This is a genomic window from Photobacterium alginatilyticum, assembly GCF_009910675.1.
Taxonomy (GTDB): Bacteria; Pseudomonadota; Gammaproteobacteria; order Enterobacterales; family Vibrionaceae; genus Photobacterium; species Photobacterium alginatilyticum.
Genome location: NZ_RSEJ01000005.1, coordinates 1 through 57,671, shown reverse-complemented (window position 1 = coordinate 57,671; position 57,671 = coordinate 1). Strand labels below are relative to the sequence as shown.

Below are 57,671 nucleotides of genomic sequence, written 5' to 3'. Positions count from 1 at the left end.
TTCATGTTACAATTCTTGCCACACATGCTCCTGCCTGGGAGCCTCAATTTACCGACAAGAGAACGAATTGATGAAAATCGGCATTATTGGTGCGATGGAACAAGAAGTTGCCATCCTGAAAGCGCAACTGACCAACAGCGAAACTCACAACAAAGCAGGCTGTACGTTCTATACCGGTACCCTAAATGGTGCAGATGTTGTCTTGTTGCAATCGGGTATTGGCAAGGTAGCGGCGGCCGTGGGTACTGCGGTGCTGCTTGAAGTCTTCCAGCCTGATGTAGTGCTAAATACCGGCTCGGCTGGTGGTTTCGACTCAAGCCTGAATCTGGGTGATGTTGTTATCTCGACCGAGGTTCGCTACCACGATGCCGATGTTACGGCATTCGGTTACGAAATCGGCCAGATGGCCCAGCAGCCTGCTGCATTCATCTCTGATGAAAAGCTGATGAATACCGCAGAGCAGGCACTGACGGCAATGGGTGATATGCATGCCGTGCGTGGCCTGATTTGTACCGGTGATGCCTTTGTCTGCTCAGCCGAAAAACAAACCTTCATTCGTGACAACTTCCCAAGCGTCGTTGCGGTTGAAATGGAAGCGGCTGCTATCGCCCAGGCGTGTCACCAGTTCGAAGTACCATTTGTTGTGGTTCGCGCTATTTCTGACGTGGCCGACAAAGAGTCGCCAATGAGCTTCGAAGAGTTCCTGCCGCTGGCCGCGAAAAGCTCATCAATCATGGTGGCCAAAATGGTTGAGCTTCTTAACCAGTAATGACAGAGACCCTGGCGTTTCTGCTTGAAAACAGCTCCCTGCTCGTCTTGTGGGGAGCTTTAGCCATGCATTGGCTACTCCCAATTCCGACCCAGCTCCATCCGCTTCACATCTGGCAGCAACTTGCCATTGTGATTGCCGACAAAGTCAACAAACCCGACGAGCCCCGCCAGCAGCAGCTACTCTCAGGCAGCCTGGCCTGGTCGCTGATGTGGCTGACCGTGCTGATCCTGCTGGTGGCACTGTATCAGCTGGTATGGATTGAGAGTATGTTCCACCTTGTCCTGTTGTGGCTGGCGCTGGACTGGCGATCGACAGCCAAGCTAAGCAAGCGGTTTATTGGTGCCTACAGCCGTGAAGACAAAACAACTTGTCGCCAGTTGCTGGAAACCCCGCTAAATCGGGAAACCCGTAACCTGTCTCTGCTTGGCCTCGGCAAAGCCGGCGCCGAGACCCAATTGCTCGCCTATGGCCGGCTGGTCGCCGGCGTCTTGTTCTGGTACGCCCTTGCCGGTGGCATCGGTGCCCTGATGTACCGGCTGGCCGTCAGCCTGGCCCGAGTCTGGTCGCCCAGCCGTCAGCACTTCCACACCTTCGGTCTCCCGGCCGTTCGCATTCTCGCGACCCTGGACATAATTCCGCTGCGCATCTTCGCTCTGCTATTCTGCCTCGGCCATAACGGCAAAGCTGCCTTGCAGGGGATCATTCAGCAGGGAGAAAACTGGCTGTTACCCGGCCCCGGATGGCTGCTGGCTGCAACCGGGCATAAACTGTCCCTATCTCTCGGCGGCCCCGCTATTTACGGTAACCGCAAGATGGAGCGCCCGCGGCTGGGCGGGAAAATTGCCCCGGCCGCTTTTCATCTCGCACAGATAGACAAAATCGCTAACAACCGCCTGCTGGCTTGGGTGGCGATACAAAGTGTGCTTATCGTTATATTCCAAGGAGTCCTCTAAGTGCGTCTGGCTTGTCTCTGGCTATTGCTGTTCTCGTCGATCACTCTTGCGGCCCCCGCTCAACGCGTGATCAGCCTGTCCCCGCATACAACCGAACTGGCTTATGCCGCCGGGCTCGGCCAACAGCTTGTTGCGGCCAGTGACTATAGTGATTACCCGGAGGCCGCCAAGTCTCTCGAGCGGGTTGCCAACTACCGCGGTATCAAACTGGAACGCATTGTGGCACTAAAGCCCGATTTGATCCTGGCCTGGAAAGGCGGAAATCCGCCTCGCGAAATGACCAAACTGGAACAGCTTGGGTTTACCATTTACTACTCGAACCCGCTGGAACTGGAAGATATCCCGCATACCATAGAAACACTCGGGCAATATTCGGCCAATCCGAAGCAAGCCAAGCAGGCTGCAGATGCTTTTCGCCAGACCTTAACCGCGCTAAAAAGCAAATATAGCGACCAGCGCCCTGTTAAGTACTTTTATCAGCTCAGCAGCTCGCCGATCATTACCATCGCCGACAACAGCTGGCCCAGCCAGGTGTTTGCTCTTTGCGGCGGCATAAACATCTTTGCCGATAGCCCAGCAGCCTACCCGCAGGTTTCCGAAGAACAGGTAGTGGTACGCCAGCCGGAGGTCATATTCGGTTCCCGGCATTCAGGAACGGAAACCAGCGCCTGGCAACAGTGGCAAGGCAAGTTGCCAGCCATCGATAACCAGCACGTTTTTACCCTTCAGGCAGATTGGCTTAACCGACCAACACCCCGTACAATCAAGGCCGTAGAGCAAGTGTGCGAGCGCCTGAACCAGGTAAGAAACAGCAGCCTGTAACAGGCATTCAACATTCATTGTGAATAAGCTCACAAAGCCACTGCAGCAAGTTGTACCGCTTACATATCGTCGTACAATCTCAGCCGATTTCACTTCACTTCAGAGCTAGCAGGTAAAGATATGCTTATCTATGTTCTCGATATGTTCGGCACCGCCGTGTTTGCCGCATCGGGTGTATTAATGGCGGGCCGTCTGCGTATGGATCCATTTGGCATCGTCGTGCTTGCCAGCGTCACCGCAATTGGCGGCGGGACAATCCGCGATATGGCGCTCGGGGCGACGCCTGTTTTCTGGATCACCGATACCACCTATCTGTGGGTGATCTTTATTACCTGTCTGATCGCCATGCTGGCGATACGCAAGCCTAAGCAAATGCCCTGGTATTTCCTGCCCGTAGCCGATGCCATCGGGCTGGCCGTGTTCGTCGCAATCGGGGTCGAGAAAGCCCTGCGCTTTGGCGCCTCTCCGATGGTCGCTGTGATTATGGGGGTAATGACCGGCTGTGGCGGCGGGGTGATCCGCGATATTCTCGCGCGTGAAATCCCGATGGTGCTGCGAACCGAAGTGTACGCCACTGCCTGTATTCTCGGGGGGATAGTCCATACTACCGCGCTGATGGTGCATGTCGACGCCTCGGTAGCCACACTGGCCGGGGTCATCACCACCCTGACAATCCGTCTGGCAGCAATCCGCTGGCACCTTTCATTGCCAACCTTTGTCCCGCGGCAATGACCGCAAACCAGGCGGACCAGTTGGTTCCGTTTCAGCCGATAGCATCACGATAAGGAGCCGCCGGAAGGCGGCTTTTTTACCCCCAGAAGACTGCTATAGCCCAGGAAACAGGCATAAAAAAAGGCGCTCGAGGCGCCTTTTCATCAATGCAGAATGACCGGGTTACTTTAGGGTAACACGTGCAAACTTACGCTTACCAACCTGGTAGACCGCCGTACCGGCAGCAGGTACCAGTTTGGTATCTTCAATCTTGTCACCGTCAATCTTCGCAGCACCCTGGCGGATCATACGCATAGCATCTGACGTTGAGTTTACCAGACCAGCCTCTTTCAGCAGGTTACCGATGGCAATACCGGCATCGAATTCAAATTCCGGCATTTCATCAGGCATCGCACCTTTCTGGAAGCGATTGATAAACTCCTGCTCGGCAGCATCGGCATCGGCTTCAGAATGGAAGCGCGCAATGATTTCCTTAGCCAGCAGAATCTTGATATCACGAGGATTTTTACCGTTCGCCATATCTTTCTTGAATTGCTCGATCTCTTCAAGCGGACGGAAAGACAGCAGCTCGTAGTAGTTCCACATCAGATCATCAGAGATCGACATAATTTTACCGAACATTTCGCTTGGTACATCTGCGATGCCGATGTAGTTGTGAGCAGACTTGGACATCTTCTTCACGCCGTCCAGGCCAACAAGCAGCGGCAGGGTCAGGACAACCTGCGGCTTCTGGCCGTTAGCCTTCTGCAGCTCGCGGCCCATCAGCAGGTTGAACTTCTGATCAGTACCACCCAGTTCGACATCTGTCTCCATCGCTACCGAGTCGTAGCCCTGCAGCAGCGGGTACATGAATTCATGGATAGCAATTGGACGGCCTTCGTTGTAACGCTTTTTGAAATCATCACGTTCCAGCATACGCGCCACGGTCTGGTTGGCCGCCAGGCGGATCATGCCTTCGGCACCCAACTCGGATAACCACGAAGAGTTGAACTCAATCTTGGTCTTGGCCGGGTCAAGGATCTTGAAAACCTGCTCTTTATACGTTTCTGCGTTCGCCAGAACGTCTTCACGCGTCAACGGTGGACGGGTGGTATTTTTACCCGTCGGATCACCCACCATACCGGTAAAGTCACCAATCAAAAACGTTACTTCGTGTCCCAATTCCTGGAAAGTACGTAACTTGTTAAGAATGACGGTATGGCCCAGGTGAATATCCGGCGCTGTTGGATCGGCACCTAGCTTAATTCGCAAAGGACGGTTTTCTTTTAACTTAGCAATTAGCTCTTCTTCTGGTATCAGCTCGTCGACACCACGCTTAATTTCCGCTAAAGCTTGTTCAATGCTGGCCATTCTTGTTCGCTCCCACAGAATTGGCAAAAAAGTCATAGTCGACCATCTTACTTGAATAGCGATGTTTTTTGAAACCAGTTAGACTAAGCGTTGTCTTATTTTTCCCTTATTGCGCAAAAAAAACCTATCAATGCTAGTATCGAAACTTCTCCGGCTGCCAAGGATGCACCAAATACTGATCACACTGCTCAGTGCCATTGTGGTACTGCTGATCCTACTGCCGGGCTCAGAGAACAGCGGCCATCCGGAGCGCAAGTTTGAAGTCGGTAAAGTCTACCCGCTTGATATCAACCTCGAGGCCCATCAACTGCGGCCGTTGGCAAAAGACGAAAAACCAGCCGTACCGGAGCTGAACTGGAAAGAACATACCGTAAAGTCAGGTGAGAGCCTGGCCGTTATATTTGACAAAGTCGGGCTGTCACCAGGCACACTCTACCGACTGGTCAATGCCGATGAAGGCACCAAGAGCCTGACCCGTCTGCGACCGGGTGATCTGCTGAAGTTTGGCTTCGACGAGAACAATGAGCTGGTCCAGCTTATCCAGCCCCAAAGTGCCACCGACACCCTGGTGATCACCCGCACCGGCGATAGCTACCACTCCAGCGAAGAGAGCAAGTCTGTTGATACCCAGCTTAACTTTGCCCAGGCGATTATTACGTCCAGCTTCTGGAATGCCGCCGACAAAGCCGGGCTGACAGCCAACCAGATCATGGAAATCGCCGGGATCTTCGGCTGGGATATCGACTTTGCCCTGGATATCCGCCAGGGAGACAGCTTCTCAGTGCTGTTCGAGGAACGCTTTGTCGAAGGCGAGCCTATCGGACGCGGTAACATTGTGGCTGCAACCTTTACCAACCTGGGGGAAACCTTCACCGCGGTACGCAGCAAAAGCGGTCAGTATTATGACAAGGAAGGCCGGGCAATGCGTAAGGCATTCCTGCGCTCGCCGATTAACTTCCGCTACGTCAGCTCCAACTTCAACCCTCGCCGCCTTCACCCGGTGACCGGCAGAGTCAAGGCGCACCGTGGAACTGACTATGTCGCCCCTGTCGGTACACCTATCTGGGCCGCCGGCGACGGTGTAGTCATGAAGTCTGGCTATAACAAGTTCAACGGCAACTATGTGTTCATCCGCCATAGCTCGACCTACGTGACCAAATACCTGCATATGACCAGACGCAAGGTGAAAACCGGCCAGCGTGTGAAACAGGGGCAGACCGTCGGCACGCTGGGAGGAACAGGCCGGGTAACAGGCCCTCACCTCCACTATGAATTCCTGGTCAATGGCGTACATAAGAACCCACGAACGGTGAAACTGCCCCAGGCCAACTCACTCAAAGGAACCGAGAAGACACAGTTCAAGAAATATGCCAGCGAGCGCCTGAACCAGCTGTCGCAGTACAGCCAGTTTATCGCCGATAACAGCCCGCTGCTTATCAACCGGGGTTAACCGCGCCGTTTTAGCCCAAATGCCCATCAACAAAAAAGCCGTCACTGATGTGACGGCTTTTTTGTTATCTGAGTTGCTCTCACTGCATCAGTAGAGCAGCGTGAAAGCTATTGCTGCTTTCGGGCGATTAAACGCTGAATGATGCACCACAACCACAGGTTGTCGTTGCATTCGGGTTGTTCACAAAGAAGCGGGACCCTTCTAGGCCTTCGGTGTAGTCAACCGTACCGCCGAGCAGGTACTGCAGGCTCATAGGGTCTACCACCAGCGTCACACCACTGTTTTCAATCGTGGTATCGCCATCATTCACTTTTTCATCAAAGGTAAAACCATACTGGAAACCGCTACAACCACCGCCGGTGATGTAAACGCGCAGCTTCAGCTCCGGGTTTTCTTCCTCGGCGATTAGCGCTTTCACTTTATTCGCTGCAACATCAGAAAAATTCAGCGGTAAATTGGCATCGCTCATTAAAAACCTCTCAAACACATACGGTAATTAACCTGATTATCTAATACCTGACTATCTCGTTCAAGTATTGACCACTTCAGACTGTGCTCTTTGGGCATTTTTTTCCTTTTCCATCTTACGGCGCAAGAGCAGAGAGTAAATAGGTTGCCCACCCAGCACCTGGGCCAGCATGGTCGCTCCCAGCGTAGTAATAATCAGCGGCAAAATTAGGTGGTAGTTGTTGGTCATCTCAATCACCAGCAAAATCCCGGTAATTGGCGCCCTTACGGTCGCCGCAAACAATGCCCCCATCCCTGCAATGGCAAACATACCCGGCTCGAGTCCGAGATCGGGAAAAGCCAGCTGTGCCACCGAGCCAAAGAAAGTCCCGAACAAGGTGCCAAGGGCCAGCATCGGGGCGAAAATGCCTCCCGGCGCACCGGAGCCAAAGCACAACAAGGTTGTCGCGACACGGGCCAGAAACAGGATCAGCAGCAGGCTGACACTGTATTCACCATTGGTCGCGCTCGGGATCAGGGCTATTCCTCCCCCGGTCAGCTCCGGCAAATACAGCAGCAATAGGCCAAAACACCCACCCAGTATGGTCCCGGTCAGGATATAGCGCCTGCGCTCATTTCGGTGAATACGGTCAAACAGGTCCTGAGACAGAGTCACCAGGCGGTTAAACACAACGCCGAACACCCCGAAGAACATCCCGAGCAACAAAAACAGCCACAGAGACTTCAGTACCGGCGCATCATACTGCGGCATGGTGATCACCGCATGTTGTCCCTGAATACTGCGAAAGACAATATTGGCGACAATGGCCGATATCAATACACACTTGATAGAGATTAGGCTATAGCGAAACTGCGGCCGCATCTCCTCGACCACAAACATGATCCCGGCCAGCGGCGCATTGAACGCCGCCGCCAGTCCGCCCGCGGCACCGGAGGCCAGCAGGGCATGGCGCCCTTCCTTATCCTTGAGGCGGAAAGTATCCGAAACCATCCGGCCGATGTTACCGCCCATCTGTACCGAAGGACCTTCCCGGCCAAGCACCATCCCGGAGCCCAGCGCGCCCAGGCCTCCGATAAACTTCACCGGCAGTACCCGCCACCAGCGAACCGGGCGAACGTCATCCATCGCCCCCTCGATTTCGGGGATCCCGGATCCCGCCGCCTCCGGGGCAAAGCGATGGACCAGGTAATAGCCGATCGAAGCCAGTACCGCACTGATCAGAAATGCCGCCAGCCATAGTGGCAGCCAGCTGCTAATCACGTCTCTCAGCCACTCCGTTCGCTGCTCGGACACCCAGTGAACCGTGATTTCAAACAAGGTAGCAATCAGGCCGGCAGCCAGGCCGACCAGAGCAGAAAGAAACAGTACCGATACCGGTGTTTTATCACGAGAAAGAAAACGCCGAACCAACCCGCTTGGTTGCAGGCGTTCAGGCGCAGGAGTGCCTTGGGTGTTGTCAGTCATTAGTCAGCCGTATCTTTGAGTAGATTGCCCCGGCAGGGGCAGACAGGAAGGACGAAATTCGTCTGCGCTAAGAGTAGCCGACAATGCCCTTTTTTTACACTGCCAATGTTGAAAACTAGCTTTCCATCCGTGCCAAAACGACGGCGGGATCAGGCCGGGCGCACATTCCTTCAATTCTCTCGCCAAGTTCCCGGAATTTTAGGTACAATGCCGACACTTTAAATCAGGTAATATTTGAAAAATAGGACATAACCATGAGCAAGTCAGCTGATTTATTTGCTAAAGCACAAGAAACGATCCCTGGCGGTGTGAACTCACCGGTTCGTGCATTTGCCGGTGTCGGCGGCAGCCCGCTGTTTATCGAGCGAGCTGACGGCGCCTACATTTTTGATGCTGATGGCAAAGCCTATATCGACTATGTTGGCTCTTGGGGTCCTATGATTCTGGGTCACAACCACGTCGCTATTCGTGATGCCGTGATCAAGGCAGCCCAGCAGGGGCTGAGCTTCGGCGCACCGACCGAAATGGAAGTGACTATGGCGGAGCTGGTCTCCAAGCTGGTACCGTCAATGGAAATGGTACGTATGGTGAGCTCAGGTACCGAAGCGACCATGAGCGCCATCCGCCTTGCCCGCGGCTTTACCAGCCGCGACAAAATCATCAAGTTCGAAGGCTGCTACCACGGCCATGCCGACTGTCTGCTGGTAAAAGCCGGCTCGGGCGCCCTGACACTGGGCCAGCCAAGCTCACCGGGTGTACCGGCAGATTTTGCCAAGCACACACTGACATGCACCTATAACGATCTGGATTCTGTCCGCGCGGCATTCGCCGAGCACCCTGAGCAGGTTGCGTGTATTATCGTCGAGCCGGTAGCCGGCAACATGAACTGCATCCCGCCGGTTCCGGGCTTCCTGGAAGGCCTGCGCGAGATCTGTGACGAGTTCGGTGCCCTGCTGATCCTTGACGAGGTGATGACAGGCTTCCGTGTATCGGAAGGCGGCGCGCAGGGGTATTACAATATCAAGCCGGATCTGACCACGCTGGGTAAAGTGATCGGTGGCGGTATGCCAGTCGGCGCATTCGGCGGCCGCCGTGATGTGATGCAATATATCGCGCCAACCGGCCCGGTATATCAGGCGGGCACCCTGTCGGGCAACCCGGTTGCGATGGCTGCCGGCCATGCCTGCCTGAGCGTTCTGACTAAAGAAGGTAACGAAAAGCGTCTGGCCAATACCACCCAGCGTCTGGCTGACGGCTTCAAGGCACTTGCTGACAAGCACGGTATCGCCCTGCAGACCAACCAGGTTGGTGCGATGTTCGGTTTCTTCTTTACCGAGCAGTCCTGTGTTAGCTGCTTTGATGATGTCACCAAGTGCGACATCGAGCGCTTCAAGCGCTTCTTCAACCTGATGCTGGAAAAAGGGGTTTACCTGGCACCCTCTGCCTATGAAGCCTGCTTTACATCACTGGCTCACGGCGAGAAAGAAATCGAAGCGACCCTGGACGCTGCTGACTTTGCCTTTGCAACCCTGGCCGCTGAAGCCAACGCCTAAGCCGTCAACAGCAATCCCTATTGAAACGCCACTCATCGAGTGGCGTTTTTCGTAGCAGCATGCCCCCTTTACTGCCAGAAAATGGCCGCAAGGACTGCCAGTATCACAAGTACCCATACCGCCAGCGGAATCCGACGCTTTTTTTTCGTTTCGCAGCCGCAGTCACAACACCCCATCGCTCCGAGCCTCTCAATAGTTAAAATATTTGATTTATAAACCAAGCAGATGCAATTATAAGCCACGCTCGATGCAGTGTTAACAAACAGAAAGGATAATCACAGTGCCCAAACCCTTTAAAGCCGAATCACGCCACTGGATGCTGATCGCCGCACTGGCGCTCGCCGCCTATGCGAGCTACCGTCTGATAGAACCGTATCTGGGGCCGATTGTGATGGCCTTTATCATTTCTCTGCTCTATTACCCGCTGCATGCCAGGGTAGAGGCGAAAATTCCACGCCAACCCAATGCGGCATCGATGATTTCATGTACCCTGCTCACCTTTATCATCGTGATCCCGGTACTGGTTGTCTTCACCTCGATTGTCCATCAGGGCTCGACCTTTTCCAAGGACAGCTATGTCTGGCTAACCACCGGTGGTGCCAAGGAAGTGCTGTCTCACCCAATCACCGTAAAAGCCCTGTCGCTTATCGAGCAGTACTCGCCTTTCGAGCCGCTTGATGCCCAGGCCGTTGTTCAGAAGATAGCCGCGGCGGCCTCCAAGTTTGGTGCCCAGCTGCTCAATATCAGCGCCAGGCTTCTCGGGGATGCCACCAACTTTGTGATTAGCTTTATGCTGATGCTGTTTGTGCTGTTTTTCCTGCTTCGGGACCACAAGAAGATGGTATCGGCCATTCGCCATGTCCTGCCGCTATCCCGCAGCCAGGAAGATGCCGTACTGACAGAAGTCGAGCAGGTAGCCAAGTCGGCGGTACTGGGATCATTCCTCACGGCGCTGGCCCAGGGTTTCGCAGGCGGTTTTGCAATGTGGCTGGCAGGTTTTCCCGGCCTGTTCTGGGGATCGATGATGGCCTTTGCCTCATTCATTCCGGTATTCGGTACGGCCCTGATTTGGCTGCCGGCCGCTATCTACCTCTTGCTGATCGACCAGTGGGAATGGGCTATGTTTCTGGCTGGCTGGGGTATTGTCGTGGTCGGCTCCATCGACAACTTCCTTCGCCCGCTGTTGATGCAGGGCAACTCCAGCATGAACACCCTGCTGATCTTTTTCTCCATCCTCGGCGGCCTGCATCTGTTCGGCTTAATCGGCCTGATTTACGGCCCGATTATCTTTGCCGTCACCCTGGTGCTGTTCAAGCTCTATGAAGTCGAATTCAAAGACTTTTTGGACAATCAGGATCAAAGCTAGCCCCTGATTTCCAGCCTGTCGCAACAAAGCCGCCTCTTCGCGGCTTTGTTCGTCTTTTCATAGCCAGTGATTTATGGAACAATTCGCGCCCTTAACTCCATGTAAAGCTAAACTGAGGCCGTTATGTCCTATACTGCTGCAAGCCAGGTTGTTGCCCGCCAGCTTGAGTTTTTTGAAAATCGCAAGGTCCTTGTCGTCGGTGAGCTCTCTGACTCATTTCCGCTTGAACTGACGCAGGTGGCCCAGTCAGTGGCAGTATTTACCACCAATTACGGCTATTACCGCAGCATGAGTCGATATAGCCAGATCCAGTCCTACTTTGGTGCCGAACTGGTTGATGATGCCGATATCGACATGATCCTGCTTTATTGGCCAAAGGCCAAGGCTGAAGCCGAATACCTGCTGGCCATGCTGCTGGCGAAATTCGGTCCCCAGACCGAAATCTGTGTCGTCGGTGAAAACCGCAGCGGTGTCCGCAGTGCCGAGAAGCTCTTCAAATCTTACGGCCCGCTGACCAAATACGACTCTGCCCGCCGCTGCAGCTTCTACTGGGGACGCTGTGACAATGCCGCGCCGGCATTCGAACTCGGCAGCTGGTTCCGTAGCTACCCAATCAAGGTGGCCGGCACAGAACTGACGATCCGCTCCCTGCCGGGCGTATTTAGCCACGGCGAGTTTGACAAGGGCTCGGAGCTGCTGCTGGATACCCTGCCGGCACTCAATGGCAAGGTACTGGACTTTGGTTGCGGTGCCGGCGTTATCGGCGCCGTCATGAAAACCAACAACCCGGATATTGACCTGGAGCTTTCTGACATCAGCGCCCTGGCGGTTGAATCGGCCCGCGAGACGTTCCGGATCAACAATCTCGACGCCACGTTTGTCGCGACCGATGTCTATGCTGCACTGGAAGGCCCGTATGATTACCTGATCAGCAACCCGCCTTTCCATGCCGGCCTGAAAACCTTCTATGCCGCCACTGAGGACTTTATTGCCCAGGCTCCGGGCTACCTGCGCCCTGAAGGCCAGCTGATCATCGTAGCCAACAGCTTCCTGCGCTATCCGCCATTGATAGAAGCCAGTCTGGGTAACTGCGACACCGTTGCCAGTACTAATAAATTCAATATTTACGCCGCGAAAAAATAACCTTTCCGGGCTGAGTATATACTCAGCCCCATCCTTCCGTTCACGAGAATTAACGGCAATTCTTCTAATTTAGTGCCAATTTCACCCCATGGCCTCGTTAAGATTGTCAATAATGTGTTTCGGCACACGCTTCCCTGCTCACTTACTTGATCGGGTAAAAAAACTCAGTAAAACTGGAAACCTTGGTGTAATTGCCTTTTTTAGCCACAGGTCCGGCCCGGAGCCCCCCACGCTAAAAACGTCAAAATCACCCCTATATTTCAGTCAAACTGAGTTGCGATTAATCATACGTTGAATTTTACCACCCACATCCAATAGGTTAATTTCAGGCACAGGAATGCAGAATACTACCCGTTTCAAGCGCCTCCAGCATACGCTCATGCTGGCTTTTCTCGTGCTCAGCATTACCCCGCTGACACTCTCGGCCCTGTTCTTTCTGAACTCTCATACCAATGATCTCACCGCGCAAAGCACCAACCATCTGGCATCGCTGCTGGAGAACAAACAAAAACAGCTTAACAGCTACTTTGCCGCCAGGGAGTCAGAGGTACAGAGCTTTGCCCGCTCAGAACTGGCCAACGCCAGTGGCGGACGTTTCTACGGACTGGTCGGTGCCTATCATCAACTGGGGGATATCTCGGCGCTGACCAAGGGCGGAGACACCAGCCGTTACTTTACCGAAACCCTTATTGCCAAGCCCCATAACAGTGCCTATAGCGGCAACTATGTCGGCCATGAACGCTACCGCCTGATGTATAAGCGCTATAACTGGGCGTATGACGAATACCTCAAGCGATCAGATTTCAGTGATATCTTGCTGGTCGATATCAAGGGGAACGTCGTCTATTCCGCCCATAGCCCCGATAAGTTCAGTGCCAACCTGCTGGCCGATGACAGTCCTTTCGAGGCCCTGCAGCAGACCTTTGCCGCAATAAAGAACAAGACCAAGCAACAGCAAAGCGAGCCGGAGCAGGTTCCTGTCGCCTTTACCGATTTCACCGCCGCCTCTTCGGGCACAGAAAACGCCGCCTGGTTTGCCGCCCCTATCATTCAGCAGGGCTACCTGCACAGCTATGTGTTCTTCAAGCTCGGCAACCAGTCGATCAGCGACTTTATTGCTGATACCAGCAATAGCTCCAACCGTGTGCAGACGCTGCTGGTCGGCAGTGATCACCTGTCGCGACTGCCAAACGGCGACACGCTACCGCAGGATCTCTCGAGCCCGAGCATTGAAAAAGCCCTCAGCGGCCAGACCGGAGTCGGCAGCTTCCTCAACTTTAACCAGATCCCGGTATTGAGCGCCTTTGCCCAAATCAATGTGCTGGGCAACCCCTGGGCGCTGGTGGTCGAGCTCCCTGAAGAAGAGGCCTTTGCCCGGATCCGCCAGCTGGAGAAAATCTTCTCGGTCGCGATGATCACCGCCATCATTCTGGTAATTATCGCCTCCCACTGGCTCTCCAACTCCATCACCGCTCCCTTGCTGCGCCTCACCTGGGCGGCCGAGCGGGTCTCGGCCGGTGATATGGAGCAAGAGATCACCAGCACCGAACGCAGTGACGAAATTGGCCGCCTTGCAACCAGCTTTGCCAGAATGCAGCGCTCGATCCGTGAGAAAATCTCCCTGATCCGCAAGCAAAATGCCGAGCTGGAGCAAAACCTGCAGGTCATCCAGCAGCAAAATGACGATCTGCAAACTGCCGACAAGCTGAAAGATGAATTCCTGGCCACCACGTCGCATGAGCTGCGTACACCGCTCCACGGTATGGTCGGCATTGCCGAATCTCTCTTGGCCGGTGCCAGCGGCCCGGTCCAGCATACCCAGCGCCGGCAGCTGGAGATGATGATTAACAGCGGCCAGCGCCTCACCAATCTGGTCGATGATCTGCTCGACTACCACAAGATGCGCTATGGCGATCTGGACATGAACAAGCAGGCGGTTGATCTGGCATCGGCCGTCCGCCTGGTGCTGGAACTATCCGGCCACCTGCTCGGCAGCAAGCCGGTTCGGATCATCAACCAAATACCTGATGATCTTCCGCTGGTGCTTGGCGACGAGCAGCGCCTGGAGCAGGTGCTGTATAACCTCGTCGGCAATGCCATCAAATATACCTCGGAAGGCAAGATCATTCTGTCGGCAACCATCCTCGAAAGCCAAATCCGTGTCCAGGTGGTCGATACCGGCCAGGGGATCCCGCCCGAGCAACTGGAACATATTTTCGAACCGTTGATCCAGGCCAACACCAATGCCGCCCGCTACCGGCAGGGGTCCGGGCTAGGGCTGTCAATCAGCCGCCAGCTTATCGAACTGATGGGAGGCCGACTGTATGTCAGCAGTCAGCCTATGGTCGGGGCAACCTTCAGCTTTACCCTGAACCTGGCATCGGAAGAAGATATTGCCGATAGCCAGCTGGCCAGCCGCAGCTCCCATTTCCAGGTTCCCTCGTTGGATACCACCTTCTGCGAGACGGAAGACATCCCGGAAAACCCGGACGGCGAGTTGCTGCTAATAGTCGATGACGAACCTGTTAACCTGCAGGTCCTCAATAACTTCCTGCGCCTTGAAGGCTACCGGGTAATTACCGCAGAAAACGGCCCGAGTGCATTGAAACTACTGGAAAACCACAAACCGGCCCTTATTCTTCTCGACATCATGATGCCCGAAATGTCCGGGTATGAGGTTTGCCAACACCTTCGGCAGCAGTATTCCCGTCTCGAACTGCCTATCATCATGCTATCGGCTCTTGGACAGGTACAGGATCGCGTCAAAGGATTCGAGAGTGGTGCCAATGACTACCTGACCAAGCCTTTTAACAAGGAGGAGCTGACAGCACGGATCGGCGCCCACATCAGAGCCGGGCAAACAGAAGTACAGCACCAGAAGAATCAGGCGCTGAAGCAGGAAATTGAACGCCGGGAACAGGTCGAGGCAGGCCTTTTAGAAGCCCAGACCCGGTTGCTTGGCCTGCTGGAGTCCACCAGCGAAGCCATTCTCTGCGTCCAGGGCGGAGGACGCATACGCTATGCCAACAGTGCTGCTGGCAAGTTATTTCAGCGTGCACCCGAACAACTGGAACGGCACAATATTGCTGATATCCTCGCCACTCACCTGCCTGAGGATATCAGCACCAGCCATCACTATAACGGCAGTCTGCTCTACCGTATCAGCGATGAGCTCGTCTCACTGGATACCGACGTGATAAATCTTCCAGAGGAGTCCGGTCTCCAGCGCATGTTCGTGTTCGACAATAATGGCCCGGCCACCCAGCAACGGGTCGAGGTGCTGGAAAATGCGATGGAGGTGCTTTCTGGCTTTGCCTTTGATGGCGACAAGGGATGCCTGCAGCAACTGCGTGAGCTGGGCGGTGAATTTACCCGACTGGCCGACAAGCTGGATGACAACGGCAAAAACAAGACCGATTCGGTACGGGAGCTACTGGTCGAGGTCATGAAAGCCACCTTGAGTTTCTGGGAAGAATCGGCCAACAAAACCAAGTTCGAGCTGGCGGAAGAAAGCGGCCTGTGGCGCGTCTACCTCGACCGCAGCACACTGCAAACCCGCACGCTGGATAAGTACCTCCACCTTGAAACCCTGCCCAAGACCCCGCGCTGGCGCACGGTACTCAATACCATCGACTTTGTGCTTGAGCGCTGCAGCACGCCGAGTTCCGAGCGGCAACACATCGAAATGATGAAGGACAAGCTCCAGCACTTGATCGGCCAGTAGACTGTTTAGCGTTGGCGTAATCCACCATCAACAAGCCCGCAGATGCGGGCTTTTCTCAATCCCCCGCTATTGCATTCACATACCCGCCACCATCCCGCTTTTAATCTGACAGACAGCACAACCACACCCCCTCTAACGGGCTCACAGAGGCTCTGCGCTGAGCGTATTCCGCCCATACGATGATGCCCTCAGAGAGCTATTGCGAGGCTTATTTCCAGCCGTAAAGTATCCATTATTCCCATCGAAATATAGCCATTAAGGCACGAAAAAATCGCTCAAAATTAGCGCTAATTCGCCCGTTAAAAGGCCTATTACCCTTCAGATAGAAATATCTTTTAGTTTATGAGAAGCCAATCACAACAAATCAGGCCATGAAATTTTCCGCAGGGAATTAACCCTAACACTTACTGTGCGTTACATCACAAAGGAATATTGAACGCTCTAAAACCTTTAACCTTAAGCGCCTAGAGAGAAGTGGTCACTAACCAACGCAATGAAACACGGCGTATGAATCGTGAGTTACCGCACACCGCCTCGGATCTATTGACTAGCTCAACAATGGAGAATTAACGTTTTTTACAGTAACCCCCTTGGTTTTGACGTTTTTGACGGGCGGGCAGATTGACGATCATGTCAATCAAGGGTTTCCTTAAGGCACTTAGAGTCTACAAGGCCATTCGATATGAGTGTGTCATTCACTCTGTCGGAGTGGGCTCGAAAGAGACCCTTCGGGGCATTCATTTTCCACAAGTGAAACAATAAGCAATAGAGTAAGGAACAGCTATGCTTGCCAATATTAAGAAAACCAAGTTAGCACTCGCAGTCGTTGCTGCAGCTTCCACAATGCTGACAGCGCCGGTAGCCTCTGCAGCCGATCGCACTGAACTAACCATGGTACCTAAGTTCTACCCTACTTTTGTTCGTAACTTTAACCCGTTCCTGCAGACTCAGTTGGATACGGTCCAAGACTTTATCTACGAGCCTCTCGTCGTGTTCAACGAACTTCAGGGCAATAAGCCAGTTATGCGTCTGGCAACAGACTACTACATGTCTGATGACCTGATGAAAGTGACTTTCGAGATCCGTGACGGTGTCAAATGGTCTGACGGTAAAGCCTTTACCGCAGAAGATGTTGCCTTTACGTTCAACATGCTCAAGCAGTACCCTGAGCTTGACCGTACCGGTATCAACCAGCGTCTGAAGTCTATTGAGGCATCGGGCGACAAAGTAACCTTCAACCTGACTGAAGCGAACTCAAACGTACCGTACCTGATCAATGAAGTGTCCGTCGTTGCCAAGCACATCTGGAGCAAGGTTGAAAATCCGACACGCTTCACCAACGAAAACCCTGTCGGTACCGGTCCATTTACCGAAGTCGAGAAGTTCACTCCGCAGCTTTACACCCAGTGCCGTAACCCACAATACTGGGATAACAGCAACCTGGATGTTGACTGTCTACGCCTACCTCAGGTAGCGGGCAACGACCAGTTCCTGGGTCAGGTCCTAAGCGGCCAGTTCGACTGGACATACTCGTTCATCCCTGATGTTGACAGCACATACGCAGCAGCCAGCCCTCATAACAAGTACTGGTACCCTGCGGGCGGCAGCCAGGCATTCATGTTCAACTACAAGTCGCCAAATGCCGGTAACAACGAAGCAATCAACAACATCGACTTCCGCCGTGCCTTCTCTATGGCTATCGACCGTGAAACCATCATCGATATCGCCTTCTACGGCGGCGGTGTGGTGAATGACTATGCTTCAGGTCTGGGCCAGGCATTTGCCTCTTGGTCTGATAACACTGTCTACAACAAGTACAAGCCATTTATGACGTACAACATCGAGAACTCAAAAGCATTGCTGAAAAAAGCAGGCTTCAAGGATCTTGATAAAGATGGCTTCGTAGAAACACCATCAGGCAAAAAGCTTGAGCTATCGATTCAGTCTCCAAGTGGCTGGACTGACTTCAACAACACCGTTCAGCTAGCCGTTGAAATGCTTGAAGAAGTCGGCATCAAGGCGAAAGCAAGCACACCTGACTTCTCTGTCTACAACCAGGCAATGCTGGATGCGAAGTATGACGTTGCCTACACCAACTACTTCCACGGTGCAGACCCTTACACCTACTGGGACAGCGGTTACCACTCACGCTTCCAGGCGAACCAGGGAATGCCTCGCTTTGCGCTTCACTACTGGAGCAACAAAGAGCTAGACACGCTACTAGAAGGCTTCTACAAAACGGCTGATCGCAACGAGCAGATGAACATCGCTCATAAGATCCAGAAGATCATTGCCGAGAACCAAGTAACAGTCCCTGTTATGTCTGGTGCATACACTTCTCAGTACAACACCGCGCGCTTTACTGGCTGGTGGAACGAGAAGAATCCGAAGGGCCGTCCGATGCCTATCACCAATACACAAGAGCGTCTGCTACAAGTACTTGATCTAAAACCTAAAGCATAATTTTAGGTACTAACTTGCGGTGTGTACATTGCACACCGCCTCTTCCCCCCTCTCTATTTGAAAGTTATGGCGCCTTGCGTCAGGGGGATTTCTGTCCTGAATCCAGCGCGGTCAATACAGGCTGGATGATTAAGGTGTGAGTTATGGGATTCTTTATACGACGGCTGTCTTTTTATTTGATAGCGCTTTTATTTGCGATAACGCTGAACTTCGTTTTACCACGCGCCATGCCCGGCGACCCGGTTACTATGATGTTCGCCAATGCAGCGGTACAGGTAACCCCTGAGCGCATCGCTGCCATGAAACAGCTACTGGGCTTTGTCGACGGCCCGATCTACGAACAGTATTTTGTCTACCTCAAAGGCATCTTGACCTGGGACCTGGGTATCTCTATCCAGACCTACCCGCAGACAGTAAACGATGTCATGGCCGGAGCCGTAGGCTGGTCACTCTTTTTGGCAGGTACCGCTGTTGTTCTCGCTTTCTGCCTTGGCTCGACACTGGGTATTTTTGCAGCCTGGAAGCGCGGCAGCAAATATGACGCCTTCATTTCGCCGGGAATGATGGTCGTGCAGGCCGTTCCACCCGTCGTTGTCGCGATGATCGTGCTCTACACCTTCGCAATCGGTCTGCGCTGGTTCCCGTCTACCTATGCCTATACCGCAGGTACTTCGCCAGACTGGACCAGTTGGGAGTTCATCAAGGACGTGCTCTACCACGCGGTGCTGCCGCTGTTCTGTGCCACCATCATCCAGATCGGCGGCTTCTTGATCAACATGCGTAACAACATGATCAACCTGCTCAACGAAGACTATATCACCATGGCCAAAGGTAAGGGCCTGAGTGAAAACCGCGTTGTTTTCAAATACGCAGCACGTAATGCCATGCTGCCAAGTGTCACCGCCCTGTCGATGGCACTGGGTATGGCAATCGGCGGCCAGCTTATTATCGAAATGATCTTCAACTACCCGGGTCTGGGTACGGTACTGCTAAACGCCATCAACGCGCGTGACTACCAAGTTCTTCAAGGTCAGCTGCTCATTATGACCCTGTTTATGCTGTTCTTTAACTTCATGGCTGACATCCTCATCGTCGCACTTGACCCTCGCCTACGCAAGGGAGGCAAATAATTATGAAAGGTCTAATCAAGTTACTTTCCAGTAACCATAAAGCCCTGGCCGGCTTAACCATTATCATGCTCTTTATTTTGGCCGCAATCTTTGCCCCGTTCATTACCAAGCATGTACCGAACAAGAAAACGGGTAACCCGCATGAGTACCCAGCGTTCGTCGTCAAGGCCGCGCAAAACAATCCTGACGGCTGGGTTGCTGAAAACCTGGCCGACAGCCGCCGTACCCTGCGCATGTCCAAAAAAGCGGACCATGTCCTGGGTACCACCCGCATGGGGCGTGATGTCTGGTCGCAAGTCGTCTACGGCGCACGTACATCGCTAGCCGTCGGCTTCGGTGCCGGCCTGATGGTATGTTTCCTGGCCACGCTCGTCGGGGTGTCTGCCGGTTACTTCGGTGGACGGGTCGATGACATTCTTTCCGCCGCCATGAACATCATGCTGGTTATTCCCCAGCTCCCCTTGTTGTTTGTTATCGCCGCCTTCATCGGAGAGGCTGGTCCCGTCACGATAACCCTGGTTATCGGGATCACCGCCTGGGCATGGGGCGCCAGGGTTGTACGTGCACAGACCTTGTCTATCCGGGAAAAAGAATTTGTCAAAGCCGCCGAAGTACTCGGTGAATCATCTATGCGGATCATCTTCGTCGAGATCCTGCCCAACCTGATTTCCATTGTGGGGGCGAGCTTCATCGGCTCGGTGATGCTGGCCATTATGACCGAGGCAACCCTGTCATACCTTGGTCTTGGCGACCCGGGCACCATCAGCTGGGGCAACATGCTGTACAACGTCCAGACATCATCTTCAATGCTGGTCGGCGCCTGGTGGGAACTCCTGGTTCCATGTATCGCGCTCACCCTGATTGCTGTCGGCCTGGCCCTGCTTAACTTTGCCGTCGATGAAATTGCCAACCCGCAGCTGCGTTCTCACAAAGGCATGCGCCGCTGGAAAAACATGGCCAAGCAAAACACCGAAAAACAACAAGAGACACTAGAAACCGCTCAGCCTGCCATGCAGGGAGGAGAAAAGTAATGACCAATCCACAGATCTCCATTCGCAATCTTTGTGTCGACTACATCACCGATGCCGGTGACGTCCGTGCGGTAAACAACGTCAGCTTCGATATCGGCAAGGGCGAGGTCTTTGGCCTTGCCGGTGAATCAGGCTGCGGCAAGTCTACTGTTGCCTTCTCGCTGATGCGCCTTCATAAGCCGCCAGCATTTATCACCGGTGGTGAGGTTATCTTTGACGGCCATGGCGATATTCTCAAGTACAGCGAGGCCGACATATCGGCTTTCCGCTGGAGCCAGATGTCCATGGTGTTCCAGAGTGCGATGAACGCACTCAACCCGGTACTGACGCTGGAAGAGCAGTTCTGCGATGTGATCATGCGCCATACCAACATGACGCGCCAGCAGGCTGTTCGCCGCGCCGAAGGGTTGCTGGAGATTGTTGATATCCACCCGAGCCGCCTGCAGGACTTCCCGCACCAGTTTTCCGGCGGTATGCGTCAGCGCCTGGTCATTGCGATTGCCCTGGCCCTGAACCCGAAGATGATCATCATGGATGAGCCGACCACGGCGCTGGATGTGGTGGTCCAGCGCGAGATCCTGCAAAAGATCTACGCACTCAAAGAAGAGTTCGGCTTTTCTATCCTGTTCATCACCCATGATATCTCACTGATGGTCGAGTTCTCCGACCGTATCGGGATCATGTACTCCGGCGAGCTGATCGAGGTTGCCCCGTCACGGCAGATCCTTGAGCAGCCGTTCCACCCATATACAGAAGGATTGGGTAACTCCTTCCCGCCGCTGACAGGCCCGAAAACACGCCTGACCGGTATTCCCGGTAACCCGTTGAACCTGCTGGAAGTGCCTCAGGGGTGCCGTTTCCAGGCCCGCTGTAGCAAAGCCCATGATGCCTGCTTCAGCAAAGCGACACAGCTACGTCAACTTGAACCCGGTCGTTTTTCAAACTGCCACCTATTCAATAAATGCAGTTAATAAAAAAATAGGAAGCAATTAGGAGGCAATATGAGCAAACCTATCGGACAACCAATTATTGAAGGCAAAAATCTGATCAAGGATTTTGAGGTCAACAGTAATTCATTAACCAAATCCAAGATGCGCGCCATCAATGACGTATCTTTCAAGATGTACAAGAGCCGCGGCCTATCCGTTGTCGGCGAATCTGGCTCGGGCAAATCCACCACGGCGAAAATGATCGCCAAGATGTACCCGCCAACCGGCGGCCATATCGAGTACTACGGCCGGGATATTGCCGACATTAACAAGCACAGCGAGCTCATGGAGTATCGCCAGGGTGTCCAGATGGTATGGCAGGATCCGTTTGGGTCCCTGAACCCGACCCATACTATTTTCCACCACATCGCCCGCCCGTTGCTGATCCACAAGAAGATCACCTCCGGCAATAAGAAGGAGCTGGAAGAGAAGGTCTACAGCTTGCTTGAACAGGTGGGGCTGATCCCGCCCAAAGAAACGGCGGCCAAGTTCCCCCACCAGCTTTCCGGTGGCCAGCGCCAGCGCGTCAACCTGGCCCGCAACATTGCCGTCGGTGCCGAGGTTGTCCTGGCTGATGAGCCGACCTCGATGCTGGACGTCTCGATTCGTGCCGGGGTTCTCAACCTGATGGAAGAGATGAAATTCGAGCGCGAGATGGCCCTGCTGTATATCACCCATGATATCGCGACTGCCCGCTATATTGCCGAGGATCTGGCCGTGATGTATGTCGGCCACATGGTGGAATGGGGCGATACCGAGGAGATCATCCATGATCCCCAGCACCCGTATACCCAGCTGCTGGTCTCGGCGGTGCCGGATCCAAGCAAGTCCATCCACGAGAAACTCAAGGGCAACAAGGGCGAGATCCCGCTCTGGACACCGGAAAGCCTCGGCTGCCCGTTTGCCGGTCGCTGTACCCATGCAACCAACAAGTGCCGCGAACAGCTTCCGGCCGTAACCCAGCTATCAGAAAACCATTTCGTACGTTGTTACCTATACGAGAACTAATTGGAGGATAAATGCAGCTGTTAACGAACCACCTAGGCTATGAGCGTTTTGGTGCCAAGCAGGCTATCCTGCTGGCGGAACCCGGTTTGCCGGCACCCCATGCAGAGATTATTCGCTGCCAAGATGCCCAACCTATTATGCAGCTGCCACTCAAAGCCTGTGGCCCAGTCGCACAATGGCACACGGGCTACACCTACTCGATTGACTTCACGGCGTTCACTGGGTGCGGTGAATTCCGCCTCCAGGTTGGCGAGCTCCTCTCCGAGCCTTTTACCATTGCCGAAGGGCTGCTTATGCAGCGTACCTTCAGCGATGTACTGCACTACTTCAAGTCCCAGCGTTGCAGTGGTGTTTTTGACCATGCCGACCAGCATGCGCCGTTACTTGGCAGCATAGACACGGCTGATGTCCGCGGCGGCTGGTATGACGCCTCGGGCGATGTCAGCAAATATCTCAGCCACCTGTCCTACAGCAACTACCTGAACCCGCAGCAGACCCCGATGGTGGTCTGGAATATGTTCAGGGCCTTTGAGCTGCTCGAAGGCGAGGAAGATATAGCCGACATTACCCGGATACGCCTGCTTGAAGAGGCCTACCACGGTGCGGACTTCTTGCTCCGGATGCAGCACCCGCAGGGCTTCTTCTATATGACGGTATTCGACAAGTGGAGCAAGGATACCAAGCAGCGGGAGATCTGTGCGTACACCACCCAGGACGGTATTAAATCGGACGATTATCAGGCTGCATTCCGTCAGGGCGGCGGCGTAACCGTTGCCGCGCTGGCTGCGGCATCACGTTGGCTCGCATCAGAACAGGTTACCCGACTCGGATGGAATGACGAAACCCAAGGCGAAGCCTACCTGCAGGCCGCCGAGAAAGGCTACTGGCACCTGGTTGAGATGAACACCCAGTACCTCAACGACGGAACCGAGAACATCATCGACGAGTACTGCGCCTTGCTGGCGGCAGTAGAGCTGTTCAAAGCCACCGGCAACAACCGCTATCTTGATCAGGCCCGAGGCTGGGCCAAGAAACTGGCCTCCCGGCAAATGTCTGATCAAGACCAGCAGCATTTCTGGTCGGCCAACAACGACGGCAGCCGCCCGTACTACCATGCTGCCGAAGCAGGATTGCCAGCCATCAGCCTGATGCAATACCTGGCGATAGAAACTGATGAAACGCTGCACCAGAGCCTGAATCAAACACTGAGCAATGCGCTGCACTTCGAGCTCAGGATCACCCGGGAAGTCACCAACCCATTCGGTTACCCGCGTCAGTATGTCAAACCCGTAGACGGTGAGAAATCCAGCAGTTTCTTTGTTCCTCACCACAACGAAAGCGGCTACTGGTGGCAGGGTGAAAATGCCCGCCTGGCATCCCTGGCCTCCATGGCGTATCTGGCGCAGGCCTACCCGCTCGACAGCACCCTGAAGTCAGAACTGAAAGCCTACGCGCAAAAGCTGACTGACTGGCTGCTGGGTCTCAACCCCTTCGACATGTCGATGCTGGACGGCCACGGACGCAACAACCCGGACTACCTGCCCGAGCTGGGGTTCAGCAACGCCAAGGGCGGTGTGTGCAACGGCATCACCTCTGGCTTCGACAACGAGCAGGATATCGCCTTCAAACCGATTCCGTACAAAGATGACATGCTGCAAAACTGGCGCTGGGGAGAGCAGTGGATCCCGCATGGCGGCTGGTATTTGCTCGCAATAACAACTCAATATAAGGAGCGACACCTTGGCTAGTACAATCAAATATTACGTCGGCGTAGACGGGGGCGGCACCTCGTGCCGGGCCCGGATCTGCGATTTGGAAGGTCACTGTCTTGGCGAGGCCAAAACCGGCAGTGCCAATATCATGCTGGGCGGCAGTGTCGCCATGGCATCGATTCAAGATGCCATTGCCACCGCGGCCTCTCTGGCAAATCTCACCGAGGCCGACTACGGCAGCATGTCGGTCGGCCTGGCTCTGGCTGGTGCCGAGCAAAAAGAATCCTGGTACGAATTCATGGCGCTTCCCCACCCTTATGGTGCCGTCACGTTAAATACCGACGCCTACGGGGCATGTCTTGGGGCCTGGAAAGGTGAAGAAGGCGCAATCCTGATCGCCGGTACCGGTTCGTGCGGGATTTTGCTGAAAGATAAGCAGCAACAGGTTATCGGCGGCCGCGAGTTCCCAATCTCCGATCACGGCGGCGGTGCCGTCATGGGACTTCGCCTCATCCAGCAGGTACTGCTCAGTGTCGACGATATCGTTCCTCACACGTCGCTGGCCCAACATGTCATGAAGCATTTCGACAATGATGTCGATGCCGTTGTCAGCTGGTCCAAAACAGCCCGTCCGTGCGACTACGGTCAGTTCTCGCCAGCCATTTTTGCCCATGCGGCCGAAGGTGACAGCCTGGCGATCGAGATGCTCAAACAGACGGCGGCAGATGTCGAAATGTTGCTATCTGCACTGTTCAGGCGCGGTGCCGAGCAAGTCTGCCTGATGGGCAGTATCGGCGAGCATATCCAGCCTTGGCTGGCACCTCCGTTCAAAGCCCGGCTTGCTCTTCCCCAGGGAGATGCCATGGACGGGGCAATTGCAATGGCAAAAGGTTGTCACAACCTTTACCCACTTTAAGAGGCTACTATGAGTTACCGTCTCGATTTGACCGTGATAAGCAAAAATGAGCAGCAGTCTCGTTTTGCCCTGACCTTGCACAATCTGAGTGATCAGGCACAGAACAACTGGGCGCTGCATTTTACGTTCTGCCGCTGGATTCAGGCAGAATCGCTTTCAAACGGCCAACTCAAGCAACTGGGTAGCTACTGCATTCTGACGCCGGGAAACTCGGCGTCATTAAGCCCTAACTCCCATTTCTATACGGAATTCACCGTCAATACCAAGCCCTTCACGATGTACGACGAAGGGATCGTCGATGCCTTCCTGAATACCTCGCCAGAAGGCAGTTTCATCAAGCCGCTGCCGGTAAAAATCACCACGGTCAACCTCGATCAGCCGGCTACCGAGCCGTTGCCGATCCCGCTGCCCGACGCCAAGCCCATCAACCTGATCCCGCTGCCGGGGTCACTGATCAGACTGCCCGGCGAATTCATGCTGAAATCGGGAACGGCCATCACACCTCCGACGGATAAGGCCTGCGGCAGCTCACGCTGGCTTCAGGCCGAGCTATGCCAGCTACTGCACGAAGATATCCCGGTTTGCCAGGACGGTAATATCAGCTATCAGTATCACGAAGATCTTGCCGACGGCGCCTACTGCCTGCTGGTCGAACCCGATCATATCTGGCTTCAGGCCGGATCGGAGAGCGGTTTTGCCCATGCAACCGCCAGCCTGCTGCAGCTGATCCCGACCTGCCCCACCCATCAGGCTCATGCGGCCTATATGATCCCGATGGTGGAGATCCAGGACCAGCCCAATTACCCGTACCGCGGGATGATGCTTGACTGTGCCCGGCAGTTCCACCCGATAAAACGCCTCAAGCACCTGATCGATCACCTGGCTCGCTATAAATTCAACACCTTCCACTGGCACCTGACGGATGACGAAGGCTGGCGGATTGAAATTGATGCCTACCCGGAGCTGACACGGATCGGGGCCTGGCGGGGACCGAACGAGGTTATCCAGCCACAGTACACCAACATCAGCCAACGCTATGGCGGCTACTACAGCAAACAGGAAGTACGCGATCTCATCGCCTACGCCAGTGACCGCGGAATTACCATCATTCCGGAGATCGATATTCCCGGCCACTGCCGTGCGGCTATCAAGTCGTTGCCGGACCTGCTGGTCGACCCACAAGACCGCTCGCAGTACCGCAGTACCCAGTGGTACTCGGACAACATTCTGTCCCCGGCACTGAAAGGCACCTATACCTTTATTGCTAACGTACTGGACGAAGTCTGCGAGCTCTTTCCTGCCCCCTACATCCATGTCGGGTGTGACGAGGTACCGCAAGGTGTCTGGACCCAAAGTCCGGCTTGTCAGGCAATGATGGAACAACACGGCTATCAGGATCCGCGAGAGCTGCAGGGACATATCCTGCGCTTTGCCGAGGAGGTCGTCCAGGCCAAGGGCAAGCGGATGATGGGGTGGGAAGAGGCAACCAACGGCAACAAAATCAGCAAGGATACCCTGATCTTCTCGTGGCAGAACGAAGAGGCCGGACTGAACTGTGCCCGCGAGGGGTATGACGTCATCATGCAGCCAGCCCAGTATACCTACCTGGATATGGCTCAGGGCTACACGGCAGACGAACCCGGCTCCGACTGGGCCTGCAAGCTGCCACTCGATGTCGTCTATAGCTACAAGCCCCTGTCGTCGCTGACCGACAACGACCCGGCCCACCGGCACATTCTGGGCATTCAGGCCGCATTGTGGTGCGAGCTGGTCAACAACCAGAGCCGCTTTGAATACATGATTTACCCACGCCTGCTGGCCATTGCCGAGCTGTGCTGGACTCATCCTGACAACAGAAACTGGAAAGACTTCAAGGCTCGTCTGAGCGGGCAGTTAGCCTACCTGGACAAAGCTGGCATTAATTACCGTCGTTGTGACTAGCAACTCACAGCAAGTAAAAACATTAAAAGGATTGGACAATAATGAAATACGGTTATTTTGATAACGACAACAGAGAGTATGTCATCACTCGCCCTGATGTCCCGACCCCTTGGACCAACTACCTCGGTACGGAAAAGTTCTGTACGGTTATCTCGCATAATGCCGGAGGCTACTCCTTCTATAACTCTCCGGAGTACAACCGGGTCACCAAGTTCCGCCCAAACGGCTCTTTTGACCGTCCGGGGCATTACGTCTACCTTCGCGATGACGAAACCGGCGATTACTGGTCGATTTCCTGGCAGCCAGTGGCAAAGAGCCTCGACGAAGCCAAGTATGAAGTGCGCCACGGCCTGTCTTATTCGAAGTTCAAGTGCGAATACAGCGGTATCTCAGCCTCGAAAACCTTGTTCGTTCCTAAGGGTGAAGATGCGGAGATCTGGGATGTTGTTATTAAAAATGACAGCGACAAGCCGCGCACCATCAGTGCCTTCTCGTTTGTCGAGTTCTCATTCAGCCATATCCAGTCGGACAACCAGAACCACCAGATGAGCCTGTACTCGGCGGGAACCTCGTATAACGAAGGCGTGATTGAGTATGACCTGTACTACAACACCAATGACTTCGAGGGTTTCTACTACCTAGCCTCGACATTCGATCCTGATAGCTATGACGGTCAGCGCGATTCATTCCTTGGCCTGTACCGCGATGAGTCCAACCCGCAGGCCGTCGAACAAGGGCAGTGTACCAACACGGTCAAGACCTGCTACAACCACTGTGGCTCCCTGCACAAGCAGTTTGTTATCCAGCCGGGCGAAGAAGTGCGCTTTGTCTATATCCTTGGCCTGGGCAAGGGCAACGGCGAAAGACTGAGAGCCAAATACCAGAACCTGGACAATGTCGATACCGCATTCGCAGCCATCAAAGAGCACTGGGCTGAGCGTTGTGCCAAGTTCCAGGTGAAATCACCAAACGAAGGCATGGATACCATGCTGAATACCTGGACCCTGTACCAGGCTGAAACCTGTGTCGTCTGGTCCCGTTTTGCCTCCTTCATCGAAGTTGGCGGCCGTACCGGTCTTGGTTATCGCGACACTGCCCAGGATGCGATGGCCGTGCCTCATGCCAACCCGGAAATGACCCGCAAGCGCCTGGTGGATCTGCTGCGCGGTCAGGTCAAAGCCGGCTACGGGCTTCACCTGTTCGATCCTGACTGGTTCGATCCTGAAAAAGCCGATGTTGCCCCGTCAAAGTCACCGACGGTTGTTCCGACACCAAGTGACGAAGACAAGATCCACGGTATCAGCGATACCTGTTCCGACGACCACCTATGGCTTGTACCGACTATCTGCCGCTACGTGATGGAAACCGGCGAAACCAGCTTTTTCGACGAGGTGATCCCCTACGCCGACGGCGGCGAGGCAACCGTCTATGAACACATGAAAGCAGCGCTGGACTTCACGGCCGAGCACGTTGGCCGTACCGGTATCGCCAAAGGACTGCGTGCCGACTGGAACGACTGTCTGAACCTCGGCGGCGGCGAGTCCTCCATGGTGGCCTTCCTGCACTACTGGGCCATTCAGGAGTTTGTCGATCTGGCCAGGTTCCTTGGCAAAGACGAGGATGCCGCCCGCTACGAAGATATGGCCGGCGGGGTACAGAGCGCCTGTGAAAAACACCTTTGGGACGAGGACGGCGGCTGGTATATCCGTGGTATCACCAAAAACGGCGAGAAAGTGGGTACCAACGAACAGGTTGAAGGCAAAGTTCACCTTGAGTCCAACACCTGGGCTGTCGTATCTGGTGCCGTCTCTCAGGATCGCGGTGAGAAAGCAATGAACGCTGTCGATGAATACCTGTTCTCCGAGTACGGCCTGCACCTCAACGCCCCGTCTTTTGCGACCCCGAACGACGACATCGGTTTTGTGACCCGTGTCTACCAGGGCGTGAAAGAAAACGGCGCCATCTTCTCGCACCCGAACCCATGGGCGTGGGTGGCCGAGGCAAAACTGGGCCGCGGTGATCAGGCGATGAAATTCTATGATGCGCTGAACCCGTACAACCAGAATGACATGATTGAGAAGCGCATTGCCGAACCGTATTCCTACGTTCAGTTCGTCATGGGCCGCGATCACCAGGATCACGGCCGCGCCAACCACCCATGGCTGACAGGCTCATCCGGCTGGGCATACATTGCCGCCACCAACTTCATTCTTGGCGTACGCGTCAGCTTCGAAGGCCTGGTGGTTGACCCATGTATCCCGACAGCATGGCCGGGCTTTGAAGTAACGCGCCAATGGCGTGATGCGACCTTTAACATCAAGGTTGAGAATCCGAATCATGTCAGCAAGGGCGTGAAATCCATCATTCTTAATGGCGAAGCTATCGAGGGAGCAATTCCGGCACAGGCCGAAGGGTCTGTAAATACCGTTACTGTCGTAATGGGTTAATTACTTTTTAGGGGTGTTTTTCACCCCTACTTTTCATTTTCCACAGAGAGAAATAGGAGTTCCATCATGATCCAATTTGGAACTGGTGGCTGGCGTGCCCTCATCGGTGAAGAGTTCACCAAAGCCAACGTACAGCTGGTGGCGCAAGCGGTAGCCAATATCATGATTGCCGAGAAAGTCACCAACAACGGCTTCGTGATCGGCTATGACCGTCGCTTCTTATCCGACAAGGCAGCAGCCTGGTTTTCGGAAGTGCTGGCCGGCAATGGTATCCAGGTCAGCTTCATCGACAAGTACGTCCCGACTCCGATCGTCATGTTTAAGTCCAAACAGATCGGTGCCACCTACTCGGCATGTATTACCGCATCGCATAACCCGGCAGACTACAACGGCATTAAGGTCTTTATTGAAGGTGGCCGTGATGCCGACGAGGTGATCACCCAGAAAATTGAAGCGCAGGTTGCCAACCTGTCCGAGGCTGATATTCAAATGGCCGAATTTGACAATGCACTGCGAGACAACCTGATAGAAATCATCAACCCGATGAACGAGTTCGTCGACTCGATCATCGACTTTATTGACGTCGAGGCTATCAAGCAGGCCAACCTGCGAGTATTGATCGATCCGATGTTCGGGGTCGCGAAAAATGCCCTGCAAACGGTTCTGATCAGTGGTCGCTGTGATGTCGACGTTATCAATGACACCCAAAACCCCGCTTTCGGCGGTTTGATGCCGTCACCGAGTGCCGCAACCTTATACCGCCTGAAGCACATGGTGTCTCACGAGGGCTATGACATCGGTATTGGCACCGACGGCGATGCCGACCGCCTGGGTATTATCGACGAGAAAGGCAACTTCATCCATCCCAACGAAGTGCTGTTGCTGCTCTACTACTACCTGCTGGAATACAAAGGCTGGACGGGCTCTGTGGTTCGCAATATCGCCACCACCCATCTATTGGACAAGGTGGCAGAAGCCCATGGCGAGAAATGCTTTGAGGTACCGGTCGGCTTCAAACACGTCAGCTCGCAAATGGAGGCCGACGACTCGCTGATCGGCGGCGAAAGTTCAGGCGGCCTGACTATTCGCGGCCATATCAAAGGCAAGGATGGTGTCTTCGCCTCCAGCCTGCTGGTCGAAATGATCAGTACCACAGGCAAGAAACTGTCCGAGATGCTCGATGAGATCTATGACAAATATGGCTACGCCTATACCGCGGAGGGAGACTGCACCTTCAAGCCTGCCGAGCGCCAGCGCCTGTACGACAGAATTTATGTCGAGAAAGAACTGCCGGAATTCGCCTACGAGATTGAAAAAGTCAGCTACGCCGATGGCGCCAAGGTCTATTTCAAGAATGGCGGCTGGGCACTGGCTCGCTTCTCGGGCACGGAACCATTGCTGCGCCTGTTTGCCGAGATGGAGAACCAGGAGCAGGCCGAGGCAATCATTAAGCAACTGAAAGATTTTCTACACGTCTAGCAGCGCAATTCAACCGTCCTGATCAGCGCCCACCACTGCCGAGTCGCTGGTAAAACAGGAATCGTTGCTCCATTGGTAACATGCGGCATAGCTGTTACATTTCGCAAGCCTTTGGTTTCGGGCTTTAGCGGTAAGGGTAGCCTGGCTACCCTTTTTTCTTGTCTTTTATTTTTGACCCGTTTGTCCTCTTGGGCCTGTAAAAAACGTAAGGCCAGCTTGGGCTGGCCTTTATGAAAGTAGAACCGTTTTCTTCGATTCAATTTATTTAGGATCAGGCATATACATCAGGTAAATTGCGTAACCAGCTCATTCAATCCTGCACCGATCCGAGAAAAGTCCGCCCGACTGAAACTGTTATTGTTTATCGCCGACGAAAGCATCAGCTCATCCTCCCACGAATAGACAAACACCAGATCAAACAGCGCGTTCCTTTTTACTGCCTTACGGTCGTCATTAGCGATATAGATACTGCAATGCCCTGATTTCTCCGGCGGCAGCAGTTGCCTCAACGCGACAACCGTCATCCCGGCAACCGCTTCCCCAACACGCTCAAAGAAACCCGGCAGGCTGTCTATGCCTGACAGGTCAACCGTGACGAGCTGGCACTGAACATCGCCGTCACCCAGATAAATATCAAGACGGTTGAGCTCCGTGGCAGCCGCCAGCGCGTAGACCGTCAGGCCGGTCAACAAGATATCTCGGGACACGCCAAGCTGCTCCCCGAGAACGTCCAGCTGTCGGCTCTGCCCGGCAGCATAACGGTAGTCCCACTCGGGGGCCGTGGCATCATTGTCGATTGGCGCAGACGGGAACGGGATCCCGGCACAAGGTATCATCTCGACCTCAGACTGCTGACTGTCGTACCAGTCAGCCAGCCTACAAATCGTGGCATGTTCGAGGATATCTATCGCCATCACATCAATCCCCTGCTCTGCCAGCGCTTTTTGCACCAGTACAACATGGAACGAATTCCCGCCGACATCAAAGAAGTTGTCATGGAGCCCGATATACGAAATCGGCAATATTTCAGCCCAGGTCTGGTAGATCACCTGCTGGGTGGCTGTCTGGGTCTTCACCGGCTGTAATTGAGGCTTACTGCTTTCAATGGCCGGGAACGCCCTGCGGTCTGCCTTGCCGTTGGCGGTTAACGGAAACTCCGCCAATCGGGCCCATGCTTCCGGCACCATGTAGTCAGGCAAATGAGCCCTTAAGTGCTGACGGAGCAAATCTTCTTCGATGTCACTCTCTGACAAATAGAATGCACAGAGGTAGCTTTCGCTGAACCCTTGTATCTGGCGCTCTCTGACCAGACAAACCGCATCACGGATAGCCGGATACCAGGTCAGCACCTCTTCAATTTCATGCAGCTCTATCCGGTGGCCTTTCACCTTGACCTGGTTGTCCTGCCGTCCGCACACACAAAGATCGCCACCTGGCAGCCAATAGGCCAAATCGCCGGTACGGTACATCTTCTCTCCGGAGCGGAAAGGATTGGCAACAAACGCCGTGGCCGTTTTGTCCGGCAACTGGTGATAGCCTCGTGCCAACCCGTCACCGGCGATATACAGCTCGCCCATCGTTCCCATCGGACATAGTTGCCGGGCGTTATCCAACACATACAGTTGGGTATTATCGATAGGTCGGCCAACCGTGCTCTGTATCGCATGGGTCAGCTCGCACACGGCCGACCACACGGTCGTTTCTGTCGGGCCATACATATTAAAGACTCGGGCCGGGCAACAGCGCTTTATGCTCTCGACCAGCTCGAAGCCGACATACTCGCCGCCCATCAGCACCTCGCCGACTCCCGAGAAACACTGCAGGTCAGGCTCAAAGGCCAGAAACATCTTCATCCGCGACGGCGTAAACTGCAATGTGGTGATCGACTCAGTCCGGACCAGTGCGCTCAGGGCCGCCATATCTTGCTGCTGTTCTCGGCTGGCAATCACCAACTGGGCGCCGGTCAGTAGCGGAAGGAAAAACTCAAGCACAAAGATATCGAAGGAGAACGTCGTCAGTGCCAACATCGTTTTGTCGGCCGTAAAGTCCAGCGAACGCTCCATCCCGTTGATGAAATTGACCACTGAGTGGTTTTCGATCATGACGCCTTTTGGCTGCCCGGTCGAGCCCGACGTATAAATCACATAGGCCAGCTGGTGGGGATCATACGTCACCCCGACCGGCAACGACGTCGGATACTGCGCAATCCCCTTGTCACGACAGTCAAGGATCGTTTCGCCGGACAACTTACCAGCCAGCTCAGGAAGATCCGTGAGCAGCAACTCGACGTCGGCATTGCGGATCATGTACTGCAATCGCTCATCCGGGAAATCAGGATCCAGTGGCACATAGATCATTCCGGCCTTCAGCACAGCCAGGATAGCAACGGCCAGATCAACCGACGGCGATACCATGATCGCTACCCGGGCAGGACGCCGTCCCAGCCGCTCCAGCAAGGCATACGCCAACTGGTTGGCACGCTGATCCAGCGCGAGGTAACTTAATGACAGCCCCTGACTGCGGCAGGCCTGCTGCTCGGGATCCCGTGCAACCTGCTGGTGAAAACGCTCAATCAAGGTCTGAACACCGTCAACGGGCTGCGCGGTTTGATTAAACGATTCCACCAGCTGCAACCGCTCGGCCGGCGGCAGTGTGTCGATGGTCCCCACTCGTTGCGGCGGCATGAACTGGGGAATACGCTGCAGCAAGATCTGCATATGGTCCGCCAGCTGACGGATCCGGCGGCTATCGACTATGTTGACGGCATGGGAGAAAGCCAGGGTCAGCGAGCCCCCGTTACGGTAGGCATCGACAACAATATCGGCCTTCACCTGACGCTGAGCAATATGTATCTCCCGGGCTGAAACGCCCAGCGACTCAGACTGCCACGACATCGCATCATGCAGGGCAAACATGGTATCAAACAGCGGTTGCCGACTGGCGCTACGGGGCGCTTTGACCGCCTCGACAAGATGCTCGAAGGCAAAGTCCTGATGGGCCACCGCGCCGGCAAACTGCTGCTGGATCACTGCCAGATAGTCTCCGAAGCTCATTTCACTCTGATACGGAGCCCGGACGGGCAGCACGCGCATGAACACCCCGGGAACATCCGCAACCTCAGGCAAGTCCCGCCCGGCCACAGGCACCCCAATAACAATATCATCCTGCCCGCTCAGCTTGTGCAGCGTCAGGGCATAGGCCGCATACAACAAGACGAACAAGGTACAGCCTTGACGGCTGGCCACCTGTTGCAACTCACTCAATAGTGCCGACTCGATGTCCAGATACAGCGTGTCTCCTGCACCGTCAAACTGCAACGGACGATCCTGGCCGGGCGAGAGTTGCAAAGGTTCCGGCAAGTTGGCCAGCACCTGCTGCCAGTAGTTCAGGTTGTCCGCCTCGAGCCGGGTCAACTGCTGCAGGTTATAGCCGATATAATCATGGTACTGCCACGGCAGAGGAGCCGGCAACGATGCTCCCAGGCTTAGGCTCTGATAGCTATCCAGCAGCATTGTCAGCAACTGAGTAGCGCTCATTCCGTCGGCAATACTGTGGTGAATATCCAGTGCCAGGAAAGTGCTGCCCTCCGCTACCGACCACAGCCCGACTCTCATCAAGGGAGCTTGCTCGAGGGCAAAAGGACGCACAAAGGCATCCTGTGCCATAGTGAGCTGCTGCCTATCCGCCAAGGAAACCGGTTCGACCGGTATGGATACCTCGGGCATAACCCTGGTTACCACGTCTCCGTTGTCGATATCAAAGACCGAGCGCAGTACCGCCAGTTGCCCGACACAACTATCAACGGCCTGTTGCAGGATCGAGATATCAAGAGAGCTGTCAATTTCTACCACCCGGGTCAGGTTATAGCTGGTATTTTGTCGATGGAACTGGTGGGCCAGGATAATATTACGCTGCAGGACAGATACCGGACCGACTTGCTCCAGCGGCACCGGCTGTAATTGACAGGCCGGCTGCTGCGCTGCACTGGTCTGCGCATATTCCAGCTGTGTGGCCGGCGTAAGATGCTCGAATAATGCCGCCATTTCGACCGCCACAGCGAACGCTTTTTCCATTTCAGCCTTGAGCGACATCAGCAACAAAGAGTGGCCGCCACGGCGGAAGAAATGGTCGTCCATCCCGATCCGCTCTTGCTGCAATACCTGACGCCAAACCGCCAGTATTTTCTCTTCCTGCGGTGTCTGCGGACCACGATAGGCATCGAACCTCAACTCGACACCGGATAAGTTCGACAGCGCCTTGCGGTTGATCTTGCCATTGGGCAGCATTGGCAGCGCATCGACCAATTCCCACTCGGCCGGTACCAGAGCCTGATGCAAACGCTGGCCGACAAAATCAAAAATTTTCGCCCCGTCAGCCTTGTCCGAGACGATAAATGCCTTCAGCCTTGCCGAGGGCAGTCCGCTGTCCATAACCTGGACAACACATTGCCCGACAGTCGGCGCCTGCTGAACGACTCGCTCGATCCCTAACAGATCCGCCCGCACCCCGCGAACTTTAATCTGGTTATCTTTACGTCCGAGGCATACCAGCTGACCGTCTGGCTGGCTGACACCAATATCTCCGGTAAAATAATAGGGCGGCGACTGGCGGAAACAGCGTCGGTTTTCCTCTTCCTGGCCCAGATAACCGTAAGAGCGCATCGCCGTTTCAATCACGATTTCCCCAGGGTCACCAGCGGCGCAAGGCTCACCCTGCGCATCCAGAATGTGCACCTTCACCTGTTCGTCAAGCGGGCGGCCAATAGGGATCACATCGAGTGCCTTGTCGTCCGGCGTCACCCGGCGGAACACTTTTGCCAGCGTGGTTTCGGTCGGGCCGTAAAGGTTCACCAACTGGCACTGCGCCTCGCCGTAGCGGGCATAGAACTGCTCGAGATCCTGCCCCCGAAGCTGCTCCCCGGCCAGGAATAAGTATTCCAGGCTCAGTGGATGCGGAGCGCCATCCTGTGCAGCATCACCCTGAAGCAGACGCTGCCTGAACAAGGTCGGTACCATATGAAGCGCACTGATTTCCTTCCGGTTGAGCCACGCAAATAACTCGTCGCTCAGCACCAGATCACGCACCTCGGGCATCACCAACACAGCCCCGGACACTAACGGCAGCAATACCTCACGTAAGTAAGGATCAAACGCCGGTATCGTCACCTGTCCGACACGGTGGCGGGCAGAGATACCGAATTCGTGCTGCTGCCACTGGACAAAATGGCTGAGCCCCCGGTAACTGCCGAGGATAGCCTTCGGCTCCCCCGTCGAGCCCGAGGTAAAGTAGATGTAGCACCGATCCTGAAAACGGGGGGGGGCCAGCGCTAAAAGCGGGACCGGCTCCAGAGAGGGAGTGATCTCGTCCCACACCACAATGTTGGGAGGCTCGGGCAACAACACCACGATCTTCTCCAGTTTGGCAGCATGACGCGCCGAGGTCACGATGCAGGCAGGGGCGATACGCTGCATCATGGTTGCGGCCAGTTGCTCCGGCAAACTGACATTAACAGGAGCGAAGACATGCCCGGTATGCAGACAGGCAAGCAGCGTACTGACCAGAGTCGGGCAGGAGTCTAGATACAGGGCAATATTACCCTGTCCCTGCCGGTGCAGAAACTGCGCAATAGAGGCCGTTTGCTGCCTCAGGGCACCATAGCTTAAGGAGTCCTCGCCCCACTCGATCGCCGCAGCCTCCTCCCTCGTGGCACATTCCCGGGTAAACATTTCGACTAAATCGTATTGCCTCATGCTACTACCACCTCTTCCTGATCAGATTGCATCACCAAGTCAAAATAAGCACCTTGCCTGCGCATCAAGGTATCGTGATCGCCGTGCTCCACCAGCTGTCCGTCTACCAAGACAAAGATTTGATCCACGTTACGGATTGTCTTGAGCCGGTGCGCAATCACGATGGCGGTTTTTTGCTGTAGCAACTCATCCAGTTCAGCCTGGATCTCTGCCTCTGTCCGGGCATCCAACGAAGCCGTCGGCTCGTCCATAATCAAGACCTCGGCGTCTTTGACCAGTGCCCGCGCTATTGCCAGACGCTGCTTTTGCCCCCCGGACACATTACCGCCGCCTTCCGTTATCTGGCTCTCATACCCGTTCGGCAGTTGAGCAATAAAGCCCGAACATCCCGAGCGTTCGGCAGCCAGCTTGATATCCGCCATGACACAGTCCGACCGACCGTATGACAGGTTAGCCTTGACGGTATTGGAAAACAGAAACGAATCCTGGGGAATAAACGAGAAGTGTTGACGCCAGGTATCGACATCTAGCTGCCTGGACTCGCGGCCATAGGCAGCAATACTTCCTTCAGACGGTGCATACAGCCCCATCAGCAGTTTCATCAGGGTAGATTTACCCGACCCGCTCGGGCCAACAATGGCGACCGTTTGCCCCTGCTGTACCGCAAAGGAAACGTCGCGGATCACCGCCTCGCCCGCGGGATACGCAAACGACAGGCCCTTCACCTCGATCACAGGCTGACTCAAATCCGGCTCTTCCGCCTGCTGCTTGTCGGTTAACTCGCCAGGCAGTGCGAACAGCTCGAAAATGCGCTTGGCTCCGGCGAGAGATTTTTGCAGGTAGGCCACCAGCCCGCCGAGCTCGCGGAACATCATATTGAGCGCCGTCAGCAACTGGATCATGGCGATGATTTCGCCCAGCGGCGTCACACCCATCGCCATCAGAATTGCGCCGAGTACCAACATGCCGGAGAAATTAAGGATCTTGAGGCTGAAGTTAGCCAGTTCCAGCTTCGCTCTTATTCCGCTGTTCTCTTTGGTGTTATCCAGCCATTTCCCGTTACTTTTCTCATAGTTGTCCTGCTGGGCCGACTGCATATGGTAGATCCGGACCTCTTTAGAGCCGTAGACCGCATCCATGGCCGTCGCCGACATTCGTCCGAGCGTGGCCTGAATACGATCACTGACCACCCGCATCTTTCCGGCATAGTAGTGATTGACGACAGCCGTCAGTACGGCAACGATCACCAATACCACCCCAACCTTCCAGTCTATGACCATCATGGCGATCATGGCGCAGATCCCCGTCAGTACGGTAAAGACCAATTGCCTGAACTGATAACCAAACACCTCGGATACGGCGTCAACATCACTGTTGACCCGAGATATCAGCTCACCGGGATGGTATTGCTCGATATCTCCGACCCGGCCGGCCGACAGGTGATCAAACAGCTGCAGGCGTAAATCAGCCAGTGTCTTGAACAAACTATGGAAAAATAACTTACCGAAAATAATGAAGGTCAGGCCGGTAAATATCCCCATTCCGATCACGGCAATACTGGAGCGCTGAAGCTGCACCATATCCTGCTCGACGATGGCATTAATCATGTCTCGCATGATAAAGGCCAGCGAAATCATAATAATCGTCTCGCTGAGCGCATGGCCCAATACGCCGGCCATATATCCCAACCGCCGCTTTTTCATCAGCGTAAACAGCTGCAATAACTCGTCCCATTCCGCTCTTTTAAGCATGACTCAGCTCCTCATTGGCTGCATGGTCGTAATAAGCCTGATGAAGACGGTAGAAATGTCCTTTCCTGTTCATTAGCTCGCTATAAGTTCCGTTTTCAATCACGCGGCCCTGATCCAGCACCACCACCCGGTCCATCATCGACGTAATGGCCAGCTTATGGGTGATCACGATGACAGTTCGCTCGTCGGCCTCCCGCAGGATGGCCTGTTCAACCAGGCTTTCACTGGTTTGATCCAGCGAGGCCGTCGGTTCATCCATCATCAGTACCGGTGCCGGCTTCAGGAACGCCCGGGCCAGAGAGATGCGCTGCTTCTGCCCGTAGGAGAGCGACACACCGTTTTCGCCCAAAATAGTCTCGTACCCTTGTGCCTGTTCGCGAATAAAACTATCGGCATAGGCTTTTTGAGCAGCCGCTATCACTTCGCTCTCGGTCGCATCCGGTTTGGCCAGGCGAATGTTTTCCATTATCGAAATAGGGAAAAGAAAAGTTTCCTGATTGACCACCGACAACTGCCGGCGATAGCCGTCATCCTCCGGCTCCCTCTCATCGAACATCCGATCCGCCGCCAGGCTTATCTCGCCGGTATGCAGGTAGAATCCGGCCAGAACCTTCAGCAAACTGCTCTTTCCGCTGCCGCTTTCACCGACAATCGCCACTTTCTCGCCGGGCTCAATAATCAGATTGATATCTTGCAGGGCCTGTACCGCCTGGTTATTTTCGGGTTGGTAAACCAGTCCGACCTTGTCCAGTTGTAGCTGTGGTCGTTCGAGATGAGAAAGCGTCAGGTGATCCAGCTTTTCATCGGCCTCGTCCAGCAAGTGAAAAATACGCTTGCTTGCGCCCAGTGCATCTTTGCAGCCTGCAATATGGGTCGGCATCTGGGCAACCGGGTCAATGACAAAATTGAGCAGATAGAAGAAAGCAATAAGTTCCCCGAGACTAAAATCGCCGGCAAGGGCACGGCCACCGCCGACAATCAGGCAGACAATACTGGGAACTAGCCGGATCATCACCTGTACCGGACCCATCCAGGCGTACCGGTCTACCAGCTTGAGTTGGCTGGACAGCCCGGTGTCCATCTGCTTTTTAAAATCTTGATAGAGGTAGCCACGCAAGTGAAATACCTTCATGGTGGCAAAGCCTGCCAGCATCTCGGCCAGGACACCAAACCCCCGACCGAAATAGGTTTGGGTGTTCATCGACAGCTGGGACATCGACCGCGTCATTAGCATGATCAGGAAAAAACCGACAGGGATCGGAATAATGCTCAGCATCAGCAGTTGTGCATCCAGCACCGCCAGGTAGGCCGCGCCCATGACAAACATGATCGGGTGGAGGATCAATAACGGCAGGCTGACTTCGGCAAAGGTATTAATTTTACGAATATCACTGCTAAACCGGGCAACAACATCTCCCGCATCGTAGTTCTCAAGGGCCGAAATTGACATTCGGGTCACCTTCCGGAACAAGCGCTGGTTCAGTCGGTGAACAAAGCTGCCGCTGAAATAACCCGCCAGCTTGAAGCGGTAATAGGTCGCGGTCGCACCGACTGCCAATACCGCCAGTAACAGCATGATATTGCCAACCTGGCTACCCAGTTGCTGATCCGCAGACTCATCAATAATCGTTTTTAGCAAATAGGTCTCAGCAACACCGGCTGCGACGGTACCAAAGGCCGCAACAATAACCCCCAGCAACAGCCCCCGGAAAACAAAGGCATCCTTTAACAACCGGATCAACAATTTCAGATCCGAGCGGGAAATATCCATCTTCTCTTTACCCCACAAATAATAATATTGGCTCCTAGCCAGCAAGGCCCTCTGCCAGGGCAGAGGGCCAGCATTAACGGCTAGCAGCGCTCACCGACTCACTCAACCAGATGATGCAGGAAGGCGCCAAATTGCTCGGAAAGCTTCCTGATCGTATCGATATGGTGAATTTTTCGGTTGTACCCCCAGATCATCGTCAACTGACCGTTTTGGATGCTGCCGCGCACATCGAGAATATCCGCATGCACCAGATGATCATCATCCACCTCAATAGAAATACCATCGACAACACGTACCGGGCTGTCCTCATCCACTTCGAACATATCCCCCAGATAGTTGATCGATACCTGCTTGCGCAGGTAGTCATACCGACTGCCCGGCTCGCGAGTCTCGATATTCTGGGTAATAAAGTTCCCACATCCCTTGGCCGGCAGCGACAATAACTGCGACTGAATATCCTGCAGGTAAGCCAGCGGTGACTCACTCGGTCGATGCTGCAACACAAAGTCACAGCCCACCGCAAACAGCCCCAGCGTCTGGGTAAAGTCATGGCTACGGTCATGGATCACATCACGCCCGGTGATCACGTTATGGATTTCTACCCACTCCCCTTTGGTCCAACCGGCAACAGTGTGGGCCAGTGCCGCAACCAGAAGATCCAGCACGGTCACCTGGTGCTGCTTCACCAGCACCCGGCAGAGCTTGTCGGTAGTCTCCTTGTCGAACACCTGCTTATGCTCTTCCTTGGAATAGCGATAGTTAATGCCGTCGGCATAGTCTTGCGGAAGCAGAGGAAGATCCTGCAATGGCGTCTCGGTCATAAACCGTGTCTGTTCATCGCTGATTTCACGCGCATAGCGCTGACTTTCCTGGATAAACTGGAAATATGACAACGGTTTGCTGCCAAGGGTGAGCGGGCCGCCATGGGTCACCTGGTTGTACAGGGTCAGCAAACTTCCCATATAGAGGTTGAGGGAGAAGGCATCCATCAGTACATGGTGGAAATAAGCCGCAAGATAGTCCGGCTTACCTTCGCCCTGAGTGAAGACCGTAACGGTATACAAGGGTCCCGATGCCAAATCCAGGGCACACAGCTTGCTGTTGACTGTTTCCTCGATAAACCTTTTATGCTCCTGTTCGGGAACTTCAGATATATCAATGTGCTGGAAGTTAACCGCTTCACCTTCGGGAGCAATAGCCTGGTGCCACTGGCCGTCAGTCTTGGCAAATCGTGCTCGCAACATATCGTAGTAGCCATCCAGGTACTGCACGGCATCACGCACTCGCTCCGGTACCAGCGAGTATTGTACGGACAGCACCACACCCACGGTGAGGTGGCCCGGATTCTTGAGGGTATCACTGATCCCCAGCATAAAGGCCTGCGTCGAGCTGATAGGCTGCTCGCCGGTGATCATCTCCTGTATCGGAGCCAGTGCCTGAATGTCAGATTCCGGTTTTTCTTCCAGCACCGCCGCCAGCGCCTCGATAGTCTGATACTGATACAGCAGCTCAGGTTTGACTGTTTTATGCAGGTTATGGCTCAAGCTCTGAACCAGAACGGCTGCACTCAGGGAGTTACCGCCATAATCGACAAAGCTCTGATCGATGGCGATGGTGTCCAAGCCAAAAAGCTCCCCCCATATCGCCCCGATGGCCTGCTCGGTCTCGCTGTAACCCTCATCACCGCGCCCGGTCAATTGCACCTGATGCGCAGGATGCTCCTCATACTCATCTTCCTGCTCACAGTCAGGACGGAAAGGACGCAGGGCGGACTTCGGTGCCCAGCAGCGATCGGTATTTCTCGGATAACCCGGCAGGCTGATCCGCCTGAAAGTATACCCGTCATATAACGACGACCAGTCAACCTGCTTGCCGGCACGGTAAAGCGCCTCAACCTGCTCTAGAAGATGAATCTCACGACCTGCACCTGCCGGAGGCATTGCCAGTCCCTGCCTTGATGTCGGTACGGGCGCCAACACATGGTAAACAGCCCCCTCCTGAGCACTGGATTCCCAGTTATCACCAAGATCTTTACGAGCCGCCTCCAGCCTTTGCAGGCACTCGGTACGAGAGGCAAACGCTAGCGTGATCACATGGCTGCGAAGCTGGCGACCGGTATTGGCCGTATAGCACAACGCCCCCAAATCAAGCTGCTCGTCCTGACAGAGACGAGTATGCATGGCACTCAGCTGTCTTTTCAGCTTATCGATGTCATCGGCCGTCACCGTCAGCAGCAGCGGCACGTCCGGCAGTTCGGTCTCGGGGGCCTGATACTCCTCAATCACCATGTGGCAATTGGTCTTGGTCATACTAAAGGCGCTGACACCAACCAGTTTTGGCTTGTCAGGCTGCGGCCAGTCCGTCAGACAGTCCTGGATATAGACCGGTGACTGCTCCAGCTGCAGATGGTGATTGGGAACATGAAAGTTAGGCGAGGCCGGCAACTTGTTATGCTTCATGGCCAGCAGAACCTTAATCACTCGCGCCAGACCTGATACCCCGGCGGTATGACCAATGTTGGCCATCAGGGAGCCCATCCCACAGAATTGCTTCTTCTTGGTATACGGCTTAAAGGCACTGATAATCGAGGAAAGCTCAATCGAGTCGCCTAAATGGGTACCGGTGCCATGGGCCTCGATATAATCCAGTTCTTCGGGATTAATTCTCCCATCCTGCCAGGCCTTCTGCATCACCTTGCTCTGCCTTACAGCCTGCCCGTCATGGTTAACAGCGGTTCCCCGGATCACACCATAGATGTTATCGCCCGCCTCGATGGCTTTTTGCAGCGGTTTAACAATCACACTACAGGCGCCTTCCCCCCAGAGCATGCCGTTGGCATTATCATCAAACGCGGCACTGCGTTCCGACGTTGCATTCATGCCTTCCATGCCGTCGGCCACATCGCTCTTATAGAGGTTAAGCAGGTTAACGCTGGCGACAATTGCCTGCTCGCAGGTATTGTCACGGATGGCGTTAACCGCAGCATCCAACGCCACCAGCCCCGAGGAGCAGCCCGTATCCATCGCCAGGCAAGGTCCGTCAACATTGAGCGCGGCGGCAATACGGCCCGGGAACCACCCGGTCATCGAGCCCATACTGCTGTAAAGACTCTGTTCGCGGATATAGCGGTCAAGGTTAAACTTGCCGTTACTGTCCACCCCGACGAACACACCGGTATGGGTGTTCATCCACTGTTGCGGGCTGTATCCCGCATCATCGATAGCCTGCCACGCTGCCAGCATTAACTCCCGCTGGCCCGGATCCATCAACTGGGCTTCCTTGGCCAATAGGGAAAACTCGCCGGCATCAAACTTATCGATATCACTTAGCAAGTTATTGATACAAATTTCGGCATCTTTCGGCACGGCCGGATCGCCGAACAAATAGCGCATGTCTGCGTGCCGATTTGGCGAGTATTTCCCGCCACCGGTCTTCTCCTGCACCAGCTTCTGCCAAAACGCCAACGGCGTTTCGGCAGCAGAGAAGCGACAGGAGATACCGACGATAGCCACATCAGTCCGGGCACGGGTTGCGCCAAGCGCCTTGATAAGCGCCAGTGCATGACCTTTGTCAAATTTCCCCGCCTGGACCTGTTCCAGCAGATACCGGGCTAGTGCTTTGTTATCACTCATATCGGTCTCTCCGTGTCTATTACTCAACAGCTTGCAGGATGTCATCGATAGAGGAATCACCGCTATCCAGTCCGTCGAGCATTGCCATCAGTTCATCGTCATCAGGTTGCGCCTTGGTGGCAGGCTCTTCTTCTGAGCCTCCGTTGAGGTAATCAGCCATCATGGCTACCGACGGGTAGGAGTAAATATCGGTAATATCAAACTTGCCAGGGAAGCACCGTTCGAGCGCTCTTTGCAGCTCAATCGCCAGAATTGAATCCCCCCCCAGACTGGTGAAGGTATCGTAGATATCAATCTCTTTCAGACCCAGGGTAGTAGCCCAGATAACCGCCAGTTGCTGGGTGTTTTCATTGGTCGCCCCCTGCTCAAAACCGGTCAGGGTTACATCCGCCGCATCCACGGCTTCAGGTGAACTGGCCGGGTTCTTGGCTTGGTTGTCTTTGTCGGCATGCTTGCGAACCTGCAGGCTGATCCCGTCAGACAGAGGTACGATAGAACCGCGTTCGTTAAAGACAGACAGATTCAGGCGACCGCTGCACAATACCGGCAGATTGCTATCAAGCATGGTATCGAGCATATCCAGGGCTTCGGCATCCCCCAGACCATAGACATAGGTGCCTTCACCCGAACCGACGCCGTGCTCAACCGCCATACCGGTTTCCATCCAAGGTGCCCAGTTGATCGCCAGAGCTCGGCGCCCCTGCAGCATGAGGTTTTCTGCATAGGCATCCATGAAGCTGTTCGCAGCGGTATAGTCCGCCTGTCCCTGACCGGCAAACAGTGACGATATCGATGAGTAGAACACCATAAAGTCTGTTTCATCTTGTCGGGTCAGGCGATCAAGCAACACGGTACCGCGGATCTTAGGCAACAGAACCTTGTCGAAGACCGACTGATCTTTATCCATGATCAGGCCGCGGCCCGCCGCCCCCGCACAGTGGAACACACCATTGATCCTGCCATACAGCGATCTCGCCTTGTCGAGGGCAGCAGCCAGTGAGGCTTCATCGGTCACATCGGCGCTGAAGTACTGCACATGGCTGCCAGCCACCTCAATGGTACTCAGGGCTTCGCTTACCTTCTCCATACGTGGATCGTCAGGATTCAACGGCGAACGGCTCAGCAATACAACATTGACTGGCTGCTTGCCGGCAAGGTGAACCGCGGTCTCCAGGGCCAGCCCGCCCGAACCACCGGTGATCACATAGCAGCCGTCAGATTTTAGCGAAAGCGGCTCTGAACCCAGCTCGGTCGGATTGACAATGCCAAACTGCGGCAGGTAACGTTCTTCGTCCCGGAAGGCTACGCTGAACGGCCCCTCGACATTGGCAAACTCTGTCGCCAGAGATTCAACGCTGGTATGCAAGTCAGTATCAATAACCCGGGTAGCGACTTTCCCGTATTCCATTTTGACGGATTTACACAAGCCCTCGACAGCCCTGCCATAGGCATTGACCTGTTGCTCCGAGGAAGTCTGCTGTGCCTGATGGGTCAATACCGAGAAGGCAACGTCGCTGTTAATTTTATTCGCCAGCATGGCTTTGATGGTATAGATAACACTGTAAATGCCCTTGCTTAGCAAGGCATCGTCATCCGGAGTAGAGTTGACCAGGAAGCCGTGAACAACATGGGCTACAGGCTCGACAGCCAGCAACTCGAAGAGCGCCAGATAGTCAGCCTCGCTGTCTCCGACGGTATAGGTATGATCATCTACCTTGGCAACCTGATCGCCCAGCGTCACATCAATCACCGTGGCACCACGATGCTCGAACGCAGACTTGAGCTGGCGGCTGCGTGCATCCCCTGAATTCAGGAAGATCAGACGCCCTGGCATTTCAGCTATCTGGCTGTCAGCCGCCTCGGCCTGCCAGTCGACACGATAGAACGCCGAGCCTTTGTCGTTCTGGACCTGGAACCGCTTACGGTCAACCCGCTTGATGTTGTAATCAGTCATCTCGGCAAGAATATTGCCTTCGACATCACACAAGGTCAGATCAAAGGTCAGTGTTTCATTGTGTCCGCTTCGAGAGCTCTTGAGGCGGGTGACGGTATAGAACTCAGCAGGCAGCGGTGCGTAGATCTTCATCGACGTATAGATATACGGCAGATACATAGTACCCGGAATGATAGTCTGGCTAAAACCGTTGGCACTCTGATCCAGCAGGCTCGGGTGGAGGTAGTAGGTATCCAAGTCTGGCCAGAATTCCGACGCCAGTTTGTTGTTATGGATAAACTCGTTCTCGCCCACCCACTGACGCTCGGAACACCGCCAGCGAGGTCCGAAGGAGAAGTCAGTGTTATTACTGTACATGCTATCCTGAGCTTCCTTGCCCGCTTTTAGCGCCTCAAGATCGACACGGTGTTCTGGCACAGACGTCAGCTGGCGCAGTGAGCCACTGATGTGCTTGATCCAGTCAGAACCGTTATAGCTGATCACCTCGATATCAACACCCTGATCACGGTGCGTCACCACAAACTGGACTTCGTAGCCATCAGTTTCTGGTGTCACAACCAGCGGTGCCAGGAAAGCCATATTGCTGATTTCGACCGGTACCTCTCCCCAGTAATAGGCGGCAATCTGCTTGAAGGCCTCGACATAGGCTGTGCCCGGAAGGATATTGATCCCCAGGATCAGGTGCTCGGTCAGCGGCCAGTGCTCTTCCAGCGACAGCTCGGTCGTAAAGATATCCTTGTCCCTGCTCGATACGGCCAGTTTGTGCAGCAGCGGATGGATGTTTTCCTGCACCTTGCCGGCGCCGCGGAAGGCATCAATCATGGCCGGCTCGGGCCAGAATTCCTTGCGATCATAAGGATAGACCGGCAACCTTACGCGCTGGCACGGCGATGAGTAAAGTTTGTCAAAGGCAATGTCGGCCCCTTTGACATAGTAACTGGCCAGGAAGGTCTGCTTGATCACCGAGACGGCCGGCTTTGCAGTCAGATCCGCAATAAGTTGCGCCGCAGCCCTGCTGTGATCTTTCTTCTCGTGCTCGGTCAGCTCATCCTGCTCCCGCTGACGCTTGCTGTCGCTGACAACCTTATGCTCAGCAAACAGGAACCAGTCTTCGGTACATTCTTCGTAGCCTGACTCAATCACAGCCCGGATCTTGGCGCGCAGATCAGACACAGAGCTGGCAATGATCATCGCGCGCAGGTTGTAGTGCCCACGGCCGGTCGAGGCGGTATAGCAAACATCCTGAACAGCCAGGTTATCGCCCTCGGCATCAAAATAGGTCAGATAGTTTTTCAGCAGAGCCTCAAACGACTGGACTGACTTAGCCGATATCGGGAACAGGTATGAAGTCTCTGTCACTTCGTTACGGGCCGGCTGAGCAGGCGCCTCCTGCACGACGACATGACAGTTGGTGCCGCTAAATCCGAACGAGTTGACCCCTGCGGTTCGCGGCACATCGCCGATAGTCTGCCAGGGGGTCATTTCGCTTGACACATACACCGGAGAATTGGGGAAGTTTATGAACTGGTTCGGCTTTTCAAAGTTGATTGTCGACGGCAGTTTTTTCGCCTGCAGGGCCATGACAACCTTGATCAGTCCGGCAATACCCGACGCTCCGACAAGGTGCCCCATGTTCGATTTTGCCGTCCCGATGGCACAAAACTGCTTCTTGTTGGTAAAGCGCTTGAAGGCATTGCTGAGCGCCTTGATCTCAATCGGATCACCCAGCGCCGTCCCGGTACCGTGAGCCTCTATGTAACTAACCTGCTCAGGGTTGATCTCGGCATCTTTCCAAGCTTTGACCAGCATTTCTTCCTGAGCCAGTGCATTTGGCGCCGTATAGCCATTGGAGCGACCGTCGTTATTGGCAGCACTACCCTTGATAACCGCGTAAACCCGATCACCGTCCTTGACTGCCTGCTCCAGAGATTTGAGCATCACAACACCCGCCCCTTCACTCCAGACAGTTCCGTTGGCACGATCATCAAACGTCTTAACGATACCGTCAGCCGACTCGTAGGTCGCCAAAGAGGTATCTGCGCCAATTACCGGGTTGTACTGCACGCCGCTGACCCCGCCGGCGAGTGCCATCTCACACTCTCCGCTACGAATGGCCATACAGGCCTGGTGGACAGAAACCAAACCTGCCGAACAGGCGGTATCCGTGACGATACTCGGTCCTTTCAGGTCAAACAGGTACGAGATCCGGCTAGACAGGATCCCGGTCCATGTACCCGTCACCCCGAGCGGCTCGTCCTCGACCATAATGTCGAAGCTCAGGCTCTTGGTATGGTTACGGCCGATAAAGACACCGGTATTCGAGCCGAGGATCTTTTCGCCGCCATAACCGGCATCTTCCATCGCGTGATAGACCTCCTCGAGGAAAATCCGCTGGATCGGATCGATAACCGCTGCTTCACGAGGAGAAATACCAAATACACTGGCATCAAACTCATGAATTTGCTCAAAGTACCCCTGCTTCTGGTAGTTAATTTTATCTTCGCGAAAATCGGTAATCGCCCGATCGGGATACTGCTTGTTGAAAACGTTTTCAATGTAATACTGAATCGCCTTCTTGCGTGCCTCGGGTAAATCTCGGATTAAATTGGTACCACGAACAATGTTGCCCCAATAGGCCTCTTTGTCCGGACCGCCGGGGAACCGTCCGGCCATCCCGATGATGGCAATATCTTTGCTCTTCTTCTCGCCACTTTGCAGTTCGTTAAGCAGCTTCTTGGCTTCTTCCTTCGATAAGGTATTGTTTGCCACTTGGCTGAATATGTATTTTTTTAAGTCAGACATAACGCTTCCTTGACCCTTAATATCTCATTCTTTATCGATAACTAGTTAAATGACTTCGCATTCGCTTCTTCGACCGAAATATCCCCGGACTCCAACTGGCTCAGTAAGGTATCCAGATCGGTATCATCGTCTTCAGGCTCGTGTTCCTGCGGTTCAGGAGGTTGGATCAAGGGACGAATGTACTCTGCAAGCTGCGAAACGGTGGGATAGGTGAAAATATCAGTGACATCTATGATGTTGCCGAACTCTTTCTCGAGTAACTGAATCACTTTAACCGCCAGGATGGAATCGCCACCTAGGCTGAAGAAACTATCAAAGAGGTCGACTTCGCCAAGACCGAGCACCGAGGCCCATACGGCAGCAACAGACTGGTGAATATCATCCGTCGCCAGATCGCCACCTCCCTTGAGGACAATAGGTTCATCAGTCGGTATGGTTTGTTGCCGTGTGGTTTGCTGCGGTCTGGTTTTCTGAAACGAAAAGCCCAGTGTCACCGGGAGCTCCTCCACGGGCTGGTCATAGGATGGATTGAGCTGTCCCGGCATCACAGTGCCCTGACTGCCGCTGGCAAGCAGGCTCTCGAAAGCAGCCATTCCCTGCTGGGTCGTCAGCGGTGCCATCAGACCGTCAAACTTGGCCTGCTTCTCGACAGCCATCCCGATCTCTGACCAGGCCGGCCACTGAATCGACAAGGCCGGAAGCCCTAGCTGACGGCGCTGTTCAGCCAACCCGTCGAGCCAGGCGTTGGCGTAGGTGTAATCAGACTGGCCCATACCGGCAAATACCGCCGTGACCGAGGAATACAGGACGAAAAAGTCCAGCTCGTCTTCCCGGGTCAATCTGTCCAGTACATGAGCTCCGGCAATTTTGGCCTGGGTAACCTGACGAAATTCAGCCTCGTCCTTGCGGAAGATGAACCCGTCCCCCGCCAGTCCCGCGGTATGGACCACACCGCCTATTCCGTCATAACGTTGGCGGGCCTGGGCCAGCACTGACGCGATGCCATCGGCATTGGCGACATCAAGCTGGTGATGCTCAACCGTTGAACCCTGGCCCCGTAACTGCTCGATAAGCATTTTGAGCTGGTGAGACTTAGCACTGTTGCCTTGGGGATCGGTCCGGCTAATCAGACATAGGTGACAGGCGGCCTGAGCCGAAATGGCCAGCGCGGCCTGCCGAGCAAGTGCGCCTGATGCCCCTGTTATCACGTAGCTCTTTCCGGCACGGATCACCGAAGACGGTAATAGTGCTGCTTGAGACATCTGACGCGGCTGCAGAACAGGCTGGTAACAGCATTTATCCCGCCATACCAACATCTGGTAGCCTGCTGTCGGGTAGAGCAAAGGCAGAATTTCAGCAACCTGTGTATCTGATTGCAGATCAATACAGCTCACCGAAACATGGTGAAGCTCCTGGCTAACCACCTTTGCCATGGCATACATCGCGTGCACAGCCGGATCTACGGTGGTCCCGGACTCTGAAGCAAACCCGTTCGCAGCAATGATGTTTAGCTGAAGTGGCTGCTTACGCTGGATCTGTACCAGCTGTTTGGTAAAACGGAACAGCTCAACGGCCGTTTCCTCGACAGCTGTCATGCCATCACCGGCGTGATTACCGAGGTAAAATACGACCCTGTCGGCAGCGACAAGAGGCGCACTATTCGGTTTCAGCTCCTCAAGGTTTTCGTAACTTATAACCCGGTTACTCTGCGACAGCGCCGTTGCTAACGACGATAGCATTCCGTGCGGCTCAGCTCCCAGCAGGACAATATCCTCCCCTTCAGGGGAACGGGACTGTGAAAGCTCCTGAGGTAGCAGTACGGTCTCGAAACCGTCACCCGGTTCGGCACGGAAATTCTGCTTGTACTGCTTGATAACATAGTCCCGGATAACCATAACGGGTTCATTGTCCGGACCGACAATGTCGATATCATATTTCACCGTTTCCGGTGCCGGATCCTGACCTTTTTTCATCGTCAGCAAGGCCGAGAACTGAGCAGGAAGCGCTTTGTAGACCTTAATCGAGCGGTAGGAAAACGGCAGGTAGGTATCGGTCCCCGCAAGCCCGTTGGCAATATTGACACAGTGATCCATCAGTGCAGGGTGAATATGATAGTCAGCCACCTCGCCGACAAAACGCCGATCAAGCGAGAACTCGCCAAGTACCTGATACTGGTACCGGCAGGCTCGAGTCAAACTGTCCCAACGCGGGCCGACATCACTGACTTCCTGCTGGTTGATCTGGGCTTCGGTAACCGCCTCAAAGTTAGCGAGGCTGGCTCCTTCCGGTATCATTACGTCGGAAGTATCAGGCTGACAGCGGTGGATCTCACCCTGGGCGTAGGTGATCCAGTCCCCTCCCTGATGCCCCGTCACAATAAACCGCTCGTGATTGTCTTCATGGATCATCACCAGTTGAATATCACGAGGGGAATGTTGCTCGACAATCACCGGCTGTAAGAAGATAACCTTGCGCAGCTCAACGGCTTCATACCCCAGGTAACTTGTCGCCAGCGCCGAGGCCATTTCAACATAGGTCGTCCCGGGAATAATGTAGTTGCCATCAATGATGTGCTCGTTCAGTACCCAGTGCTTGTCGACATCAAACCGCGTCATGAATATCGTACGGTCATAGGAGTCAGCCAGAACACAGTCAACCAGAGGATGGTTGACCTCACGCTCACCGCGAAGCTTCACAGACTTAGGCAAAGAAACCCAGCAACGCTTGGCCTCGAAGGGATAGGCAGGCAAAGATAGACGCTGATATGCGCCACCTTTGTACAGGGAGTTCCAGTCAATATCGGCACCTTGCAGGTATAACTCGGCAACCTCTTGATCAATCCGGCTTGTTTTCCCGTTCAGTCTGTCTCTGACTGTGTCGGTTAGCTGACGGAGATCATCATCCGTAAGCTCTCCCTGAGAGCGAACCTGTTTGCTTGGCGGAACAACCTTGTGATAGCCGTACATTGGGCTATCTGACAGGTCTCCGGATTGCAGTTGCTGCAGCTGCTGGCGCAGAACCACCAGATCTTCTACGCACAGAAGAAGGCGATGTGCATGATGTGAACGTCCACAGGCCAGGGTAAACGCCTGATCTCTCAAAGACTCCGCCCCCAAAGGAGCTGACAGCCAGTCGGCATAGTCAGCAACAACTCGCTCCAATGCTGGCAGGCTGGTAGCAGATAACGGTATCCAGTAAGTCGTCTCCGTCGGCGCAGCGATTAACGCAGCCTTGCCTGCTTCGCAGTCGCTTACATCGTGGGAATATTCTTCGAAAATTGCATGGGCATTCGTGCCACTCAGGCCAAATGCACTGAGGGCTGCCCGGCGAGGAAATATCGCCTGCGGCCATTCGGAACAGGTATCATTGACATATAATGGGCTGTCGATGAAATCAATTTCTGCATTAGGCGACAAAAAGTGCAGGGTCGCAGGAAGAGTCTTGTGCTTGAGCGCCATGATAAGTTTAATCATCCCGCCCATGGCAGCGGCATGATCCAGGTGGCCAATATTGCTTTTTACCGCACCAATCGCACAATACTGCCTTTTATCGCTAAATAACCGATAGGCTTTGTTAATCGCTGACAGCTCGATAGGATCTCCCAGCTTGGTGCCCGTTCCATGCGCCTCGTATAAGGCAATGGTTTCCGGATCGATATCCCCTTTCCTCAGGACATCCTGGAGAAGCTGGTGCTGGGCATCGGCATTGGGCGCCGTAATTCCTACCGAACGGCCATCCTGGCTAACCCCAGTAGACTTCACCACGGCGTAGATGTGATCGCCATCTCGCTCAGCCTCACTCACTGACTTGAGGATCAACGAAACAACACCTTCCCCAGATCCAATACCATCCGAACGCTCATCAAAGGTTTTGCAGCGCCCTGAAACAGAACGTAGCCCCAGTTCATTTTCATCGGCTAGCGGCAGCAGACGGACCTTAACGCCTCCGAGCAAGGCCATCGTGCACTCTTTCTTCTGCAACGACTGACAAGCCAAATGCAAGGCGGTCAAGCAGGAAGAACAGGCCGTATCAACAACAAGGCTTGGACCTTTCAGATCCAGGATATAAGCCAGCCGGCTCGCTATAACCGACTGAATATTGCCGGCTTCAGATAGCATATCGGCACTATCAGGCGCGATCTGCTCGACGTATTGACGGTAAGTGGGGTCGAAATCGCTATTGAACCCAACAAAAATGCCCACCTTGCTCCCTGACAATGCCGCCTTGCCATAACCGGCATCCTCAAAAGCACGCCACGAACTTTGCAATAACAGGCGCTGGTTGGGATCCATGCCGCACGCCTCGTTATAGGACAAGTTAAAAAACTCGTGGTCGAACTGATCGACATGCTCAAGGAAAGCCGCTGGATAAAAGCTGGCATCACCTTGTTCGCTTTGTCCGGCATCTAACGCACGAGAAGCCGGAAACGGGCGAATGAAGTCTTTGTCTTTCTGCAGCTTATGCCAGAAATCCTCTAACCGATCGGCATCGCCAATACGGCAGTCTATGCCGATAATCGCAATATCTTGATGGCGTGAACGAGACTGAGCTCTCGCCTGTAAAGGCGGCGAATCGGGTTTCGGGGGCTTTTTCTCCCCCTTGTTCACTTTAAGAAAATCATTGAACATCCGACTAACCCACTAATTCTGAAACAGAAAAATCAGTGATCAGGGTATTCAGCTGTACTTCGTCGGCGACCTGGTTAAAGCGCTGAAGCTGTTCGTGATGCGATACACCCTTGGTATCTAGAATGGTCTTTAACAGACTCAAAGCTTGCTGTGCCGTATCAGCCGTCACATCACCGGCCTCATTCAACGCTTTCAATGCGTTATATGGCTGAACAGCTCCTCTCTCATACGCTTCAATATCGTCATTGGTATTACGGGTACTAACAGCTACAGCCATGCATTTGTTGAACACATTGATATTCTGTTCCTGGTTAAACTGAGCCCGCTCTGAGCGGTTCATTACCAAGGCACTTAAGTGCTCACGATCGGCCTTGAGATCATAAGAAAGGGCTTCGACGGCATAATGATGTTTCGCCAGCTTTTTCAATACCGAGCCAGGCCCAAGCTCCAGTGCCAGACTAATACATTCCTGCTGGATATAATCCATCGTTTGCCTCCAGCAAACAGGACTTACTAACTGATCAACCAACAGCTGCTTAATCTCACTGGCTCCCTTGTATGCCTGGCCTGTTACGTTTGAAATAACCGGGCAGACAGGTTCGGCAAAGGTATATTTCGCAATTTCCTGCTCAAAATGATCAGCAGCAACCTGCATCAACGGCGAATGGAAGGCCCCGCTAACTCTTAGTCGTTGATTTTTGATGTTAAGATCATCGAAATATTGCTGGATGGCCTCAATGCCATCAACCGACCCCGAGACAATAATCTGATCACCGGCATTGAAATTGGCTGGCGCTACGACTGTGCTACCCACCGAAGCCTGCTCACAGTATTGCTTCACAAGAGCTTCGTCAGCACCAATAACTGCCAGCATTGCACCCTGGCTATTGGCTGCCGCCTCTGCCATTAGCCTGGCGCGTTGCTCAACCAGTTTTAATGCATCAGAAAATGACAATACACGACTTGCAACCAAGGCGGCATACTCGCCCAGGCTATGACCGGCTACTGCGGATGGCATAATGCCGTATTCACTCTCAAACTGACGATACAACGCCACATTCATTGTCAAAATGGCTACCTGGGCATTTTCAGTCTGTGTTAATACCTCCGGGGAAGACTCAAAACACAGCTTGGCTATATCTCTATCTAATACTTCAGAAGCTTCAACAAATGTATTATTAACGACAGAATTTAATTTAAATAACTCCTGCCCCATACCAATATATTGAGACCCTTGACCAGGAAACAATAACGCAACTTTTCTCATGCCTAACCTCTGAAAATATTAAATTAAAAGATATCCAGTTATATTTACCACACCAAGAGATATAGTAATCAACAAGCATTGTTACATCTGGAAACACCTCAAGAAATTAAACGAAAAGTTAATAACACAGCAGACAAATTGCGATTCACTTCCAAAAAACAGAATAAAATAAAAATAATCGCTAGATAACCAATAAAGAAAGATATTATTAGAAAACCTTTTCATTATTTAAATGATTAAAATGTCAAAATGGTACTCAAGATATAATTCAGACAATGCAGAAATCCGAATCATTTTCCTTCCCTATGCCGGAGGGAGCGCCTCTATATATCAAGACTGGGTAAGCCAACTTCCCCCAGAAGTGGAGGCAATTCTTGTTCAACTACCAGGGCGAGCAAATAGATTCAGTGAAGCATTAATCTCCCAAATGGACAAACTTGTTCCTGAGCTTGGTAATGCCTTACTAGAACTGCCGCCGCGGCCCTACATTATATTTGGCCACAGCATGGGCGGACGGATTGGCTATCAGCTATTGGAATTTTTCAAGGAAAAAGAACAGCCTTTACCCATGCACTTTATCGCATCAGGGTGTAAGGCTCCACACCAGATAAGACACAAATCAGGAAGCTATTTATTACCAGAAAAAGAGTTTATTCAAGAGATAGAAAGACTCAATGCAACACCTCATGAAATACTTGAAAATAAAGAGCTTCTCAACATATGCATTAATATTCTAAGAGCCGACTTTGAAGTTGCAGACTACCAGACGGAACACCCTGAGAATAAATATGATATTCCATTTACTCTGTTGTTTGGATTACTCGATGAAGAAGTGAGCTTAGATGACATCGAGGAGTGGAGGTTACATTTCAATGGAAAAATTAATGTAAAATTATTCAATGGCGGTCATTTTTTTATTAACTCACATACAGACAAGGTAATTAATGAGATTAATAAATTATGCTATTAAATAGAGAGGGGGTAACCCTCTCTATTTGAAGAAGCTCTCAAACTAATCAAGTAATGATAGCTCTTCTATTCTCTTAACCAAATTATCAGCCATCACTCGATGCTCAGATTCAATAGGGTGCCCCATACATCCTAAATGTTCAGTCATGTAATAATGACTATACACATCTTCAATATTTCGAGCCGCCAGCTGTGCTTCTACTGCCCCCATTGGCTCTTTGAACCAATCTTTTGAAATCATCAGAATAGGAACATCACCATACCGAGCTCGCTGCTGAAGAATAAAGTCAACATAGGTATTCACCCAAACATCGAAAAAAGTGCCCATATCAGGCCAAGGTTCACCGGGCTGCAAGGGTGTACTAAAGTCATTACTTCCCAAGTTAATTACAACAAGGTCCGGGTGGCGATCTTGATACTCTTCGCCTGTATTAAAAATAGAGCCGGCCTTATTCTTGTAATGAGGAAGATTATGATACGGCTCACCACCGTTCCAGTTTCTTACCATCCCCAAACCTGAATAGGCAACTAAAGTACGGCTAGCATCGAGCTCATCAGCAGCAATAGAAGCATATGATAAACGCGCATTTGTCGTATCTATCACCTCTGCCGTTGTACACTCCCGCTTGTTAGATTCATTACCGTACCCCACGGTAATCGAATCACCATAGAACAAGATATGCGGTTGCTGTTCCCAGACACCTTCAATTTCGCCATCCGTTTCAAAACTATCAACTCGGATCATGGCATCATAATTCTCATTACGTTTTATGATCTCTACATGCACTTCCTCTTCCTCGGGGAAGTTCAAAAGATCATAGTTGGCCAAACCAGCAGATGTCTTTAGAATATGGCTAAACTCACCATCAACCATCACATCAAATTGCGTACCACGACCATCTAAATTAACCGCTAACCGAGTACCGGAGAACTCAAACTGAATACTTGAACCAGGCCAACTCAGTTCGACATTGCCTTCATTCCAGTTTTTGACATGCCTCCCCTCGTAGTTAATTCGATAATCTGTTGCAGAGATCGTTGTAGCAAGCACATTACTACTCAAAACCACCGAAGCCATTAAAGTCGCCGCTTTCACCAGTGACATAACCATACCCTCCATGCACTTGGTTTCACAAAAGTTGCAACACGCTATCAAGATTCCTACTAAGTAACAATTCAGTAGCTAACGGATAAGTGTGAAATTTTATGTGTAATTGCAAGCATTCGGGACACCATACAACCAGTATGAAACGCCTCTTATTTCACTCATATCAGTTGGAAGGTAATTCAATATTCTAATCGCAATACGATTCACTTTGATATTGCTATAAACAATATCATCAGCTAAAAGCAAACTGCTATATACATCCCAAGCAGTGATTATTTATTCCCTGGCAACACATCCCTCCAATCTAATCTCATCCCACTCAAGCATGGCTTCATCCCCCTTTGTGTATAGATAAGTACTGCCCACCAGATCACGATACTGTGCCCCAGAAGCCGAACGTCGTCGCTCAAGTGTTCGCGTATCATTCAAATAATTCACGATTGCTGACTCTGCAGTAGGGTACGTTAATGTAAAGTACTGCCCAGCCTGGCAATCATAGGTGATCTCGGCCGGAAAGCTACTTTGATCCGTTGTACAGGCAACTAAAGACCATAGACTGATAATTAATACTACCTTTCGCATAATAAAGCCCTCATAGGGTTTATTGATAAGTCTAGCAACAGAAATAAGGTCTGAAGTTCAATGATGTACAAGAAGCGAGAAGTCTATTTGTAAGATGCAAAAAAACCTCAGCATTTCTGCCGAGGCTTTCGAAGAAGTGGTAGAGCGGCAGGGCCGGCATTCCAGCGGGACTCTTTTGCTCGAAGAGCAAAGTTAAATCACAGATATAAAAAAACCCAAGCATTTCTGCTTGGGTTTAGTATAAGTGGCGGACGGCTGGGGTCGCACACGACCGGGACTCATTCGCCCGCAGGGCGAACATAACCTTCAGATATGAAAAAAGCCCCGTCTTTCGACGAGGCTTCTTAATAAGTGGCGGAACGGCCGGGCTTGCGCACAAGCGGGACTCATTCGACCGCAGGGCGAACATATTGGACAGATGGAAAAAAGCCCCGTCTTTCGACGAGGCTTCTTAATAAGTGGCGGAGCGGACGGGACTCGAACCCGCGACCCCCGGCGTGACAGGCCGGTATTCTAACCAACTGAACTACCGCTCCACACTAT

32 protein-coding genes and 1 tRNA gene are annotated in these 57,671 nt (G+C 53.5%); 20 read left to right on the top strand and 13 right to left on the bottom strand.

What is annotated here, in order from left to right:
• The first annotated feature begins 70 nt into the window (after nucleotides 1-70).
• The 4 genes from mtnN to EIZ48_RS06720 all read left to right on the top strand — a co-directional run bounded on the left by mtnN (nucleotide 71) and on the right by EIZ48_RS06720 (nucleotide 3,279).
• Nucleotides 71-769, top strand: coding sequence for a 5'-methylthioadenosine/S-adenosylhomocysteine nucleosidase (mtnN, locus tag EIZ48_RS06735; protein ID WP_160649539.1), 699 nt, complete (start codon nucleotides 71-73; stop codon nucleotides 767-769).
• The gene (locus EIZ48_RS06730; RefSeq protein ID WP_160649537.1) at nucleotides 769-1,725 is read left to right on the top strand and encodes a cobalamin biosynthesis family protein; all 957 of its coding nucleotides are present in this window, start codon (nucleotides 769-771) and stop codon (nucleotides 1,723-1,725) included. The genes mtnN and EIZ48_RS06730 overlap by 1 nt, the downstream gene beginning before the upstream one ends.
• Complete coding sequence (gene btuF / locus EIZ48_RS06725; protein WP_160649535.1) at nucleotides 1,726-2,547, top strand: vitamin B12 ABC transporter substrate-binding protein BtuF; 822 nt, start codon at nucleotides 1,726-1,728, stop codon at nucleotides 2,545-2,547.
• A 120-nt stretch (nucleotides 2,548-2,667) separates the two neighbouring features.
• Complete coding sequence (locus EIZ48_RS06720) at nucleotides 2,668-3,279, top strand: trimeric intracellular cation channel family protein (protein WP_160649533.1); 612 nt, start codon at nucleotides 2,668-2,670, stop codon at nucleotides 3,277-3,279.
• A 162-nt stretch (nucleotides 3,280-3,441) separates the two neighbouring features.
• Here the strand turns inward: EIZ48_RS06720 and tyrS are convergent, their stop codons facing one another.
• Nucleotides 3,442-4,629, bottom strand: coding sequence for a tyrosine--tRNA ligase (gene tyrS / locus EIZ48_RS06715; RefSeq protein WP_160649531.1), 1,188 nt, complete (start codon nucleotides 4,627-4,629; stop codon nucleotides 3,442-3,444).
• Nucleotides 4,630-4,759: 130 nt separating this feature from the next.
• Here tyrS and shyC point away from each other — a divergent pair, with 130 nt between their 5' ends.
• Nucleotides 4,760-6,079, top strand: coding sequence for a peptidoglycan DD-endopeptidase ShyC (gene shyC, locus EIZ48_RS06710; RefSeq protein WP_160649529.1), 1,320 nt, complete (start codon nucleotides 4,760-4,762; stop codon nucleotides 6,077-6,079).
• A 127-nt stretch (nucleotides 6,080-6,206) separates the two neighbouring features.
• On the opposite strand, the gene erpA is transcribed toward shyC, so the two are convergent.
• Complete coding sequence (gene erpA, locus EIZ48_RS06705) at nucleotides 6,207-6,548, bottom strand: iron-sulfur cluster insertion protein ErpA (protein WP_075762593.1); 342 nt, start codon at nucleotides 6,546-6,548, stop codon at nucleotides 6,207-6,209.
• A gap of 60 nt (nucleotides 6,549-6,608) precedes the next feature.
• Complete coding sequence (clcA, locus tag EIZ48_RS06700; RefSeq protein ID WP_160649528.1) at nucleotides 6,609-8,012, bottom strand: H(+)/Cl(-) exchange transporter ClcA; 1,404 nt, start codon at nucleotides 8,010-8,012, stop codon at nucleotides 6,609-6,611.
• A gap of 254 nt (nucleotides 8,013-8,266) precedes the next feature.
• Here clcA and hemL point away from each other — a divergent pair, with 254 nt between their 5' ends.
• The 14 genes from hemL to EIZ48_RS06630 all read left to right on the top strand — a co-directional run bounded on the left by hemL (nucleotide 8,267) and on the right by EIZ48_RS06630 (nucleotide 30,914).
• Nucleotides 8,267-9,565 (top strand): glutamate-1-semialdehyde 2,1-aminomutase, encoded by a 1,299-nt coding sequence (gene hemL, locus EIZ48_RS06695; RefSeq protein WP_160649526.1) that lies wholly within the window; start codon nucleotides 8,267-8,269, stop codon nucleotides 9,563-9,565.
• Nucleotides 9,566-9,845: 280 nt separating this feature from the next.
• Nucleotides 9,846-10,931 (top strand): AI-2E family transporter, encoded by a 1,086-nt coding sequence (locus EIZ48_RS06690; protein WP_083651732.1) that lies wholly within the window; start codon nucleotides 9,846-9,848, stop codon nucleotides 10,929-10,931.
• Between the two features lie 123 nt (nucleotides 10,932-11,054).
• Complete coding sequence (gene rsmC, locus EIZ48_RS06685) at nucleotides 11,055-12,074, top strand: 16S rRNA (guanine(1207)-N(2))-methyltransferase RsmC (protein ID WP_160649524.1); 1,020 nt, start codon at nucleotides 11,055-11,057, stop codon at nucleotides 12,072-12,074.
• Between the two features lie 337 nt (nucleotides 12,075-12,411).
• Nucleotides 12,412-15,798: a response regulator gene (locus EIZ48_RS06680; protein ID WP_192928484.1), complete on the top strand. Its 3,387-nt coding sequence runs from the start codon at nucleotides 12,412-12,414 to the stop codon at nucleotides 15,796-15,798.
• Nucleotides 15,799-16,581: 783 nt separating this feature from the next.
• Nucleotides 16,582-18,261 (top strand): ABC transporter substrate-binding protein, encoded by a 1,680-nt coding sequence (locus tag EIZ48_RS06675; protein ID WP_160649522.1) that lies wholly within the window; start codon nucleotides 16,582-16,584, stop codon nucleotides 18,259-18,261.
• 143 nt (nucleotides 18,262-18,404) lie between these two features.
• Nucleotides 18,405-19,391, top strand: a complete 987-nt coding sequence (locus EIZ48_RS06670; RefSeq protein ID WP_075762599.1) for an ABC transporter permease — start codon at nucleotides 18,405-18,407, stop codon at nucleotides 19,389-19,391.
• A gap of 2 nt (nucleotides 19,392-19,393) precedes the next feature.
• On the top strand, nucleotides 19,394-20,422 hold the full coding sequence (locus tag EIZ48_RS06665) for an ABC transporter permease (protein WP_075762600.1): 1,029 nt from the start codon (nucleotides 19,394-19,396) through the stop codon (nucleotides 20,420-20,422).
• Nucleotides 20,422-21,393 carry an ABC transporter ATP-binding protein gene (locus tag EIZ48_RS06660; protein ID WP_160649520.1) on the top strand — a complete coding sequence of 324 codons (972 nt, stop codon included), beginning with the start codon at nucleotides 20,422-20,424 and terminating at the stop codon, nucleotides 21,391-21,393. Before EIZ48_RS06665 ends, EIZ48_RS06660 begins: the two co-directional genes overlap by 1 nt.
• A 30-nt stretch (nucleotides 21,394-21,423) precedes the next feature.
• On the top strand, nucleotides 21,424-22,419 hold the full coding sequence (locus EIZ48_RS06655; protein WP_160649519.1) for an ABC transporter ATP-binding protein: 996 nt from the start codon (nucleotides 21,424-21,426) through the stop codon (nucleotides 22,417-22,419).
• Nucleotides 22,420-22,430: 11 nt separating this feature from the next.
• A complete protein-coding gene (locus tag EIZ48_RS06650; RefSeq protein WP_160649517.1) occupies nucleotides 22,431-24,167 on the top strand; it encodes a glycoside hydrolase family 9 protein in 1,737 nt (578 codons plus the stop codon).
• Nucleotides 24,160-25,047, top strand: a complete 888-nt coding sequence (locus tag EIZ48_RS06645) for a glucosamine kinase nucleotide-binding domain-containing protein (protein ID WP_160649516.1) — start codon at nucleotides 24,160-24,162, stop codon at nucleotides 25,045-25,047. The genes EIZ48_RS06650 and EIZ48_RS06645 overlap by 8 nt, the downstream gene beginning before the upstream one ends.
• 9 nt (nucleotides 25,048-25,056) lie before the next feature.
• Complete coding sequence (locus tag EIZ48_RS06640) at nucleotides 25,057-26,988, top strand: beta-N-acetylhexosaminidase (protein ID WP_160649514.1); 1,932 nt, start codon at nucleotides 25,057-25,059, stop codon at nucleotides 26,986-26,988.
• A gap of 41 nt (nucleotides 26,989-27,029) precedes the next feature.
• Nucleotides 27,030-29,435 (top strand): glycoside hydrolase family 94 protein, encoded by a 2,406-nt coding sequence (locus EIZ48_RS06635; protein WP_160649513.1) that lies wholly within the window; start codon nucleotides 27,030-27,032, stop codon nucleotides 29,433-29,435.
• Nucleotides 29,436-29,501: 66 nt separating this feature from the next.
• A complete protein-coding gene (locus EIZ48_RS06630; RefSeq protein ID WP_160649512.1) occupies nucleotides 29,502-30,914 on the top strand; it encodes a phosphoglucomutase/phosphomannomutase family protein in 1,413 nt (470 codons plus the stop codon).
• Between the two features lie 284 nt (nucleotides 30,915-31,198).
• Here the strand turns inward: EIZ48_RS06630 and EIZ48_RS06625 are convergent, their stop codons facing one another.
• From EIZ48_RS06625 to fabD, 7 genes are all read right to left on the bottom strand, one after another.
• The gene (locus EIZ48_RS06625) at nucleotides 31,199-36,664 is read right to left on the bottom strand and encodes a non-ribosomal peptide synthetase (protein WP_160649510.1); all 5,466 of its coding nucleotides are present in this window, start codon (nucleotides 36,662-36,664) and stop codon (nucleotides 31,199-31,201) included.
• A complete protein-coding gene (locus EIZ48_RS06620; protein ID WP_160649509.1) occupies nucleotides 36,661-38,415 on the bottom strand; it encodes an ABC transporter ATP-binding protein in 1,755 nt (584 codons plus the stop codon). The genes EIZ48_RS06625 and EIZ48_RS06620 overlap by 4 nt, the downstream gene beginning before the upstream one ends.
• Nucleotides 38,408-40,186, bottom strand: a complete 1,779-nt coding sequence (locus tag EIZ48_RS06615; RefSeq protein ID WP_160649507.1) for an ABC transporter ATP-binding protein — start codon at nucleotides 40,184-40,186, stop codon at nucleotides 38,408-38,410. Before EIZ48_RS06615 ends, EIZ48_RS06620 begins: the two co-directional genes overlap by 8 nt.
• 98 nt (nucleotides 40,187-40,284) lie before the next feature.
• Nucleotides 40,285-43,818 (bottom strand): beta-ketoacyl synthase N-terminal-like domain-containing protein, encoded by a 3,534-nt coding sequence (locus EIZ48_RS06610; protein WP_160649506.1) that lies wholly within the window; start codon nucleotides 43,816-43,818, stop codon nucleotides 40,285-40,287.
• Between the two features lie 19 nt (nucleotides 43,819-43,837).
• Nucleotides 43,838-48,574 carry a type I polyketide synthase gene (locus tag EIZ48_RS06605; protein ID WP_160649505.1) on the bottom strand — a complete coding sequence of 1,579 codons (4,737 nt, stop codon included), beginning with the start codon at nucleotides 48,572-48,574 and terminating at the stop codon, nucleotides 43,838-43,840.
• Nucleotides 48,575-48,615: 41 nt separating this feature from the next.
• Nucleotides 48,616-53,202, bottom strand: a complete 4,587-nt coding sequence (locus EIZ48_RS06600) for an SDR family NAD(P)-dependent oxidoreductase (RefSeq protein WP_160649503.1) — start codon at nucleotides 53,200-53,202, stop codon at nucleotides 48,616-48,618.
• 4 nt (nucleotides 53,203-53,206) lie between these two features.
• Nucleotides 53,207-54,469: an ACP S-malonyltransferase gene (gene fabD / locus EIZ48_RS06595; RefSeq protein WP_160649501.1), complete on the bottom strand. Its 1,263-nt coding sequence runs from the start codon at nucleotides 54,467-54,469 to the stop codon at nucleotides 53,207-53,209.
• Between the two features lie 241 nt (nucleotides 54,470-54,710).
• Here fabD and EIZ48_RS06590 point away from each other — a divergent pair, with 241 nt between their 5' ends.
• A complete protein-coding gene (locus EIZ48_RS06590) occupies nucleotides 54,711-55,439 on the top strand; it encodes a thioesterase II family protein (protein WP_160649499.1) in 729 nt (242 codons plus the stop codon).
• A 42-nt stretch (nucleotides 55,440-55,481) separates the two neighbouring features.
• Here EIZ48_RS06590 and EIZ48_RS06585 read toward each other — a convergent pair whose 3' ends face one another.
• The 3 genes from EIZ48_RS06585 to EIZ48_RS06575 form a co-directional block, all read right to left on the bottom strand.
• Nucleotides 55,482-56,543 (bottom strand): SGNH/GDSL hydrolase family protein, encoded by a 1,062-nt coding sequence (locus EIZ48_RS06585; protein ID WP_160649497.1) that lies wholly within the window; start codon nucleotides 56,541-56,543, stop codon nucleotides 55,482-55,484.
• Between the two features lie 279 nt (nucleotides 56,544-56,822).
• Nucleotides 56,823-57,128, bottom strand: coding sequence for an MliC family protein (locus tag EIZ48_RS06580; RefSeq protein WP_160649495.1), 306 nt, complete (start codon nucleotides 57,126-57,128; stop codon nucleotides 56,823-56,825).
• A gap of 459 nt (nucleotides 57,129-57,587) precedes the next feature.
• Nucleotides 57,588-57,664, bottom strand: a tRNA-Asp gene (locus EIZ48_RS06575).
• Nucleotides 57,665-57,671: the final 7 nt, after the last annotated feature.

Coding starts and splice junctions, on each gene's coding strand:
- mtnN (WP_160649539.1), top strand. CDS start 71: ATGAAAATCGGCATTATTGGTGCGATGGAACAAGAAGTTGCCATCCTG.
- EIZ48_RS06730 (WP_160649537.1), top strand. CDS start 769: ATGACAGAGACCCTGGCGTTTCTGCTTGAAAACAGCTCCCTGCTCGTC.
- EIZ48_RS06720 (WP_160649533.1), top strand. CDS start 2,668: ATGCTTATCTATGTTCTCGATATGTTCGGCACCGCCGTGTTTGCCGCA.
- tyrS (WP_160649531.1), bottom strand. CDS start 4,629: ATGGCCAGCATTGAACAAGCTTTAGCGGAAATTAAGCGTGGTGTCGAC.
- shyC (WP_160649529.1), top strand. CDS start 4,760: ATGCTAGTATCGAAACTTCTCCGGCTGCCAAGGATGCACCAAATACTG.
- erpA (WP_075762593.1), bottom strand. CDS start 6,548: ATGAGCGATGCCAATTTACCGCTGAATTTTTCTGATGTTGCAGCGAAT.
- clcA (WP_160649528.1), bottom strand. CDS start 8,012: ATGACTGACAACACCCAAGGCACTCCTGCGCCTGAACGCCTGCAACCA.
- hemL (WP_160649526.1), top strand. CDS start 8,267: ATGAGCAAGTCAGCTGATTTATTTGCTAAAGCACAAGAAACGATCCCT.
- rsmC (WP_160649524.1), top strand. CDS start 11,055: ATGTCCTATACTGCTGCAAGCCAGGTTGTTGCCCGCCAGCTTGAGTTT.
- EIZ48_RS06680 (WP_192928484.1), top strand. CDS start 12,412: ATGCAGAATACTACCCGTTTCAAGCGCCTCCAGCATACGCTCATGCTG.
- EIZ48_RS06675 (WP_160649522.1), top strand. CDS start 16,582: ATGCTTGCCAATATTAAGAAAACCAAGTTAGCACTCGCAGTCGTTGCT.
- EIZ48_RS06670 (WP_075762599.1), top strand. CDS start 18,405: ATGGGATTCTTTATACGACGGCTGTCTTTTTATTTGATAGCGCTTTTA.
- EIZ48_RS06665 (WP_075762600.1), top strand. CDS start 19,394: ATGAAAGGTCTAATCAAGTTACTTTCCAGTAACCATAAAGCCCTGGCC.
- EIZ48_RS06660 (WP_160649520.1), top strand. CDS start 20,422: ATGACCAATCCACAGATCTCCATTCGCAATCTTTGTGTCGACTACATC.
- EIZ48_RS06655 (WP_160649519.1), top strand. CDS start 21,424: ATGAGCAAACCTATCGGACAACCAATTATTGAAGGCAAAAATCTGATC.
- EIZ48_RS06650 (WP_160649517.1), top strand. CDS start 22,431: ATGCAGCTGTTAACGAACCACCTAGGCTATGAGCGTTTTGGTGCCAAG.
- EIZ48_RS06640 (WP_160649514.1), top strand. CDS start 25,057: ATGAGTTACCGTCTCGATTTGACCGTGATAAGCAAAAATGAGCAGCAG.
- EIZ48_RS06635 (WP_160649513.1), top strand. CDS start 27,030: ATGAAATACGGTTATTTTGATAACGACAACAGAGAGTATGTCATCACT.
- EIZ48_RS06630 (WP_160649512.1), top strand. CDS start 29,502: ATGATCCAATTTGGAACTGGTGGCTGGCGTGCCCTCATCGGTGAAGAG.
- EIZ48_RS06625 (WP_160649510.1), bottom strand. CDS start 36,664: ATGAGGCAATACGATTTAGTCGAAATGTTTACCCGGGAATGTGCCACG.
- EIZ48_RS06620 (WP_160649509.1), bottom strand. CDS start 38,415: ATGCTTAAAAGAGCGGAATGGGACGAGTTATTGCAGCTGTTTACGCTG.
- EIZ48_RS06615 (WP_160649507.1), bottom strand. CDS start 40,186: ATGGATATTTCCCGCTCGGATCTGAAATTGTTGATCCGGTTGTTAAAG.
- EIZ48_RS06610 (WP_160649506.1), bottom strand. CDS start 43,818: ATGAGTGATAACAAAGCACTAGCCCGGTATCTGCTGGAACAGGTCCAG.
- EIZ48_RS06605 (WP_160649505.1), bottom strand. CDS start 48,574: ATGTCTGACTTAAAAAAATACATATTCAGCCAAGTGGCAAACAATACC.
- EIZ48_RS06600 (WP_160649503.1), bottom strand. CDS start 53,202: ATGTTCAATGATTTTCTTAAAGTGAACAAGGGGGAGAAAAAGCCCCCG.
- fabD (WP_160649501.1), bottom strand. CDS start 54,469: ATGAGAAAAGTTGCGTTATTGTTTCCTGGTCAAGGGTCTCAATATATT.
- EIZ48_RS06590 (WP_160649499.1), top strand. CDS start 54,711: ATGTCAAAATGGTACTCAAGATATAATTCAGACAATGCAGAAATCCGA.
- EIZ48_RS06585 (WP_160649497.1), bottom strand. CDS start 56,543: ATGTCACTGGTGAAAGCGGCGACTTTAATGGCTTCGGTGGTTTTGAGT.
- EIZ48_RS06580 (WP_160649495.1), bottom strand. CDS start 57,128: ATGCGAAAGGTAGTATTAATTATCAGTCTATGGTCTTTAGTTGCCTGT.